Raw genomic sequence first — 55,390 nt, 5'->3', positions numbered from 1 at the left:
ATAGCTCAGTTGGTAGAGCAGCGGATTGAAAATCCGCGTGTCCGTGGTTCGAATCCGCGTCTGGGCACCATCACTTCTGCTTTTGTTTATTTTTTCCATCGCAATCAGACAAGTCCATCCCGATATCTGTGTATGCCCGTATGCTCTTAGGTCTCGCGGTTTTCAGAGGCCTGTGGATTGTTACTGGTTTAAAATTGATTCACCGCTTATATCGATTTTGCTGTCGTTTTCGATCAGAAGGTGACTTATATCTTCCGGGCGCCTATCTTCTCTGATGAAAATGGCGCTGGCATTGGCCAGGGAAACGAATTTGCTGGTGGGGCAATCCTGGATGATTGCAAATCGGGGCAACCGCTTGAGATGATCTATCGCTGTATAAGGCAATTTGCCGCCGTGCTGGCGTACGCTGGTCTTGTGACCGCGTCTGCCAGCTATGCATTTGCAGCAGATTCCGACCCGATTGCCAGTGACGGCAAACCCGTCAATCCGGCGCGCTGGATCGTGACGGTGGGCGCCAGCGTCGAATATGGCAGTAAGTTTGAAGGTGCGCGCTCCAAAGGCTTCGGTTTCATGCCGTCCTTCGATATTCGGCGCGGCGATGAACCCGAGGGCATGAGTGCGCCCGATGACAATATCGATTACACGCTTCTGACCCTCGGCGGGCTGGAAATCGGCCCTGTCATCGGCTTCCGCTCCGGCCGCTCCCGTTCCGATGACAGTGGCTTTGTCGGCCTGCGCCATATTTCATGGACGGTGGATGGCGGTGTGTTTGCACAGTTTTGGCCGATCCAGGACCGCTTGCGCGTGCGCGCCGAGGTGAGGCAGGCCTTCAATAGCTCCGAGGGGCTCGTGGCCGATCTCTCGGCTGACGTGTTCCAGCGCTATGATAAATTCCTGTTCTCCATCGGACCGCGCCTGTCGCTTGCCGACAGCACCTATATGCGCAACACCTTCGGCGTGACGGAAGAGGAATCCCACAACAATCACCGGGTCGAGGCTTACACCCCCGGTGGCGGCGTCAAGTCCTACGGGATCGTTGCTGCCACCACCTATTCATTTTCCGACGCGTGGAGCGTCCAGGTCTTCGGCCGGTATGACCGGCTGGCGGGTGACGCGGAGGATAGCCCGATCGTGCCGAAACTCGGGTCCAAGGATCAGAAGGCTATTGGCGTGACCTGGAATTACTCATTCGGCGTCGGTCACTGAAGCAGGCCGTCGCCGGCCTGCTCGATTAAGTCCACATACATGCGGGCGTTGAAAGGCTCAGTTGCAGGCCTGCCACGCGACGCGGCGGATATCCGAGCGGGCGATGCCCAGATCGGCGAGATTGCGATCGGTGCACAATCTCAGTTCATGCAGGTTCTGACGATACTGGCGCCATTTTTGGATGTGGTTGCGAAGGCTCATTTGGTATTCCCCTTGTTTTGATCAACCTCCCGGGGAAATAGTGCGGCGCGTTGGGCCGCATGAAAATTGCTAATGTTGCATGGCAGCAATGAGCATGCTGCATGGCAGCATAACCGGCAATGCGAACCCTTTTGAATTTTCAGCGGGCGGCGTTATAGACAATGCAGTTCATGTGTGAGGGGAGGATGCCTTTGTCTCAGCCGGTCGGATCTGTGCGTGATAAACTGGAGCAAAGTCTTGCAGCCATCGCTGCCGGAGGCGGGCATGCTTTCGTCGCGCTCTATGCGGCGACGGCTCGTGCGGAAGCGGATGCTTCGGACCAGCGCCTGCGCGAGGGGGCCAGTCTTGGCGGCCTGGATGGCAGGATCGTTTCGATCAAGGATCTGTTCGATGTGGCGGGCGAACCGACGCTCGCCGGCTCCCGCATGCGCCAAAATGCGCCGTCCGCTGCCAGGGATGCGGTGATCGTCGAACGTTTGCGCCGTGCCGGCGCCGTTATTGCCGGCAAAACAATCATGACCGAATTCGCCTTTACCGCCGTTGGTCTCAATCCGCACTATCCGGTCGCCGGAAATGCCCGCGACAGCAGCCGCATTGCCGGAGGATCGTCAACCGGCGCCGGCATTTCTATCGCCGATGGCACGAGCGAGATTTCCATAGGATCGGACACGGGCGGGTCCATCCGCATTCCCGCGGCGCTGAATGGTGTCGCCGGTTTCAAGCCCACCGCAAAGCGCATTCCCCTGCAGGGTGCTTTTCCACTGTCGCCAAGTCTTGACTCCATTGGCCCGCTGGCGGGCTCCATCGCCGACTGTGCCTTGGCGGATGCTGTCATGGCCGGCGAGGCAGCGGATCGTACTGAACCCATCTCCTTGCGCGGTCTGCGCATCGGCCTGCCGCAGGGGGCGGTTCTCTCTGCACTGGAACCCTCTATCGCCGGGGCATTCGAGCAAAGCCTGCTCCTATGCAAAAAAGCCGGAGCGATCCTGGTGGAATGCACACTCGATGATCTGATCGGTGACATGGCTGAAGCGACCTCTGTCGGCTCCATTGCCGGGATTGAAGGCAGCCGGGTTCATGCGGACTGGCTGGACAAGAGTGGGCTGGATGTGGACCAGCGCGTGCAAAAGCCATTGTTGCGCCGTCTGGGCGTTTCGGAAGCCGCCTATATCGACGTGATGCAAAAGCGGCAGGCGCTGGTGCGGAAAATGGACCAGTATATCGCGGCCTATGATGTCCTGGCTCTGCCGACGGTGCCGATGACAGCGCCGCCGATTGCCGATGTGAGCGGGAACGAGGAATTCTACAAACGGACCGAAGGCCTGCTTTTGCGCAATCCGCAGATTGCCAATCAGTTTGATTTGACCGCGATCAGTATTCCAATGCCCGGTCTTGCATTGCCGGGAGGGCTGATGTTGTTTGCCCGGCATGGCGCCGACCGCCGCTTGTTGTCGATAGCCATGTCCGTTGAACGATTGTTGACGTGAGCCCAACCCGAGGATTTTGCGCAGAAGGCGGAAATAGCGCTCGCAATTTTCAGTAATCCCGTCAGGATACGCATCGATTGATCCGAGATAATGACAGGCCTTGATGCTTTACCGCGCAATCGGGCTGCTAACCATCAGTGAAAGTCTCTCCCGTGATACGCCATTGTGTTTTTATTCGTTTTCGCGACGATGTCGCCGCCGCCGCCCGCCAGGATATATACAGCGATCTTGCTGCGCTTTGCGGAAAACTGCCTGGCGTCCTGTCCTTTCATGCGGGTGCCAATGTCAGCCCGGAAACCGGTATGGACAAAGGGTTTGGCGAAGGGTTCATCATCGATTTCGCCGATGCGCAAGCGCGTGACACCTACCTTGACGACGCCGGGCACAGGGCTATCGGCGGGCGCATTGTTGCGGCCGCTGCCGCCGGTGTTCAGGGTGTTTTTGTCTTTGATCTGGATATGTGATGCACATGCAGGATAAGGAATTTTTCAAGACGTTGTTTGAAGCGGCTGTCGCAGCCGCCGATCCGCAGCGCACCATTGCCGCGCATCTGCCGGAAAGGCCGAAGGGCCGGACCATTGTGATCGGTGCGGGCAAGGGGTCGGCACAGATGGCGAGCGCCTTTGAAAAGGCCTGGGATGGCCCGCTGGAAGGCTTGGTGGTCACCCGGTACGGCTTCGGCGTTCCCTGCGAGCGCATCGAGATTATCGAAGCGTCGCATCCGGTGCCGGATGCGGCAGGTCTTGTTGCCTCAAAGCGCCTGCTCGAAACCGTTTCGGGCCTGACCGGTGATGATCTGGTGGTCGCGCTGATCTCCGGTGGCGGGTCGGCCTTGCTGCCGTCGCCGCCGGAAGGCATGACGCTCGATGACGAGATCGCGGTCAACAGGGCGCTGCTCGCGTCCGGAGCGCCGATTTCCGCAATGAATGCCGTGCGCAAACATCTCTCCACGATCAAGGGCGGAAGGCTGGCCGCTGCCGCCTATCCCGCCCGCGTCTTTTCATTGATCGTGTCCGATATACCCGGCGACAATCCTGCCTTTGTCGCGTCCGGCCCCACAGTTGCCGACGCCATAACCCGCGAGGATGCCCTGCGGATCGTCGAACGCTACAATCTTGCCCTGCCGGCGGCAGCCCTGAAACATCTGCAGTCGGCTGCGGCCGACGCGCCCAAGCCGTCGGATGCGGTGTTTGCGGCGCATGAGCACCGGGTCATTGCCTCCGCGGCCGTATCGCTGGACGCATCGGCCGCTGCCGCCCGCTCGCTTGGCGTGGAGGCTGTCGTCCTGTCCGATGCCATTGAAGGCGAGGCGCGGGAGGTGGCGCATGTGCATGCGGCTCTGGCCAAGCAGGTCCTGGCCAAAAACCAGCCATTTGCCAAACCGGTCGTCCTGCTTTCCGGCGGTGAAACCACGGTGACCGTGCGGGGAAAAGGCAAGGGCGGACGCAACAGCGAGTTCCTGTTGTCCCTGGCGCTCGATATCGACGGATATGACGGCATCAGCGCCTTTGCGGCGGACACGGACGGAATCGACGGCTCGGAGGACAATGCCGGCGCCTTTGCCGACAGCGGCAGCATCGCCCGGCTTTTGGCGAAGGGGCTCGATGCATCGGCCTATCTCAACGGCAATGATGCCTGGTCGGCGTTCCATGCCATCGGCGATCTCTTCGTGCCGGGACCGACCGGCACCAATGTCAATGACCTCAGGGCAATCCTTATTCGCTAGAAATCTCTTCGCGGTTTTCAAGGATGGGGGCCGAGCTTTATTTGATGCGCAATCGGCATGATTGGGTGGTCAAGCGGGCGCGATTGTCTTAAGTGTCGCTTGGGCGGCTCTTTCATGCAAACAAAGGAATATCGAATGCGCATTGCATTACCCTTGGCTGTCTTGTCCCTCATGGCTCTGGCGGCCTGCAGCACAAGCACGAGTACCGGAACGACCACCGGCACGAGCACCAGTCCAAAAGCGGCCGCTGCTGCCCTGTCGCCGGCAAAGGACACGCATTTTGTTCCACCACCCAAGTCTCTGACCCAGAAGGCCGTTCCCTCAAAAGTTCCCGAGACACCGGGTGCCCAGAACGCGGTGCAGTAGAGCCTGGATACAGCGTCAAAGACTTGAATATCTTTCATAGCACCGGCCGAAGAGATCAAACTCTGGCCGGTGTTTTCGTTTGACGCGTCGCACAAGGGGGAGTTGGGAGAGCCCTGAAACAACAAAACCCACCGCGGGAGGAGGTGCGGTGGGTTTCGTTGGTTTTGGAAGGCCTTCTGGGAGGAGAAGAGGCCAACCGTTTCGACAGGGCCGGGAGGAGGTGACGCTGTCGAAAATTCCTGATCCAACAATAACTCCATTGGTGTGATTTAATACAGATAATATTGCATAGCAGCAATGCGCCTGGTGCAATGCAGCAAAGAAGCGTTCAATTATCAACTGGCCATCACGTCGAGTTGAGCGCCAGAACGGAACTTTCGGGCATCCTGATTCGTTAATGCTTCGTAAAGGGGCCGATGATGAAAGCATCGGATCTCCGTAATCGAGGCCGAGAAGATGCGTAAAATATCTGCGTCAGTCCTTATGGCAGCCGTGATAGCGTCGGCATTATCGATCCAGCCGGCGGGAGCCTTCAGCTTGAAGGCGCAAGCCGCTGCGCCATCCGAGACCAATGAGATCTACAACAAGAAGTTTGAGCGGGCCGCATTGCTGGAAGCCAAGGCCTATATCTGCGGAACCGACAGTGCAGCGAGTTTTGCCGCGATGAAAGCCGGAATGGCCGAAACCGGATTGCCGGAAGATATTGCCGTCGAAGTGGTTTCAGACCTTGCTTCCGGCCTGATCGACAAGGCGGTGAAATCGGGATCAAAAGAAATATGCGGAAAACCGCAGCTGCAAATTTCCCGCCTCTGACTGGCAAACCTGAGGTTTTGAAAAAATACATGAGTGCATTCATGGTGTTGAATGTAAGTAATTCAAATTTAATATAAATTTAAATCAAGATAAGAAAATGATGGCAAAAGTTGTGATCAATAGTGGGCTTTTCAAGTTGCGCGTTTTGCGAATAATGTCATGTGAAAACTTTCGATATAATCTGCAAGAACAATTAACTACTGAGAAAAATATCCATCAATTGCACTGCGGAGTTTGTTGATCGTGCGGTCTGCGACATGGATTTTTATCTACAATAGTGTGAATGTTTCAGTGAAAAGAAAAAATGGCATTGCCGCTGGTGGGACTTGGAGAGAGATGCATGGACAAAAGAGTTCAGACGCTGAAAGTATTGAAAACAGAACTCTCGAAACTGTGTGCCATTGCCGACAGTGAAGGCTTTGAGATGATCGCCTATTTCATTGAAACCGCCATCCGCGAGTCCGATGAACAATTGTCCCAGGAAACACGTGCTCTCGTTGGTATGGAATTGCGTGCCGAGGCTGCCGGCCTGCGCGTTCTGAAGAACTGAAGGCGGGTCCAATCCAAGGCTTGGGGATTCATTTCTTCCATTGAACATGGCTTCAAATTTTGTGAATCATGAATCGATTGCCGCGCATTGTGCGCGGTGATTGCTCGCCTATATGAAGGCAATGACCCCACTTTCCGTCCTTGACCTTTCGCCGGTTCCCGTTGGCAGCACGCCAGGGCAATCCCTCCGCAATTCGCTGGATCTGGCCCAGCATGCCGAACGCCTCGGCTACAACCGGTTGTGGCTGGCTGAACATCACAACATGCGCGGCATTGCGAGCGCCGCGACAGCCGTCGTCATCGCCCATGTGGCGGCGGGCACGTCGACCATCCGCCTCGGCGCTGGCGGCATCATGCTGCCAAACCATGCGCCGCTGATGGTGGCCGAGGCGTTCGGCACGCTCGCGGCGCTGCATCCCGGCCGTATTGATCTGGGCGTTGGCCGCGCGCCGGGTACGGACCAGATAACGGCCCATGCCCTGCGCCGTAATCTTGAGCAGGATATCAACGGTTTCCCGCAGGATGTGGTGGAACTGATGGGCTATTTCCGCGAACCGGAACCGGGCCAGAAGGTCCAGGCCGTGCCGGGCGCGGGCCTCGATGTTCCGGTCTGGATCTTGGGTTCGAGCCTGTTTGGCGCGCAGCTGGCGGCCGCCCTCGGGCTGCCCTACGCCTTCGCCTCGCATTTTGCCCCGGCCGAAATGGAGCGGGCGGTGGAGATTTATCGCGCGCGGTTCCAAGCGTCCGAACATCTGGAAAAGCCCTATGTCATGCTGGGGCTGAACGTCTTTGCCGCGGCAACGGATGATGAAGCCAATCTGTTGAAAAGCTCGCAGCAGCAGGCATTCGTCAATCTGCGCACCGGTATGCCGGGGCCGTTGCCTGCGCCTGTCGAAGGCTACGAGGAAACGCTCGACCTTCACGCGCGCGCCATTTTGCGCCAGTCGCTGTCCTGCACGGTCGCCGGCTCCCCGTCGACCGTCAAGGCCGGTGTCGAAGAGTTCATCCAGCGCACCGGCGCCGATGAAATCATGGCGACAGGTCATATATTCGATCACAAGGCGCGGATCCGGTCCTATGAAATTCTGGCCGAGGTCATGATCGCAGGACAGCAGGCCGAGCCTGCACGGGCCAGCGGCTAAGGCCGCAGACCCCCTGCGGTCTCGATGAACGCGATGACCTCGTCAAGCCCGTTGCGCCGCAGCATATCGGTGAAAACATAGGGCTTGGCCCCGCGCTGCAGCTTCGTGTCGGCGTCCATGATATCGAGATCGGCGCCGACATAGGGCGCCAGATCCTTTTTGTTGATGATCAGGAGGTCGGAGCGGGTGATGCCGGGGCCGCCCTTGCGCGGTATTTTCTCACCCTGGCAGACTGAAATGACGTAGATCGTCAGATCGGCGAGATCGGGCGAGAATGTTGCGGCGAGATTGTCGCCGCCGGATTCGATGAAGACGATATCGAGGTCCGGATGGCGCCTGTTCATCTCGGCAATCGCCTGCAGATTGATGGTGGCATCCTCGCGAATGGCCGTGTGCGGACAACCGCCGGTTTCCACGCCCATGATCCGGTCCTCGGGCAGGGCCTGCAGACGGCTGAGGATCAGCGCATCTTCCTTGGTATAGATGTCATTGGTCACGACGGCGACGGAGTAGCGGTCGCGCATCGCCTTGCACAGCATTTCGGTGACCGTGGTCTTGCCGGAGCCGACGGGGCCGCCAATCCCGACGCGAAGCGGTCCATTCTGTGAGATCATGACCGGAAAACCCTCGAATATTGTGTTTCATGCTGCATCGCCATGATGTCCGACAGGATCGCTGCCGATCCCAAATCATCCAGGCTTGAGGCGGCGGCGCGTTGCGCAACCGCCAGGATCGGCTGTTCCAGTGCCGCCATCAGCGCGACCCCATGGCTTTGGCCAAGGGGAACGAGACGTACGGCACCCTGAATGAGGTTGGAAATGACCGCATGCACAAAGGCCGCCAGCCCCGGCTGCAGCTCCACGCCATTACAGGCAGCGGCAATGGCAACCGCAACGGGGTAGGGCATCTCTTCGGTTGCGCCCGGTTGATCTCCGCTCCAGTGCGCGATGGCCTGCAGGAAAGCGCTGCCTTGCAGCATGGTTTCCATGTGCCGTTCCCTCGATCCGGCCATGGCTTCGCCAAGGGCAGCAATGGGCTGGCAATCCCCGCCCGCCTGCGCCTCATGCCAGCTGGCGGCAAACAGGACGGCGTCATTCCAGATCGAGCCATGCTGCAAAAGATCGGTCAGCCAGAAATGCAGCGTATCCTTGTCGCGGATCAGTCCGTCGTGGATCGCCCGTTCAATGCCATGGCTGTAGGAAAAGGCCCCGACGGGAAAGGCCGGGGACAGCCAGGTCATGAGCCGCAGCAGCGCGGTGTTCGCGGTGAACTCAGTCATGGGAATGATGGTGATGCCCGTGATCATGATGCTGATGTCCATGATCGTGGTGATCGTGGCCATGACCGCTGTGATAGGCACCGCGCAGCGGATGGAATGGTGCAACGATCTCGGTGACCCGCGCTCCCAGACCTTCGAGCATGGCCTTGATGACGTGGTCGCGCAAGATAACGATACGGTCTTCTTCCAGTTGGGCCGGCAGATGGCGGTTGCCCAGATGCCAGGCCAGTTCGGTAAGATGTTGCCGGTCGCGCGGCATTACCGCGTAGAGGGTTTCCTCGGCGGCGATAATCTCCGCCATCCTTCCATCTTCGAGGACAAGCACGTCGCCGTGGGTGAAGGCGATGGGATCGGGCAGGTCGATCAGGATCTGCTCACCCCGTTGCAGTGTCAGGACCTTGCGGCGCAGATGCCTCTCGTCATGCGCCAGGACGATATGGTCGAAGGGCGTGCCTGTGTAGTGACCGGCATGCGCATGGCCTGTGACGCGTTTCATGATGCATTCTCCTCAGAACAGGAAGTAGCGCTGCGCCATGGGCAGCACCGTCGCCGGTTCGCATGTCAGAAGTTCGCCGTCGGCGCGCACTTCATAGGTTTCAGGGTCAACTTCCACGTGCGGCGTGGCGTCATTGTGGATCATCGATGCCTTTGAAATACCGCCGCGGGTGTTCTCGACACCGATCAGGTGCTTGTCCGTGCCAAGCGACTGGCGCAGGCCAGCCTCAATCGATGCCTTGCTGACAAAGACAACAGAGGAATTGGAGACATTCTTGCCGAAGGTGCCGAACATGGGGCGGTAATGTACGGGCTGCGGTGTTGGAATGGATGCGTTGGGGTCGCCCATCGGTGCGGCGGCGATGGAGCCGCCCAGCAGCACCATGTCGGGTTTGACACCGAAGAAGGCCGGGTTCCACAGGACGAGGTCGGCGCGTTTGCCCGTTTCGATCGAGCCGATATGCCGGGACACGCCCTGCGCAATCGCCGGATTGATCGTATATTTGGCAATATAACGTTTCACGCGGAAATTATCGTTGTCACCGGTTTCCTGCGGCAGGCTGCCGCGCTGGCGCTTCATCTTGTCGGCGGTCTGCCAGGTACGGATCAGAACTTCGCCGACGCGGCCCATGGCCTGGCTGTCCGACGAGATGATCGAGAAGGCACCGATATCGTGCAGGATATCTTCCGCAGCAATGGTTTCCTTGCGGATACGGCTTTCGGCGAATGCCACGTCTTCGGGAATCGACGATGACAGGTGATGGCAGACCATCAGCATGTCGAGATGTTCGGCAATGGTGTTCTTCGTGTAGGGCCGGGTCGGATTCGTCGACGAGGGAATGACATTGGGCAGGCCGCATATCTTGATGATATCGGGCGCATGCCCGCCGCCCGCACCTTCCGTATGAAAGGCATGGATCGTGCGCCCCTTGAAGGCTGCAACCGTATCCTCGACAAACCCGCTCTCGTTGAGCGTGTCCGTATGGATCATCACCTGAATGTCGAACCGGTCGGCAACGGTGAGGCAATTGTCGATGGCGGCTGGCGTGGTGCCCCAATCCTCATGCAGTTTCAGCGAGCAGGCACCGCCGAGGATCATCTCCTCCAGCGCTTTCGGCTGCGAAGCATTGCCCTTGCCCGATAGTCCGAGGTTCATCGGAATGGAGTCAAAGGCCTGGATCATCCGCGCCAGATGCCATGGGCCGGGCGTGCAGGTGGTCGCCAGCGTGCCATGCGCCGGGCCGGTGCCGCCGCCGAACATGGTGGTGACGCCGGACATCAGCGCCTCATCGATCTGCTGCGGGCAGATGAAGTGGATATGCGCATCCATGCCGCCGGCCGTCAGTATCTTGCCTTCCCCGGCGATGATTTCCGTGCCCGGCCCGATAATGATGGTCACGCCCGGCTGTGTGTCGGGATTGCCGGCCTTGCCGATGGCGGCAATCAACCCGTCCTTGAGCCCGACATCCGCCTTGTAGATGCCCGTATGGTCGACGATCAGCGCATTGGTGATGACCGTATCGACGGCGCCGTCAGCCCGGGCAACCTGGCTCTGTCCCATGCCGTCGCGGATGACCTTGCCGCCGCCGAACTTCACCTCTTCGCCATAGATGGTGAAATCCTTTTCCACTTCGATGAACAGTTCCGTGTCGGCAAGCCGCACCCTGTCGCCGGTTGTCGGACCGAACATGCGGGCATAGGCGGAGCGGGAGATTCTAGCGGGCATGATGGTTCTCTCCTGGGCTGTAGGTCTGGCACGGTACGCGCGCGGCTGCGGGAGATGCGGGCCACATTTTGGCCACGATATCGCCCCGGAATGACCCGATAACTGACCGCTTGAGATCGAATTCCGCATGTGAACTGCGCCCGTCATCAAACGATGATCGTTCGCCAATCACGTGAAAGGAAAGACGATGCGAAAAATGATGATCCTGGCCATGTGTGCCGCCTTCCCGCTCGCCACATCCGCCGCCTACGCGCAGACTGCGGCACCAGCCGCGCAGCAACCGGCCAGCAAGGCCCCGGCGCAGTCCGGAACGGTGCCGATCACGACGATCAATATTGTCGATATCAATGAACTGCCGGAGGGGACGAAAACCCAGGTCAACGATGCCGTGGCCAAGCGCTCGGACAAGGACATGCAGCAGCTGCGCACCTCGATTGATGCCTCGCCGCAGGTCTCCGCCGCCTTGAAGGAAAAGGGCCTGACCTCGGCGGCGGTGGTTGTCGCAAGCCTCGATTCCAAGGGCCTTTTGACCCTTGTCACCAAAAAGCCGGGCTGACCGCGCGGCAGAACATTGGGGAAGCTGGTTGGTCAAAGCTTTCCCATGATCTTTTGCTGAAACCCGTAGACCGTCCGGCTTCCGCCCAGCGGCACAAGTGTCACGTCGCGCTCTTGGCCCGGCTCAAACCGCACCGCGGTTCCCGCGGCGATGTCCAGCCGCATGCCGCGCGCCTGAGCACGGTCGAATATCAGCGCATTGTTGGTTTCGAAGAAATGATAATGCGAACCGACCTGTACCGGCCGGTCGCCCGTGTTCGCCACTTTCAGCGTCACGGTGGCCGCGCCTGCGTTCAGTTCGATCTCGCCTGCGCAAGGAATGATTTCACCCGGGATCATGGCATCTCCTAACGGATCGGTTCGTGAACGGTGACGAGCTTGGTGCCGTCGGGGAACGTGGCTTCCACCTGGATGTCATGGATCATCTCCGGGATGCCTTCCATCACCTGAGCGCGGGTGATGACATGGGCTCCGGCTTCCATGAGTTCGGCGACCGAGCGGCCGTCACGCGCGCCTTCCACGACAAAATCCGTAATGAGTGCAATGGCTTCCGGATGATTGAGCTTGACGCCGCGTTCGAGGCGGCGGCGGGCGACCATTGCCGCCATGGCGATCAGGAGCTTGTCTTTTTCACGGAGTGTCAGGTTCATTTTGTCCTCTTGGCCAGCCCTGTTTGTTCCGCGTGCCGCGATCCCGGTCTAGATTGACCAGACTTTAGGCACGCCTGCCTTTTGATTCAGCAGGTCGATCAGCGGTATCAGCCGTTTCCGCAGGGAATAGGCATCCTCATCCACCAGCCTCGCAAGAAGCTTGCCAGACCAGGCAGACGCCCCGCCTTTTTCACCGATTATTTTTCGCGCCGGCTCCAGATGCCGCTCCGCATCATGGTCGAGCAGCAGGATGGTGGCCATTGTCCGCATGCCGCCGAGCAGGGCAGGCCGGGCAAGCATGGCAGCCGTGTCGGGACCAATCGCAAAGTCTTCGGCGTGAACCAGCCTGTCCTGCCGGTAGATGCGCCAGCGGTCACGGAACGTGCAGGTCTGGACGTCCTCGCCCATGGCCTTGCGGCCGAACACCACCGGCTCGACGATCAGGGCGCGGCCCGTTCCGGCCAGCCGTGCCGTCAGCGTTCGTTTCAGGGCGGAGCGCTCAAACAGGATCGTCTCCTGCGGCAGCCAGGCGAGACTGGCATTCTCGCCAACCGAAAGCACGGTCTCCACCTCGGCGACAGAAGAGGAGGCTTTGTAGATGCGCTCGCAGGCCTGCGTGGTAATCTGCGCGTGGCAGTCATTGCCCGCATCGAACTGCCAGCGCATGACGTCGCCGCCGGTGAGGCCGCCGGATGTATTGATCATCACGGCTTCCAGCACCGCATCGTCCCGGTCTGGCAGCCGGATTTTCGCACAGCCTTCCTGATAGAGCGTCGCAATGCGCGTGCGCCCGTTGACGGGTTTCACCGCCAGCCGGGCATGCCCATAGGCACGCTGCGGCCTCGCTGCCGGTATCAGGTCAAGGGACGGGTGAACGTTCATTCCGCAAGGCTAGCGCAGCCTGCCGGGGCGGGAAAGCTCAAACTTTCCCAAGTTCGATGGCGCGCTGGTGCGCCGCATGCACGGCCTCGGTCAGGAGGTTCTTCAGCCGGTCCCCGCCCATCAGCACCTTCAGAGCCGCAGCGGTGGTACCGTTGGGGCTGGTCACCTGTTCGCGCAGCGTCGTCGGGGTATCGGCACTGGCTGCGGCCAGCGCACCGGCGCCATAGACGGTCTGCATGGCGAGAAGGCCTGCGATATCCCGCGTCAGCCCGGCGGCGATCCCGGCCTCGGTCAGGCCTTCGATGAAATGGAAGACATAGGCAGGCCCGGAACCCGATACGGCCGTCACGGCGTCGATCAGGCTTTCATCGTCGACGGAGGCCACGGCGCCGCTGGTTTTCAGCAGCCTATCGACAAAGGCGGCATCACCATCACCCACATGGGGGTTGCGAAACGTGACGATCATGCCCTTGCCGATGGCCGCTGGAGTATTGGGGATGGTGCGTATGATCGCGGTCTTATCGCCGAGATGCTTCTCGAAAAAGTTCACGGTAATACCAGCGGCCACGCTGACAAATGTCGCGTGTTCGGCAAAGCGCCTGTAGGCGGGCAGGACGTCGCCCATCACCTGCGGCTTGACCGCAACAAGGATCACACGCGGCTGAAGACCGGCGGCAAGCTGCGCGGCGCCCGCGACGGCATTGACCCCGAGTGTTGCAGCCCGCTCCCGCAGGGCATCGGTCGGTTCGACAACATGGACCTGTCCCGGCTGCAATATGCCGGCATCCAGCCAGCCCTTGAGCATGGCGAAACCCATATTGCCGCAACCAACCAGAACCACGCTGTCAACCATCTGTCTTCTCCCAAATCATATGGCCGCATTTTGATCCGGTCCAAAGCGCCGGGTCAACTGGTCAACCACACGGCCGGGCGCCGATCGTCGAAATAATGGGAAAGACCGCTGTACCGCCGGGCACTCCGGATAAATTCCCATGTGTTTCACCAATGATTAACGATTTATTTCCCATAGAACTTTAGGTTGGGTTAACCGTAAGCCATGCTTCGGGGGTAAGGTATTGAACGGTTCTTATGGAGTGCGGACAGGAATGGGTGATCGGGACAACGGGATAGACAAGCGGCCACGACGCTCGCTGCTCTCGTTTGCCAGCCAGCCGGAAGCGGCGGGTGATGCGCCCGCACGCGCTGCGCCTGCAGCACCTCCGCAAGCACCGCGCCGCGAAGACGATCTGGAGCACTATCAGCGGATGCGGGCGCTGCGCCTGGCGGCCAGCAGCGAAATCACGCCGCTGCCTCAGGCGGAACACGGCGATGCCCTGACGGATGAAGAGGCCGAGCAGATCGCCATCGATCGCATGCGCGCCGACATGGCGGCCATCAAGGCAGAACTCAACCGCCGGATCGACGACAACCCGTCCGCTGCGCCGCTTTCACCGCCGGTTGCGGCCGAGACACCCGTTGCCCCGGCGGCAAGCCCTGTCGAGCCTGTTGCTGACAATCATGGCGCGATGAAACGTTTCATCGAGCCGGTTGGCATCCGCGATCATGTCGTCAGTTCCAAAAAGCTGATCATCGCGACGACCCTGATCGGCACGTTGCTCGGTGCCGGCTATGCGATGACACTGCCGAAGCTCTACCAGTCAACGGCCGAACTGCTGGTCGATCCGAGCAACATCACGTTGAGCGGGACAGCGCCTACGGCCGGTCAGCTGCCAGCCGAGGCATCCCTGGCCATTGCCGAGAGCCAGTTGCGTGCCATCCGTTCCAACCGCCTGCTTTCCCAGGTGATCGACCGGACGGGTCTTGCCAAAGATCCCGAGTTCAATGGCAATCTGAAGGACAAGGGCTGGCTCGCAGCCATGGGTGAGCTTTTCTCGACCGATAGCACGCCGGACACGGCATCGCGCGAAGCGCTGCTGGTGCGCAATCTCTCGGACAATCTCACCGTGGAGCGGAGCGCGCAGAATTTTGTCTTCGATATCACCGTCAAATCCAGCGATCCGCAGAAATCCGCGCGCCTGGCCAACACTCTGTCCGACGTCTTCATCGAGGAGCAGCGCAATCCGTCACCTGACGCTGGAACAACGGGTCCGCTTGCCGGCCGGCTGAACGAGCTGCGCAGTGCTGCGGAGGAGGCCGAGAACGCAGCGCAGAAATTCCGGATCGACAACAATCTCGCCGGTGCGCCGGGCGCACCGGCTGATGATGTTGGAAGGGCGGGCGACGCGCTCGCTGCGGCGCGGGATCAGACGATAAAGCTCAACGCGCAGGCCACCGCCATCCAAGGCGCATCGGTGGACAGTGTTCTCGGCAATGCGGTGCCGGACGCATTGCAGTCCGACGCGATTGCCGCGCTGCGTGCACAATATGTTGCTCTCAAGCAACAGGCGGATACGCTGGCGATCAAGCTTGGGCCGCGGCATCCGCAGCTGATTCAGGCGCGGTCGGAAGTCGACGGCATCCGCAAGGAAGTGCGCAGCGAATTGAGCCGCATGGCCGCCTCGGTGCAGACGGAGCTGAAGCGTTCGGTGCAGCGCGAACAGGACCTGGCAAATCAGCTTGCACAGATCAAATCGCGCACGGCCGGAACAGGCGGGGATATGACCCGGCTGCGGACGTTGGAGCAGGATGCCGCAACAAAGCGCGCGGCCTATGACGCCTATGCGCAGCGCGGCCAGGCAAGCGCGCAAAGCGCCGATATGAGCGCCACCAGCATCCGGGTCATTTCGCCGGCGCAACCATCCTCGGAGCCTACAGGGCCGTCACGCAGTGTTCCGGTAATGGGTGGCCTGCTGGCTGGCCTGCTTGCCGGACTGGCTGTCGCAATGCTGCGCGGTATGACCAGCGCTGCCCGCAACAGGCATGAGCGCGCACCAGCCGGTGCCGGAAACGACGGCCCGTTTGATCCGCCGTCGGGCGGAAAACGGACCGAACAGGTTGCTGCCAGCCCGCTCACGGCAACCGCAGAATCACGCCTGGGCGCGGCGATAAAACAGGCCCAGACGCGCAGTTCCACTTCCGATGCGGCTGTAATGGCCGATGACGATGCGGCGTGGGCCGAGGATCAGGTCGCGGTTGCGCAGTTTCTCTATGACTATGCCGACATGCATCACGCCCCGCGCCATCATGACAATTCCAATATCGAGGACATGCTCGCGGATATTGCCGAGATCCGCGATGTGCTCCGGCAGCGTGCCGGCGAAGACTGAAGCCGGGCTTCAGTGCAGGCGCGGTGTCGGTCCCATGCCTTTATCGTCGATGACATAGCCGCGATAGAACCGGTCGAGCGTAAACGGCGCCGACAGCGGATGCGGCTCGTCCTTGGCGATGGTCCAGGCGAAGCATTTGCCGGAGATCGGCGTTGCCTTGAAGCCGCCGTAACACCAGCCGGTGTTCAGATACATGCCCGGCAGCGGTCCGGTGGTGATGATGGGGGAGCCATCCATCGACATGTCCATGATCCCGCCCCAGGAGCGCAGCAGCTTGACGCGGGCCAGCGCTGGCATGAGGGCGACGAACTCGCTCATCACATCTTCCACCACCGGCAGGTTGCCGCGCTGCGCATAGGAATTGTAGCCGTCGATATCGCCGCCGAAAACCAGCCCGCCCTTGTCCGACTGACTGAAATAGAGATGGCCGCCGCCAAAGGTCGCGACCGTATCAACCACGGGCTTGAGCGCTTCCGAAACGAAGGCCTGCAGGACATGCGATTCCAGCGGCAGCCGGTCGACACCGGCCCGGCGCATCAACTCGCTGGTATGTCCGGCCACGGCGCAAGCGGTCTTTTTCGCGTTGATCGGACCGCGGGTGGTCATGACGCCCGTCACCTTGTCGCCGTCCTTGATGAAGCCCGTGACTTCGCAATTCTCGATGATATCGACGCCGAGCTGGTCGGCCGCGCGGGCATAGGCCCAGACCACGGCATCGTGGCGTGCCGTGCCAGCGCTGCGCTGCATCAGGCCGCCAATGATCGGAAACCGTGCCGATGCGCTGGTGTCGAGGCCGGGAATGAGTTTCTCCAGCTGTTTCGGATTGAGCAGTTCGCAATCGATGCCGTTGAGCCGCATCTGGTTGCCGCGCCTGACATAGACATCGAGTTGCGGGAGATTGTGCGCGAGATTGACCACGCCGCGCTGCGAGAACATCACATTGTAATTGAGGTCGTGCGACATGGTCTCCCAGAGCTTCATCGATGCCTCGTAGAAGTGCTGGTTTTCCGTCAGGAGATAGTTGGAGCGCACCGCCGTCGTGTTGCGGCCGATATTGCCGGAACCGAGCCACCCTTTTTCCACCACGGCGATGTTGCGGATGCCGTGTTCCTTGGCGAGATAATAGGCGGTCGCCAGCCCGTGTCCGCCACCGATGATCACGACATCATAGGCCGGTTTCGGATCGGGCTTGCGCCACGCGGGCTTCCAGTCCTTGTTGCCGTTGAGGGCGTTCTTGAGAAGGGAGAAAGCGGAATAGCGCATCGACGAATCCAGTTTGCGGGCGGAACAGTGTGATCATGCGTGGTTTTGGCGTATTCGCAAGCCCCAGAACCATCCTTGGGTCACATCATCGCATTGCCCTTATGGACCGCTTTCGTTATTGCGTCAGTGAACGCCGTTCTGGCGGTATTGTATTGCCTCAGAATCCTCAGAATGACGTCCATTCCCGAAGCGCGATGCCCAGGAGCAGCACATGGCAGTGACGATTGATGGCAAGCAGATTGCCGAAGACGTGGTTTCAAAGGTCAAGGCGTCCGCCGCCGAGCTGATTGAGGTCACTGGCATCACGCCGGGCATTGCCGTGGTGATCGTTGGCGAGGACCCGGCCAGCCAGGTCTATGTCGCCTCGAAGGGACGCAAGGCTAGGGAATGCGGCTTCCATTCCGTGCAGCACACCCTGCCGGAACAGACGAGCGAAGATGAACTGGTCAAGCTGGTTGAAACGCTCAATGCCGATCCGGCCATCCACGGTATTCTCGTGCAGCTGCCCTTGCCCAAGCACATCGATTCCGGCCGCATCATCCAGACCATTTCACCCGACAAGGATGTCGATGGCTTCCACTTCATCAATGTCGGCAAGCTGGGGACCGGCGAGCTTGAAACCGCATTCGTTCCCTGCACGCCCGAGGGCTCGATGCTGCTGATCGACCGCATTCTCGGCCGCGATCTCTCGGGCCTCAATGCGGTGGTTGTCGGCCGCTCGAACATCGTCGGCAAACCGATGTTCAATCTGCTGCTCGCACACAATGCCACGGTCACGATTGCCCACAGCAAGACGAAGGACCTTCCGGGCCTTTGCCGCAATGCCGATATTCTCGTTGCTGCCGTCGGCCGCCCGCAGATGATCAAGGCCGATTGGGTGAAGCCCGGCGCGACCGTCATCGATGTCGGCATCAACCGCATCCCGGCTCCCGAGCGGGGTGAAGGCAAGACGCGTCTTGTCGGCGATGTCGATTTTGCCGACGTGGCAGGTGTCGCCGGTGCGCTGACGCCGGTTCCCGGTGGTGTAGGGCCGATGACGATTGCCATGCTGATGGCCAACACGCTGGTTGCCGCCCACCGCAGCGCCGGAAAAACACCGCCCCGCTTCTAATTCATTGGTTTGCAACCGGATTGTCGTTAGAACAGCATATGCCCGAAGCCCTCAAGGTCAGTAGAACCTTCGCTTTTCTGCTTGTCGACAAATTCCCGATGTTCAGCCTTGCCGCTGCCATCGATACGATGCGCACGGCCAACCGGATGGCGGAAGAGCCCTTCTACGGCTGGACCACCGTGTCCGCCACCGGTGCCCCGGTGACCGCATCCAACGGTCTGCAGATCAATGTGCAATATTCGCTGGCGGAGCTTCCCGCCGCCGATATTTTCTTCATCTGCGCCGGGCTGACCACCGAATTTGAAGAAAAGCCCAAGGTCATTGCGGCGCTGCGCAATCTTGGACGGCGCGGCGCGGCGCTGGGCGGACTCAACATCGGCAGTTACATCCTTGCCGAAGCGGGGCAACTGGAAGGGCATCGCTGCACGATTCATTGGGAAAACCGCGCCGGTTTTCAGGAGCGTTTTCCGCAGATCGAATGCACCGGCAATGTTTTCGAGATCGACCGCAAGCGCTATACCTGCGCGGGCGGGACCACGTCGATCGATCTGATGCTGGAGATCATCCGGCAGGATTTCGATCCCGGCCTTGCCAATGAAGTGGCCAACCAGTTCCACCATGAGCGCATCCGTTCGCAGACCGATCGCCAGCGCATCGGGCCGGAGCGGGACCTGACGGGAAAATCCGAGAAGCTGCGCAGGATCGTCGAGCTGATGGCCGACAATCTTGAACAGCCGAAATCGGCGGTGCGGCTGGCCAAGGCTGTTGGCCTGTCCGTCCGCCAGGTGGAGCGCTTGTTTCTGCGCCATCTCAACATGACGCCGGGGCGCTATTACATGAGCCTGCGGCTGGAGCGGGCGCGCGAGCTATTGCGGCAGACGCATTCGCCCATCCTCGATGTGGCGCTGGCAACGGGCTTCACGTCCCATTCCTATTTTGCCCAGAGCTACCGGGCGCAGTTCGGGCGCTCACCCTCCGATGAGCGCCGCACCACCTATTGATCAGCCGAAAACCGAAGCGCCTTCGTCGGCGCGGCCCACCACGTTGCGGAAGGCGGCGAACAGTTCGCGGCCCATGCCATAGCTGTTGTGGCTGAGGTCGACGACCGGTTCGGGACGGGCGGCGAGAACCTCGGGGTCTTCCAGCACGTCGAGCGTTCCGATCTCTGCGTCGAGACGTATCATGTCGCCGTCGCGGATCTTGCCGATGATGCCGCCGCTCAAGGCTTCCGGCGTCACGTGGATCGCCGCGGGCACTTTGCCCGAAGCACCCGACATGCGCCCGTCGGTCACCAGCGCCACCATGTGGCCGCGATCCTGCAGGACGCCGAGCGGCGGCGTGAGCTTGTGCAGTTCCGGCATGCCATTGGCCTTTGGACCCTGGAAACGGACCACGGCGACAAAGTCGCGGTCGAGCTTTCCGGCCTTGAAAGCGTCCTGCAGCGCCGCCTGGCTGTCGAACACGATGGCAGGCGCCTCGATGATGCGCCGCTCCGGCTTGACCGCCGATGTCTTGATGACGGCAGTGCCGAGATTGCCCTTCAGCATCTTCAGGCCGCCGGTTGCCTGGAACGGCTCCTTGACCGTGGACAGGACTTTCTTGTCGGCGCTTTCGCTTGGAATGGGATTGCGCTGCACGGTGCCGTTTTCACCGAGTTTGACCTCGATCGTATAGGCGCGCAGGCCTTCGCCCCAGACAGTTTTCACGTCCTCGTGCAGAAGGCCGGCATCCAGCAGTTCGCGGATGATGTAGCCCATGCCGCCCGCCGCGTGGAAATGGTTCACATCGGCAAGGCCATTCGGATAGACGCGGGCGAGCAGCGGCACCACGTCGGAAAGGTCGGAAATATCCTGCCAGGTCAGCTTGATGCCCGCCGCCGCCGCCATGGCGACGAGGTGCATGGTGTGGTTGGTCGAACCGCCTGTCGCGTGCAGCCCGATGACGCCGTTAACGATGGTTTTTTCGTCGATCATTTCCCCGACCGGTGTGTATTCGTTGCCAAGCGCCGTGATGGCAAGCGCGCGCTTGGCGGCCTCGCGTGTCAGGGCTTCGCGCAAGGGCGTGCCCGGATTGATGAAGGACGAGCCGGGCGTATGCAGCCCCATGATTTCCATGAGCATCTGGTTGGAATTGGCCGTGCCGTAGAAGGTGCAGGTTCCCGGTCCGTGGTAGGATTTGGACTCCGACTCCAACAGCTTGTCACGGCCGACCTTGCCTTCCGCATAGAGCTGGCGGGTTTTTGCCTTCTCGTCATTGGGAAGGCCGGTGGTCATCGGACCGGCCGGGATGAACACCGCGGGCAGGTGGCCGAATGTCAGCGCGCCGATGACGAGGCCCGGCACGATCTTGTCGCAGACGCCGAGATAGACAGCCGCATCGAACATGTCGTGCGACAGGCCAACAGCTGTCGCCATGGCAATGACATCGCGGGAAAACAGCGAAAGGTCCATGCCCGGCTGTCCCTGGGTCACGCCATCGCACATGGCGGGTACGCCGCCTGCAACCTGCGCCACGCCGCCCGCTTCGTGCACCGCCGCCTTGATCAGCTGCGGATAGGTTTCGAATGGCTGGTGCGCCGACAGCATGTCGTTGTAGGAGGTGATGATACCGATATTCGGCAGGACATCGCCAGCCAGCGCCGCCTTGTCGGACGGTCCGCAGGCGGCAAATCCATGGGCAAGATTGGCGCAGGCGAGAGCCGAGCGTTTCGGCTTGTGGGAGGCAGCCTCGCGCAAACGGTCGAGATAGACATCGCGGGTCGGGATCGACCTCTCACGGATGCGGTTGGTAATGCTTTTGACCCTTTGCAGGACGGTCATTGGTTTTCTCCTTATGGAGCCCAGAAAATCTCAAGATTGATGGGTGTGTGACGCAGGACAGCGCGAATGGGCATGTCAGCGGTTGCCCCGTCACCAAGCGCCGTGTCGAGAACGGCCTTTTTGCCGTCGCCTTCGATGTGCAGCACCACCAGGCGGGAATGGACGATCACCGGCAGGGTGAGTGTCAGGCGCGGCTCACCGGCACCTTCCGCCTGCATCGGCAGGACGAGCGCCGGCTGCGTCATCGAAATCGCGTCGGCAAGACGGTCGCCGCCGGGGAAGAACGAGGCCGTGTGACCGTCACCGCCCATGCCGAGGATGGTCACGTCGAACGGCTGGCCCAAGGCAGCAATGGCGGTCGTCGCCAATTGAACGGCTTCTTCCGTGTCCGCAGAGGCATGATAAAGGCCGACGAAATTGGCCTTCGCCGCCGCATTCTGCAGAAGCAGCTCCGTTACCAGTTTCTGGTTGGAGCGGTCATTGGATGGCGGCACGAAACGTTCATCCACCAGGGTGATGGTGATCTTGCTCCAGGGAAGGTCCTTGACGGACAGCGCCTTGAAAAAGCGGGCAGGGGTGGTTCCGCCCGATACGGCCAGAACCGCCTTGCCGCGTGCATCGCATGCGGCCTGCAGCTCTGCTGCAACACGGGTCGCCAGTGCTTCCGCAAGAGCGTTCCCGTCGGCAAAACTGTTCAGTGTCTGCTGCATGATCATGTCTCGTGCCAGGTGCGTCCGTCGCGTTCAATCAACGCGATGGCCGCGGATGGTCCCCATGTACCGGCGGTATAACCTGCTGCGGACTGGTCATTGTCGGTCCAGGCTTTGAGGATCGGGTCGATCCAGCGCCATGCGGCCACAACTTCGTCACGGCGCATAAACAGGGTCTGGTTGCCGCGCACCACATCCATCAGCAGGCGTTCATAGGCGTCGGGGCTGCGCACCTGGAACGATTCCGCAAAGCTCATGTCGAGCGGAACGTGGCGCAGGCGCATGCCGCCCGGACCCGGGTCCTTGATCATCATCCACTGCTTCACGCCTTCGTCGGGCTGCAACCGGATGACCAGCTGATTGGCAACCACGCGGCCTGCACTTTCGCCAAAGATCGAATGCGGAATGGGCTTGAACGAAACGACGATCTCCGACGCCCGCGTCGCCAGCCGTTTGCCGGTGCGTAGATAGAACGGAACCCCGGCCCAGCGCCAGTTGGCGATCTCAGCCTTGATGGCGACGAAGGTTTCCGTATTGCTCGTCGAACCCAGTTCTTCCTGATAGCCCTTGACGGGGCCGCCGGCGGACGCACCGGCACGGTACTGGCCGCGCACGGTCAGCTCTTCGGCATTCTTGCCATCGATGCGGGCCAGCGAGCGCAGGACTTTCAGCTTTTCGTCGCGCACCGCGTCGGCATCCATGGATGCGGGCGGCTCCATCGCAACAAGGCAGAGAAGCTGCAGCATGTGGTTCTGCACCATGTCGCGCAGCGCCCCGGCCGTGTCATAGTAACCGGCGCGGCCTTCGAGGCCGACCGCTTCCGCGACCGTGATCTGCACGTGGTCGATATGCGCCGAGTTCCACAGCGGCTCATAGAGCGCATTGGCAAAGCGCAGCGCCATCAGGTTCTGCACCGTTTCCTTGCCGAGATAGTGATCGATGCGGAAAATCTGCTGTTCGTTGAAAACGCTGCCGATCGTATCGTTGAGCGCAATGGCGGACTGAAGGTCGCGGCCGATCGGCTTCTCGACAATGATACGGGTCTGATCGGTGATCAGCTCATATTTCTTCAAGCGGCTGGCGATGTCGCCGAACAGGCTTGGGCTCACCGCAAGGTAAAACGCCCTGATCTTTTTGGTGGCATCGCCAATCGCGCTTTTGAGATCGTCCCAGCCATTGTCCGACGTCGCATCGACGGCAACATAGGACAGGCGCTGCAGGAACTGTTCTACCTGCTTCTTGTCGATCTCTTCCGGTTTGACATGTTCCTTGATCGCGGCTTCCGCAAACTTGCGGTAGTCGGCGTCGGACATCGCCGAACGCGATGCGCCAATGATGCGGGTGGGCTCCGTCAACTGGCCGTCCCGCTGGCGTTGATAGAGCGCTGGGATCAGTTTGCGCTCGGCAAGATCGCCGCTGCCGCCGAAGACGATGCAGTCAAAAGGTTCAACCGGGATAATCTGGCTTGTCATAAGATGAAGTCTCGCTATGCCAAAAATAGGTGTTCCGCTGATGCAGGCCTATATAATCTAATCGATTTAAAAAGGCCAGCGCCGATCCGTCTTCTGCGTCAAAATGCATTCCCAAGACGGTTCAATTCCAATACCATCGGCGCAAAGCAGGAACCCGTCATGGATCAGAATCTCTCTCGAATTGTCGCACAGGATAAGAATTTCCTGAATATCATTAATGGCCGGCGGGTCGCCGCACTCTCGCAGGAAACGATCACTGTTTTGTGTCCGTCCGATGGTTTGCCCTTTGCCACCATTCCGGCGGGCAATGCCGATGATGTGGATCGTGCGGTGCGGGCGGCGCGGGAAGCCTTCGAACGCGGCCCCTGGAGCCGGATGCCGGCCTTCGAGCGCGGCCGCCTGCTGACGCGGCTCGGCCAGCTTGTCGAGGAGCATGGCGACGAACTTGCGGCGCTCGAATCGCGCGATACCGGCAAGCCGGTCCGTCAGGGCAAGGCGGATGTCGCTGCGACCATGCGCTACTATGAATTCTATGGCGGCGCCGCCGACAAGATCCATGGCGATACCATTCCCTTTCTCGACGGGTTCACGGCGCTGACACTGCGCGAACCGCATGGCGTGGTTGCCGGTATCATCCCATGGAACTATCCGATGCAGATCATGGCGCGCGTGGTCGGCGCAGCGCTGGCGATGGGCAATACGCTGGTCATCAAACCGGCCGAGGATGCCTCGCTGTCCACCATCCGCATCGGTGAACTGGCCATTGAGGCAGGATTTCCCGATGGCGTTCTCAATGTCATCACCGGCTATGGCCGTGATGCAGGTGCGGCACTGTCATCGCATCCGGGCATCGATTACGTCACCTTCACCGGCTCGCCTGTCACCGGGACCGCGATCCAGCAGGCGGCGGCCGCGAACAATCGCGGCGTCACCATGGAGCTCGGCGGCAAGTCGCCGCAAATCCTGTTTGCCGATGCGGATGTGGAAAAGGCCCTGCCGGTTCTGGTCAACGCCATCATCCAGAACGGCGGCCAGACCTGCTCGGCGGGCAGCCGCATCCTGATCGAGCGGCCGATCTACAACGATGTCGCGGCAGCGTTGGGTGAACGGTTCAGCAAGCTTGTCGCCGCACCGCACGACATGGACCTTGATCTCGGTCCGATGGTGAACCCGGCGCAGAAGCGCAAGGTCGAGAATTTCATCACCTCCGCCGCCGAGTCCGGAATAGAGGTTGTTGCCCGCGGTTCCATTCATGTGGATGCGCCGCTGGAGGGCTATTACGTCGCCCCCGTGCTTTTCGGCGCTGTCGATCCCGCTTCGGTGCTGGCGCAGGAAGAAGTGTTCGGGCCGGTATTGTCGCTCTTTGCATTCGATGACGAGGCGGATGCCATCAGGCTTGCTAACGGCACGGAATACGGGCTTGTCGCGGGTATCTGGACCCGGGATGGTGCGCGCCAGCACCGTGTCGCCAAGAAAGTGCGTGCCGGACAGGTTTTCGTCAACGCCTATGGTGCTGGCGGCGGTGTCGAATTGCCGTTTGGCGGTTTCAAGAAATCCGGCCATGGACGCGAAAAGGGCTTTGAAGCGCTTTTCGACATGTCCGCAACCAAAACGGTCGTGTTCCGCCACGACTGACCGGGCGAACACCCGGAACAATCCCATTCAAGATCAATAGCATGAGGAAATGACATGACCCGTTTGGCAGGCAAGACAGCGATCATCACCGGCGCGGCAGCCGGATTCGGCGAGGGGATGGCGAAGCGCTTTGCCGAAGCGGGGGCCAACGTCGTCGTCGCTGATCTCAATCACAAGGGCGCGGAAGCCGTTGCCGATGCCATCGGCAAGAATGCCATTGCTGTCCAGGCCGATGTGTCGCGCAAGGAAGATGTGGATGCCATGGTTGCGTCCGCCATGGACACGTTCGGCCGCGTGGATATCATGATCAACAATGCCGGGTTCACACATCGCAACGGCTCCATGCTCGAGGTGGATGAAAGCACGTTCGACCTGATCTCGGCTGTCAACATGAAGGCGATCTACTACGCAACGCTTGCCGTGGTGCCGATCATGGAAATGCAGGGCGGCGGCTCCATCATCACCACGGCATCGACGGCTGGCCTGCGCCCGCGTCCCGGCCTGACTTGGTACAATGCGTCCAAGGGCTGGGCGATCACCGCGACGAAATCCATGGCGGTTGAACTGGCACCGAAAAACATCCGGGTCAATTGCCTCTGTCCCGTGGCGGGCGATACCGGCATGCTCAGCCTGTTCATGGGCGAGGACACCCCGGAAAAGCGCGCGCAGTTCAAGGCTTCGATCCCGCTCGGCCGCCTGTCGACACCGCTCGATATTGCCAACGCGGCGCTTTGGCTCGCTTCCAGCGAGGCCGAGTTCATCACGGGCGTGGCGCTGGAAGTGGATGGCGGGCGCTGCATTTGACGGGATCAACTGATTTTGTCTTGAATCACGGCCGCATTGGCCTACATCCGGTGTGTCGTCCAATTTCCCCAATGGCTGCATCCGGCTGATCGTGGTCCGATCAGCGGCGCGGCTCATCCCTCAAGGACATGATCATGACATCAAAACCCGTCTGGTTCATCACTGGCTGTTCAACCGGTTTTGGCCGCGAACTGGCGCGCCACACGCTTGAACTGGGTTATCCCACCGTCATCACCGCGCGCAATCCTGCACAGATCGAAGATCTGGCGCGGGGCAATGAGGACAAGGCCCTTGTGCTCAAACTCGACGTGACCAATGCGGACGATATCGCCGCCGCCGTCAAGGCGGCGGAAGCGCGTTTCGGCCGTATCGATGTGCTCGTCAACAATGCCGGCATCGGCTATTTCGGTTCGCTTGAAGAGAGCGACATCGATGAAGTGCGCCAGATGTTCGAAATCAACGTCTGGGGTCTCGTCAATATGACCCGGGCCGTCCTGCCCGTCATGCGCAAGCAGCGGTCGGGGACTGTCGTCAATATTTCATCGATTGGCGGCCTTGTGGCCAATTCGGCCGTGAGCTTCTACAACGCCACCAAATTCGGCGTCGAAGCGATTTCGGAAGCCCTGTCCAAGGAAGTGGCGCATCTTGGGATCAAGGTTCTGATCGTGGAGCCCAGTGGCTTCCGCACGGACTGGGCCGGACGCTCGGCCAACGAAGCGCCGACGACCATCGAGGATTATCGCGAGACCTCCGATCAGCGCATGCAGCAGATCAGGACATCCAGCGGCAATCAGCCGGGCGATCCGGTGCGGGCGGTCAAGGCGATCGTCCAGGCCGTGGAAGCGGAAAAGCCGCCGCTGCGCCTGTTGCTTGGCAAGTTTGCGCTCGCCGGAGCCCGCAACAAGATTGCAGAGCTGCAGCGGGATTTCGATGCCTGGGCCGAGGTAACCGAAGGCGCCGATGCGCCGAAGGGATCCTGATCAAACAAAATGGCCGGCATTGCCGGCCATTTTCGCATCGATAAGTCCCGTTCCTAGATCAGCTGGCGCAGGATCACGAACAGGGTAAAGGACAGGGCAATCGACACCGGCAGTGTCAGCACCCAGGCCATCAGCAGATTGCGCACCGTCGACATCTGCAGGCCCGAGCCGTTTGCCACCATCGATCCCGCCACACCCGACGAAAGAATGTGGGTCGTGCTGACCGGCAGGCCCAGCGTGTCGGCGGTGAAGATCGTGCCCATGGCAACCAGTTCGGCCGAAGCGCCCTGTCCATAGGTGAGGTGAGTCTTGCCGATCTTTTCACCGACGGTCACGACGATCCGCCGCCAGCCCACCATCGTGCCGAGACCAAGGGCCAGCGCCACGGCAACCTTCACCCAGGTCGGGATGAACTTTGTCGCATTGTCGATGGCCTGGTGATAGGTCTTGATGGTGGCAAGGTCCGCCGGTTGCATCGGCAGCAGCTTGGCCTTGTCGATCAGCTTCAACGCTTCGCCGGTCAGATACATGTTGTTGCGGGTGTTGCTGACCATGCCGACCGGAACCGTCGATGCGGAACCGTAGGGCGATATGCTGGCATTGGTCTGGTCGATGAACTGGCGCAATGCGACGGTGGTTTCATCGCTCCATGTCTTGTTGCGCACCGCATTGCTGACCACCGCATTGGCATCGGTGACGGTGATGCCGGGCTTTTCATAGGAGCGCAAGGTGGTTGCGGCTGCGGTCGCGGCGGACTTGTAGGCTTCCAGATAATTGATATCCGGGGTGCGGTTGAGCGCGAAGGATGTCGGTACGACACCGATCAGGATCAGCATGATCAGCCCCATACCCTTCTGGCCGTCATTGGAGCCATGGGCGAAGCTGACACCCGTGCAGGTGAAAATCAGCAGGCCGCGGATCCACAAAGGCGGCGGGGTCTGGCCTTTCGGCGCTTCATAGAGAGCCTTGTTTTTGATCAGCAGCCGCATCGCCAGCAGCAGCAGGGCGGCCATGCCGAAGCCGACGAGCGGCGAAATGAGCAGCGACATGCCAACTTCCGTCGCCTTCGACCAGTCGACGCCGCTGGTCGCCGTGCCGGTCGGCGCCAGGAATTGATTGGCGAGACCCACGCCGACGATCGAACCGATCAGCGTATGCGAACTGGAGGCAGGCAGCCCCAGATACCAGGTGCCGAGGTTCCACAGAATGGCGGCGGTCAGCAGCGAGAATACCATGGCAAGACCGGCGCTCGAGCCGACCTGCATGATCAGTTCGACCGGCAGAAGCGAGATGATGCCGAAGGCAACGGCACCGCTTGCGGTCATGACCCCGAGAAAATTGAAAATTCCGGACCAGATCACGGCGATCTCGGCGGGCAGGGAATTCGTGTAGATCACCGTTGCAACCGCGTTGGCGGTATCGTGAAAACCATTGACGAATTCAAAGCCCAGCGCCGTGACAAGTGCAAGCCCTAGGAGAATCCACGGCACGGCGACCGAGCTGGTCAGATCCTGGGTGAGTGAATATCCGACATAAAAAAGGCCGCCAATCAGGATGGCGACCACCGCATAATTAGGCCAGTTGCCTAAATTGCTTGGTTTGTCGAGCGGGTGTTCGTCTTTTAGCAGACGTGCGTCAGTCGCATTGCTTAGCGTCATCAGAAAATCCCCAGTATTTCATTCAAACACCGGGGAACGCTAAGACCGGCGCATGAACTCTTGATGACAATACATCATAGCTTGCGCGACGAGACTTGAGCGTCTAACGCTTCAGGCAGATAAAATTATGGAAACGCCATGCACAAGGTCGTCATAAGCGGTACCGGTGTCTTTACGCCGGAACTCTCCATCAGCAATGCCGAACTCGTTGAAGCATTCAACAGCTATGCCACGCGGCAGAACGAAATCCATGCCGATGAGATCGCGGCGGGCACGCGCGCACCGATGACGATGTCGGCGGAAGATTTCATCGTCCGCGCATCGGGGATCGAGCGGCGCTACGTGCTCGACAAGTCGGGGATTCTCGATCCGGCGGTCATGCATCCCGTCCTGCCGGAGCGCAGTGACGATGAATTGTCCGTCATGGCCGAAATGGCGGTCAAGGCGGCAACTGCTGCGCTGGCCAAGGCCGGCCGTACCGCTGGCGACGTGGACGCCGTGATCTGCGCCGCGTCCAATCACGAGCGCCCCTATCCGGCGATTGCCATCGAGGTGCAGGAAGCGCTGGGGATACAGGGCTTCGGCTTCGACATGAACGTTGCCTGTTCGTCGGCGACATTCGGCATCCAGGCGGCGGCCGACATGATCCGTTCCGGGTCGGCCCGTGCCATTCTCATGGTCAATCCGGAGATTTGCTCCGCCCATCTCGAATGGCGCGACCGCGACTGCCATTTCATTTTCGGCGATGTCTGCACCGCGGTGCTTCTGGAGCGCGACGACCTTGCAACGGCACCGGACAGGTTCGAAATCATCTCGACCCGCTGCCTGACCCAGTTCTCCAACAATATCCGCAACAATAATGGTTTCCTGCGCCGCACGCGCGAGGGCCACATGACCGATCGCCGCGACATGCTGTTCCGCCAGGAAGGCCGCAAGGTGTTCAAGCAGGTCGTGCCGATTGTTTCCGACCTGATCCTTACCCACCTTGCCGACGAGAATGTCGCACCGGCGCATCTGTCGAGGCTCTGGCTGCATCAGGCCAACAAGGGCATGAACGATCTGATCGGGTCGAAGGTGCTGGGGCGTGAACCGGAAGCGGGAGAACAGCCGAACATCCTGCAGGACTACGCCAATACGTCCTCTGCAGGGTCGATCATTGCATTCTCCAAATATTCCGATGATCTGGCGCCGGGCAGCCTGGGCGTCATCTGTTCCTTTGGCGCGGGCTATTCCGTCGGCAGCGTGATCGTGAAGAAGGTGTAGCTTGGCGCTCCCGGAGCCTGTCACCACGGCGAAGACGTCCCGGCCCGATCCATCGGGATTTCAGTCAGGTGATTTTGTGTGGCCGAAGAAGCCGGGCGTTATCGTTCCCTATTCCGCGTCCTACGCGCCTGAGATGCGGCAGATTCCAACTGATTTTTACGACAGGCAAAAGTTCGAAGCCGAGAAGAGCGCTTATCTGGAGCGTGCAGCAAAATCCGATCCGGATTTCGCCGCATCGCAAGAAGACCGGATCAATCGGCTGAGCTTTGAAGCATTTGCCCGACAATATCACGGGTCGCACACCCTGAACGCGGCGTCATTGGGGACGGGATCGATCGTCTACGTTGGACATGTGGCTATCCTTGAAATTTGCGATGGCGCGCCGTTTGTGATTGAGGCAGTCTCGGGCCAAGGCGTGATCAGGCATTCCTATGAAGACTGGCTTGCTTCCCGCCCCGGAGAAGATGTCTGGCTTGGCCGGGTTGAGGATTTGCCGCAGGAACAGCGCTCGGAAATACCAGCCGAAGCAAAAAAATATCTTGGCCGTCCCTATGAATTCTTCAATCTGGATTTGAACGACGATTCCGGTTTCTATTGTTCGAAACTCGTTTGGCTGGCCATTTTCCGCAGTCTGCAATTTGCCATCGATGACGATCCGCAGAGCGAGAGATTTTTCTGGTTCTCTCCAAAGCAGTTGATGAATGCCGGGCGAGTCCAGCTTCTCTACAATCCTGGAAGCTATCTGGACAATTGAGACTTGTTTGAAAGCGAAGGTCGCTCGGCGGTCCTGATTTCAGACAGGTGAACAAGGGCCGCTGCCGCTTTGCCCGCAGCCTCGACATAGCTGGCGTCGCGATGGACGAGCATGATGGAAAAAGCTCCGTCCATCAGCAGAACGATCTGCCGGGTGAGGGCTTGCGGCTCTTCCACGCCGGCTGTTGCCAGAACATCCGCCAGCCACGCCTCGAATTTCTTCTTGTGCGCGGAACCGATCTTGATGGCGGGATGGCCGGGCATGTTGGCCAGTTCGGCGGCTGTCCGCAGGAAACCGCAGCCTTTCCATTTTTTGTGCCGCGCGGCCTTGGCCAGATGGGTGAAGATCGCTTCGACCTTGTCCGCAATCGCGCCGTCCGCCGCGTTGAACCATTTCGCAAACAGCGCAAGATTGGGCTGGTCACGCGACTGGAGATAGGCGGCAACCAGATCGTCCTTGCTCTTGAAATGATAGTACAGCGTCCGCTTTGTCAGCTCCGCCGCTTCCGCAACGGCATCCACGCTGACCGCACGGATACCCTGCGCATAGAACAGGCGGCTGGCGGCATCGAGAATGCGGTCGCGGGTCGGATCAGATGTCCTTGGCATAGTGATAAAGTATACTAACCAGTGAATATACACAATGCGCATGGGGCATTACATCTTCGGCCTTGATCCCTTCCGTGAAAGGCAAAGCCGATGTCCGATCCCGTGCTCTTCGAAATCAAAGACAATATCGCGTTCCTGACCCTGAACCGGCCGGAAAAGCTCAATGCCCTGAACTATGCAACCAATGATCTGCTGCTGCAGCTTCTCGACCGCATCGAGGATGATCCTGATATTCGCGCCGTCATTCTGACGGGCGCAGGCGACCGGGCGTTTTCAGCAGGCGGAGACATTCATGAATTCTCGCAGAGCATAAGCGAGGGCGTTGATATCGCCGTCAGGGCGTTCGTGCGGCGGGGGCAGGCGATGACCGCACGGATGGAGGCGTTTCGCAAGCCGGTCATTGCTGCCGTCAATGGCATTGCCTTCGGCGGCGGTTGCGAAATCACCGAGGCGGTGCATCTGGCCGTTGCAAGCGAGCGGGCCGTGTTTGCCAAGCCCGAAATCAATATCGGCATCCCGCCGACCTTTGGCGGCACCCAGCGCCTGCCGCGCCTTGCCGGACGCAAGCGCGCGCTGGAACTGCTGTTGACCGGCGATACTTTTTCAGCGGCGCGAGCCCTCGAACTCGGCCTCGTCAACAGGGTGGTTCCCCACGAAGACCTGCTTCCCGCAGCGATCGAGCTTGCCGGCCGTATTCTGCGCCATTCCCCGGTGGTGGCTGCGGGCATCATCACTGCGGTCACACGCGGGTTGAACATGCCTATCAGCGAGGGGCTGCAGATGGAAAGTGAACAGTTTGCCCGTGTCGCGCCGTCGCACGATACACGGGAAGGGTTGAATGCCTGGATCGGGCGGCGGGTGCCCGCATACCGGGGAAACTAGCCGGGGTTCAGATCCGGTCCATCAGGGCATACCAGCTGAGTGCCAGAAACAGCAAGGGCGCGCGGAAGGTGCGCCCGCCCGGAAATGCCGGTACTTTCAGCTCTTCCAGTAGTTTCAGGCGGTCGCGATTGCCGGCGACGGTTTCGGCATACAGCTTGCCGACATAGTTCGACAGCATCACGCCATGACCGGAATAGCCGCCCGCCGAAATGACATTGGGCATGACTTCGCGCACGAAGGGCTGCCGGGGCAGGGTGATGCCGACGGAGCCGCCCCAGGCCTGCGTGATTTCCACCTCGGCGAGTGCCGGATAAATCTCGGCGATCTGCCGGCGGATATGGGTGCTGATATCAAGCGGATTGTCTGCGGTGTAGGCTTCCCGTCCGCCGAACAGCAGCCGCCCATCCTTGGAACGGCGGAAATAGCGCACGACAAAGCGGGAGTCATCGACGCTTTCGCCGCCGGGCAGGACCGGACTGTCCTGGCCAAGCGGCACCGTAGCGCCGATGAACGAGCGGATCGGCATGACATGCGAAGCACTGACCGGTTCAAGGTTGCCGCCATAGGCATTGACCGCGATCAGGCATTTGGCGGCCGTCACATCGCCTTTGGCCGTTGCCACGGTCACGCGCCCGTTCTGCGAGGTGATGCCGGTAACTTTGGTATTCTCGTAAAGATGGGCCCCGGCCCGCGCTGCTGCCCGTGCTGTGCCGACCACAAGTTTCATCGGCTGGATATGACCGGTGCCCGCATCGTAGACACCGCCGAGATAGCGCGTGGAACCGAGGCGTTCCGCTGTCTCCGCCGCATCCATGTAGTGAATATGCGGATAGCCGAAGCGCGTTGCCATCAGTTCGGCATGGGCGCGGTAATCTTTCAGATAGCGCTTCTTGTGCACAACGGACATTTGCCCCGGCACGAATTCGATGTCGATCTTGTGCGTGTCGGCGAACTGCAGAAGGTGCGCCTTCGCCTCTTCGGCAAGGTCGAACAGCGCCTTGGCGCGGGTAAAGCCGTATTGTCCTTCCAGCTCCTCCGCCCAGGCGCGCTGTCCGGTGCCGAGCTGACCGCCATTGCGGCCCGAGGCGCCGTCACCGAAACGGCAGGCTTCCAAGAGGACGACGTCGACGCCCGCCGAGGCGAGGTGAACGGCGGCGGAAAGGCCGGTAAAACCGCCGCCCACGATGACGACGTCGGCGGTGCGCGAACCGTCCAGCGCCGGATATTCGGTGCGATCCGCAATGGTCGACTCATACCAGGAGACGCCGGGGGAAATCGGTGACTGATAGGGCATGTTCTACTGATCAGACGTTGAGGAGCAGATATTCGCGCTCCCACGGACTGATAACCTCCATGAAAGTCTCGAACTCCGCGCGCTTGATGGCGGCGTAGGTGATGGCAAAGGACTGTCCCAGCATGGCGGTCAGGTCCTTGTCCTGCTCGAACAATATGGTCGCCTCGATCAGCCCGCGCGGCAGCTCGATCAGGTTGTCATTGACCGTGGTCGACGCAGGCGCATCCGGCTCGATCCTGTTGTTCATGCCGAGCAGGCCGCAGGCGAGTGACGCCGCCAGGGCGAGATAGGGATTGGCGTCCGACGACGGAATGCGGTTTTCCACACGCCGGGCATTGGGGTCCGAACGCGGCACGCGGAAGGCCGTCGTGCGGTTGTCATAGCCCCATTTGACATTGACCGGCGCAGACGCGGCCGGTGTCAGCCGCCGGTATGAATTCACGTAAGGTGCGAACATGACCAGAGAGGCTGGGACGTGCTTCTGCATGCCGCCGATAAAGTGGCGGAAGGCCTCGCTTTCACTGCCATCGGGATTGGAAAACACGTTGCGACCGGTCTTCTTGTCGACAATCGACTGGTGGATATGCATGGCCGATCCGGGCTGGCCCTGGATGGGCTTGGCCATGAAGGTCGCATACATGTCGTGCTTCAGTGCCGCCTCGCGGATGGTGCGCTTGAACAGGAATACCTGGTCCGCAAGCTCGACGGGGTCGCCGTGGCGCAGGTTGATTTCCAGCTGTGCCGCGCCTTCTTCGTGGATCAGCGTGTCGATCTCCAGACCCTGACCCTCGGAGAAATGATAGATATCGTCGATCAGTTCGTCGAATTCGTTGACGCCGGCGATGGAATAGCCCTGGCCGCCGCCAATCGCCCGGCCGGACCGGCCGACGGGCGGGGTCAGCGGATAATCGGGATCGGGGTTCTTCTTGACGAGATAGAACTCGATTTCGGGCGCGACGACGGGCTTCAGGCCCTTCTTGTTATAGGCGGCAACAACGCGCTTGAGCACGTTGCGCGGGGTGAATTCCACCGCAGCGCCGTCCTTGTTCACGAGGTCGCAAATGACCTGCGCGGTGGGATCGCTCTCCCAGGGCACGACGGAAAGGGTCGACAAATCCGGCATCAGTTTGAGGTCGCCGTCGTCTTCCGGATAGGAGAAGCCATAGCCGTCTTCGGGATAGTCGCCGGAGATCGTTGCCATGAACACCGCGGAAGGCAGCGCCAAGGATGTATTGGAGGTGAATTTCTTCGACGGCATCATCTTGCCGCGGGCAACGCCCGCCTGATCCGGGGTGATGCATTCGATGTCTTCGATATCCCGCCAGGCCAGCCACTCGGAAGCTTCACGCCAGTTTTTTACGCCGCGCGTGGCTTTGACATAGGCGGGCGTGCGCCGCCGCGTTGAGGTCCGTGCGGGTTTCTTCTCAGGGGTTTCAGAAGGCATCAATCACCAGAATTTATTGCGGTTTTTGGATGATAGATCAAAACTCATCCCGATGGGAAGGCGGGCGGGAGAAAATTGTGGTCGTGTTTTTTGCCGTCAAAAACCAAAACCGCCCGCAATTGCCTGGGGAGGTTGCAAAGGCATGAAGGTGAAGTCTATGCGGCGTGTTTCGGTGCAATGGTAAGTTGCACGCCCAATGCCTTCAGGACACCAAGCAAGGTGGTCAGTTTGGGATCGCCCTTGGTGCTCAGCGTTTTATACAGGGCCTCCCTTGTGACGCCTGCCTCCCTGGCAATGTGCGCCATACCTTTTGCACGGGCAACGATTCCCAGCGCATCGGCGATATAACCGGCATCGCCTGTTTCAAATGCATCGGTCAAGAGTTCGGCCTGTGACTCCGGCGTATCAAGATAGCGCGCCGGATCGAAGGGGGTTGTCCTGATCGTCATTTTTCTTTCTCCAAATCCGCGGCGAGATTTTTAGCCTTGCGGATATCTTTCTGCTGACTGTCTTTGTCTCCACCACACAACAGAATGATCAAGACACTGCCGTGTTGGGCAAAATAAATGCGATAGCCGGGGCCGTGGTGAATACGAAGCTCGCTGACACCCTCGCCAACAGGCTGCACATCACCGGAGTGGCCATGCCGAAGACGCACAATCCTTTGCGCTATCATGTGTCTGGCGCGCCTGTCTTTCAGGCGAACCAGCCAATCCGCAAAGACCTGTGTTTGACGTATTTCAAGCATGTAATAATTAGATTACAAATGCGATGACGTCAATCAATCCAGACTTTCGGCTAAGCTGTGTACAAAAACCAAAACCGCCCGCAATTGCTTGCGGACGGTCCGGCGCGCCGTGCTGGTTCCAGACCGAAACCAGAGAAGGCCACGGTGAGCTATTGCCGGGTGACGACCACCGGGATCAGCAGGTCGCCCCAGTTGCCATCGCCGCCATGGTGACGGGCGGAGCGGACCAGCTCCACGGACACGCCGGCATCCACTGCCTTCATGACGGATTGGTTGAGGCGATGCAGATCATTCGCGACCATGCGAATGACAGCCTGCTGGTCTGCATTCATGGCCGATGATTGCTCCTCGGCCCGTTCCTTCACGCGTGTCTGCGGTGCCATGATGATGCTCCTTGTTTCTGGCGTTGCAGTGGGACAATCACCGTGATTGTCCCGTATGGACCGGCGGCATGTAAGGGCCTCGCCGGCGGTCCGGATTGGGATGCCTGTTATTCGGCGGCCGGACGGAACTGTGCCGTCTCGGTCGATTCCTTCATGGCCGTCGTCGACGACTGACCGCCCGTGATGGCCAGTGAGACCGCATCGAAATAGCCCGTGCCAACCTCGCGCTGGTGCTTGGTGGCGGTGTAGCCGTTTACCTCGGCGGCGAACTCCGCTTCCTGCAGCTCCGAATAGGCGGACATCTGGCGGTCCTTGTAGCCGCGGGCCAGTTCGAACATGCCGAAGTTGAGCTGATGGAAACCAGCCAGCGTGATGAACTGGAACTTGTAGCCCATCGCACCCAGCTCGCGCTGGAACTTGGCAATCGTTGCTTCGTCCAGATGCTTCTTCCAGTTGAACGAGGGCGAGCAGTTATAGGCCAGCAGCTTGTCCGGATGTTCCTTGCGCACGCCTTCGGCAAAACGCTTGGCCTGTTCGAGGTCCGGCTTCGATGTCTCGCACCAGATCAGATCCGCGTGCGGTGCATAGGCAATCGCCCGGGCGATGCAGGAGTCGAGACCGTTCTTGACCTGATAGAAGCCTTCCGTGGTGCGTCCGGCGTCGTAATCGACGAATGGGCGGTCGCGCTCGTCAATATCCGAGGTCAGAAGCTTTGCGGCTTCCGCATCCGTGCGGGCAATGACCAGGGTCGGCGTTCCCATCACGTCGGCGGCAAGGCGCGCGGCGTTGAGGTTGCGGATATGGGCAGCGGTCGGGATCAGAACCTTGCCGCCGAGATGGCCGCACTTCTTTTCCGAGGCCAGCTGGTCCTCATAATGCACGCCCGCAGCACCGGCCTCGATGAAGGCCTTCATGATCTCGAAGGCATTGAGCGGGCCGCCGAAGCCGGCTTCCGCATCGGCAACGATCGGTGCGAACCATGTGTCGACCGACAGACCCTTGCCTTCCGCCGTTTCGATCTGGTCGGCACGCTGCAATGTCTTGTTTATGCGTTTTGCAAGCTCTGGAGCAGCATTTGCAGGGTACAGTGACTGGTCAGGATACATGGCGGAAGCAGTATTGGCATCGGCTGCAACCTGCCAGCCGGAGAGATAAATCGCCTTAAGGCCCGCACGCACCATCTGCATCGCCTGGTTGCCCGAGAGAGCGCCAAGGGCATTGACAAATCCGTCTTCATGGATGAGCTGCCACAGGCGGTTGGCACCGTTTTCAGCAAGAGTATATTTGATCTGAACCGAACCGCGCAGTCTTTTGACATCGTCAGGCGTATAGGGACGTTCAATACCATCGAACCGGCCTCCCGGGGCATTGGGTACGAGATTGTAAAAATCAGTCATTGTCTTTCTCCAGCTTCTGTTGACGCGATCGCAGACAGGTCATTTGGGAGTTTCGATGGCTGCGTTCATGTGACTGAATTTACATTGCAGTGCAGTAATTCCAATAAATATCGCCATAATAGGCGGATTTATCGAGTTAGCATGTCGCTGCTTTGACAAATATGATTTGTAAATTTGTAAAATTTGTAATACTGCTTCGATGTCAAAGCTTGTGTAAATTTTGTCAATATTGCTGACATAAGAGGTGGAAATGGCCGAGGGCAAGATATTCGCCGGTCCCCGCATCCGGCGCATCCGCAATGAGCAGGGGCTGACGCAGACGGCCATGGCCGAAGCGCTGGGCATTTCGCCGTCCTATCTCAATCTCATCGAGCGCAATCAGCGCCCGCTGACAGTGCAGCTGCTGTTAAAACTGTCTTCCACCTACAAGATCGAACTTGATACGCTGCAGGTTGAAACCGGCTCGTCCATGGCGGCACTGAAAGAAGTCTTTTCCGATCCCCTGCTCAACGGCGAATTGCCCGGCGACCAGGAACTGATCGAGATCGGCGATGCCGCACCCAATGCAGCGGCCGGTATCATCAAGCTGTACCGCGCCTACCGGGAATCGCTGGAGCGCCTGTCCGACCTCTCGGGAATGCTGGCAAAGGAAGGACATGTGCCGTCGCTGTCATCCACGCGTTTGCCGCTCAGCGAAGTGCGGGACGTGCTGGAGCGCAGACCCAACCATTTTGCCCGCATAGAAGGGGAGGTTGACAGCTTCATTCACCTGATCAAGCCGGGCGATGATCTGTCCGGTGCCTTGAAGGCATGGCTGAAAAGCGAGCATGGGATCACGGTGCGTGTCCTGCCGGTTGCAACCATGCCGAACTGGCGGCGGCGCTATGACCGGCATTCGCAGCGCCTGTTTATCTCCGAACGGCTGTCGCCGTTCGATCAGCTGCGCGAACTGGCCATCGAGGCGGTTCTCATCCGCATGCAGGTGGTTGTCGCGGCTGAGATCCAGGAGCTGAAACTATCCTCCGATGAAGCGCGCCGCATCGCCCGGTTCGAACTTGCCCGTTATGCGGCGCAGGCCCTGATGATGCCGTACCAGGCATTCCAGACCGCTGCCCAGCGCGCCCGCTACGATGTCGACGTGCTGCGCTCGCGTTTCAATGTCTCCTTCGAGCAGGCGGCCAACCGGCTGACAACCCTGCAAAAGCAGGGGGCGGCGGGCATTCCGTTTTTCATGCTCGAGGTGGATCACGCGGGCAACCGCTTCCGCCGGGCTGGCGCACAGGGCTATCCGCAGTCACGCTTTGGCGGCGAGTGTCCAAAGCTGGCGGTGCACGCCGCCTTTGCCCAGCCGGGCCAGATTCTGGTCGAAGCCATCGAGATGCCGGGCGGCGCCGAATTCATGACCATTGCCCGCACGCTCGAGGGGCCGCAAGGCGGGTTCAATGAGCGCCCCCGGCGCACGGCGATCCTGCTCGGCTGCGATATCGGCTTTGCCGATGAAACGGTTTATGGTGCTGCGCTTGGCGGCAGGAATATCGGTGCGACGCCGGTAGGACCCGCCTGCCGCCTCTGCGAGCGCTCGGCCTGCCTTTCGCGTGCCGAGCCGCCGGTTACCCGGCCGCTGGGGCTGGACGAGATGGTGACGGGGCTGAGCGCCTTCGATTTTCAATGATGCCGCTGGATTTGCGGGCGAAAACGATGCAGAAAGCGACAATCTCCGGTCGTTTCCCACACTCACTGCAGAGTTGAAATTTGGCATTGTATCCCCATGAGTGTTTCGTCTGTCCCGCTACCGCCGGTTGCCGCGCCTGATCCCGCCAAGAGCGCATCGGAGACCGCGGTCGGCTGCCTGCTGGTTGCGGGTTCGGCCATCGCCTGGAGCACGGGCGGCGCTCTGACCCGGTTTCTCGACACGACGGATAACTGGACGGTGGTGTTCTGGCGCTCCGTATTCGCCGGGCTCTTCCTTTTGTGTTTCATGCTGGTCCGCGATGGTCCGCGCGGTACGCTGCGGCTGTTCCGCAACATGGGGCTGGCCGGGGTGGGCGTCGGCATCTGTTTTGCCATTGCATCATCCTGCTTCATCGTTGCCCTGTCCTACACGACGGTCGCCAATGTCCTGTTGCTTCAGGCGGCAGTGCCGCTGCTGGCGGCGCTGATTTCCTGGGTGCTCTTTCGCGAAAGGGTCAGTCTTGCAACCTGGGGCGCCATTGCCGTGGTGATCGCCGGCGTTGCCATCATGGTTTCCGATTCGCTGGACGGCGCTGTCTCTCCCATCGGCGACCTTCTCGCCTTGCTGATTGCCATCTCCTTTGCATCCGCCACGGTGATCACGCGGCGCAAGGCGCATCTGCGCATGACGCCCGCGGTTTTTCTCGGCGTGGTGATGGCTGCCTGTGCCGCCTCGATGATGAGCGGATCATTCTCGGCAAGCGTGCGGGACTTCGGTTTCCTATTTGCTCTGGGAGCGGTCAATCTTGGTCTCGGCCTTGCGCTTTTCGTCAGCGGCGCCCGTCTTATTCCCTCGGCGCTCGCCGCGTTGATCGGCACGCTCGAGCCTGTGCTCGGGCCGGTGTGGGTCTGGCTTCTGCACAATGAAATCCCGACGCAGCGCACCATCATCGGCGGCGGCATCATTCTTTGTGCCTTGCTCTTTCATCTGGGCTGGGAATACCGGCGCCAGCGCGTGGCTTCGACGCGAAAGCCGGTGGTCTGACACTCCCTGCGCGGGAATGCGGCGATCAAAATCGCGTTGATCTGCAACTTTAGATGAGGGAGTTGCTGCAACCCAGTTGACGAAGTGATCGCAATCTAAAAAGGTAGAGGAAACTTGGGAACCCCTGGCACGGCTGAAAGATCAGGTGCCAGCAGCATGGAGGCATTTTATGGGTATCAAATCCATCCTTTTAACGGCCACTTTCGCCCTTGGACTTGCCACGGCAGCCGGCGCGCAGGAACGCGTCGTCAACGTCTACAACTGGTCTGACTATATCGACGACAGCATTCTGGCTGACTTCACCAAGGAAACCGGCATCAAGGTTGTCTATGATACCTTCGACTCCAATGAAATTCTCGAAACCAAGCTGCTGGCAGGCGGAACCGGTTACGATGTTGTTGTTCCGACTGCGTCCTTCCTGCAACGCCAGATTGCCGCCGGTGTGTTCCAGAAGCTCGACAAGTCGAAGCTGCCGAACCTGAAGAACATGTGGGATGTGATCAACCAGCGCATCGAAAAATATGATCCCGGCAATCAGTACGCCGTCGACTACATGTGGGGAACCACGGGTCTTGGCTACAATGTCGACAAGATGAAGGAAATTCTCGGATCGGATGCGCGTCCGAACTGGGATATCCTGTTCAAACCCGAAATGGCGGCCAAGTTCAAGGATTGCGGCGTCCACGTGCTTGATTCTGCTTCGGATGTCCTGCCGTCGACGCTCGCCTATCTTGGCCTCGATCCGGACAGCAAGAATCCCGACGACCTCGCCAAGGGCGCGGACCTGTTGACAGCGGTTCGCCCGTCGATCCGCAAATTCCATTCGTCGGAATATATCAATGCACTCGCTGCCGGCGATATCTGTCTGGCGCTCGGCTATTCCGGCGACATCCTGCAGGCCAAGGCGCGTGCGGAAAAGGCCAATGCCGGCGTGAAGCTGGACTACGCCATTCCGTCGCAGGGTGCGCAGATGTGGTTTGACGTGATGGCCATCCCCGCCGATGCGCCGCACGTGGCGGAAGCCCACGAATTCATCAACTACATCATGCGTCCGGAAGTGGCTGCCAAGGCTTCGAACTTCGTGTCCTATGCCAACGGCAACAAGGCCTCGCAGGAATTCATCGACAAGGCCATTCTGGAAAATCCGTCGGTCTATCCGGATGAGGCCACATTGGCCAAGCTCTTCACCGTGACGCCTTACGATACGAAAACGCAGCGAACCGTCACGCGGCTCTGGACCAAAGTGGTAACAGGCCAGTAAATATCGAGAAAACCCCGGCAGAAAATGCCGGGGTTTTTAACGTCAAGACCAAATACCGGGGCAATCATGAAATCACTGGGAAGCTTTCGCCGTAAATTCGCACCTTGGAATGATCCTGAAGCAAAACCCTATATTTCCTTCGAGAATGTCACCAAAAAGTTTGGTGACTTTACCGCTGTCGATGATTTGTCCCTGACGATCTACAATCGTGAATTCTTTGCCCTTCTCGGCGCATCCGGCTGCGGCAAGTCCACGCTCCTGCGCATGCTGGCCGGGTTCGAGGAGCCAACCTCGGGCCGCATCCTGCTTGACGGCCAGGACATGCGCGGCATCCCGCCCTACAAGCGGCCTGTGAACATGATGTTCCAGTCCTACGCCCTGTTCCCGCACATGACCGTCGAGGGCAACATCGCCTTCGGCCTGAAGCAGGATGGCATGCCGGCGAATGAGATCGCCGCGCGCGTTGCGGAAATGCTCAAGCTGGTCAAGCTCGAGCAGTTCGCCAAGCGCAAGCCGCATCAGCTTTCCGGCGGTCAGCGCCAGCGCGTGGCGCTTGCCCGTTGCGTCGCCAAGCGGCCCAAGGTTCTGCTGCTGGACGAGCCGCTGGGTGCGCTCGACAAGAAACTGCGTGAAGAAACACAGTTCGAACTGATGGACCTGCAGATGAAGCTGGGCCTGACCTTCGTCGTCGTGACGCACGATCAGGAGGAGGCCATGACCATGGCCGATCGTATCGCCGTCATGGACAAGGGCAAGGTCAAGCAGGTGGCAACGCCCGCGGAAGTCTACGAAGCCCCGAATTCCAAGTTCGTCGCCGATTTCATCGGCAATGTGAACATGTTCGAAGGCACGGTTTCGACTGTTGTGCCCGGCAAGGTCGACATCGATGTCCCGGCCGACAAGATCACCATTCGCACGGATGCAACCCGCGACTGCGCCGCCGGCCAGTCCGTCGGGTTTGCCATCCGGCCGGAGAAAATCCGCCTCAGCCGCAAAGAACCGGCCAATACCGCCGTCAACGCCGCGCATGGCGAACTCTACGATATCGCCTATTTCGGCGACATGACGGTCTTCCACGTCCGGCTTGAAAGTGGCCGCATCATCAAGGCGGCCAGTTTGAACGCGGTGCGCACGGTCGAAGACCCGCTTGGCTATGACGACATGGTCTGGGTCAATTTCGATACCGATGCCGGCATCCTGTTGACGGCGTAGGGGGGGCTGCCATGCAAAAACTGATCGCGTCCGTCGTCAGCCGCCTCGTCATCAGCATTCCCTACCTGTGGATGCTGATCTTCTTCCTTATCCCGTTCATCATCGTCTTCAAGATTTCACTCTCGCAAGTGACGATGGCGATACCGCCCTATACGCCGACGATTGATATCTGGGCGGGCTGGCAGGGGCTGGTCAACAGCGTCTCGCAGTTCTCCTGGGACAATTACACGTTCCTGGGCAGCGATCCGCTCTATGTCAAAGCCTACCTGTCCAGCGTGATCATTGCTGCCATTTCGACATTCCTGACGCTGCTGGTGGGCTATCCCATCGCCTACGGCATGGCGCGGGCGCCCGCGACGGTCCGCTCTACCCTGCTGATGCTGGTGATCCTGCCTTTCTGGACAAGCTTCCTCATCCGCGTCTATGCGTGGATCGGTATTCTCAAGCCGGAGGGGCTGCTCAACCAGTTTCTTATGTGGGCCAATGTCATCCACACGCCCCTGAACATTCTCAACACCAACACCGCGGTGCTGATCGGCATTGTTTATTCCTATCTGCCGTTCCTGGTGCTGCCGATCTATTCGACACTGGAGAAGATGGACTATTCCCTGGTCGAGGCGGCAGAGGATCTCGGCTGCCCGCCTATCACCGCCTTCTGGAAAATCACCTTCCCGCTGTCGCTGCCCGGCGTTGTCGCCGGTTGTTTCCTTGTCTTCATTCCGGCCGTCGGCGAATTCGTCATTCCCGATCTTCTCGGCGGATCGGAGACATTGATGATCGGCAAAACCCTGTGGAACGAGTTCTCCGCCAACCGTGACTGGCCGCTGTCTTCCGCGGTCGCCGTGGTTCTGCTCGCGCTGCTCGTCGTGCCCATCGTGCTGTTCCAGCGGTCGGAAGCCAAAGCCCAGGAAAGCGAGAAGTGACATGAACACCACCTGGTCCCGCTTCAATATCGTTTCGCTGGTCATCGGTTTCGCGTTCCTCTACCTGCCGATCGTGCTTCTGGTTGTCTTCTCCTTCAATGAATCCCGTCTTGTCACCGTCTGGGCCGGCTTCTCGACCAAATGGTATGTGTCACTGTTCAACAACAAGAGTTTCATCGATGCGGCATGGGTGACCATCCGCGTCGGGTTGATCTCGGCGACCGTCGCGACAATCCTGGGAACGCTCGGCGCCCTCGCGCTTACCCGCTATACCCGCTTCCGGGGACGGATGCTGTTTTCAGCGATGATCTATGCGCCGCTGGTCATGCCCGAGGTCATCACCGGCCTGTCGCTGCTCCTGCTGTTCGTGGCCATCGGTTTTGACCGGGGCATCTGGACCGTCACGCTTGCCCATATCACATTCACCATGTGTTTCGTGGCTGTCGTGGTGCAGTCGCGCCTGGTAACGTTCGACCGTTCGCTCGAAGAGGCGGCCATGGATCTCGGGGCGACACCGGTGACCACCTTCTTCAAGGTTACCCTGCCGGTGATCATGCCGGCAGTGGTATCCGGCTGGATGCTTGCTTTCACGCTGTCGCTCGATGATCTGGTGATTTCAAGCTTCACTTCGGGACCGGGAGCGACCACCCTGCCGATGCGGATTTACTCGCAGGTGCGTCTCGGGGTGACGCCGGAGATCAATGCTGCCTGTACCATCCTGATTGCCATCGTGGCCGTGGGCGTGGTGATCGCGTCGATTGCCAACAAGCGCCGCGAAGTACAGAAGGCGCGGGACGAGCAGGCCGCCGCCCGTCGCTAACCTCTTTCTCGATGCACTAATTCCCCGGTGCGATGATCGGCGAGATGAAGGGATTGTCCCACGATCCGCCGATAAAGAAGCGCGTGTGGTTGAATACCGGCGCGGGCTTCTGTTCGGCAGGCGCGGCTTGCGCGGTGGCGTCAGCGGGCGCCGGGGCAGGGGCTGCCGTTGTTGCAGGAGCTGGAGCCGGTGCCGCAGCCGGAACTGGCACCGCGTAGTCGCCGGTCAAGGCCAGGCTCTTGCCGATGAGGGTGACAATGCCGGCAAAGCTCAGCACGCCGGATTTCATCTGCACTTGCGCCGTCTCAAGGGCGGCGACGCCGTCCATGATATTGGCCTTGATCTCCATGCGGTCGAATGCCAGCCAGGCGTCGGTTTTCTCATTCAGGCTGAAAAACCGGTCGGTTTTGGCCCGGTTAAGCAGGTTGTTGAAATCGATGCTTTTGATCTGCCCGGTGCCGAAGCGCATGCTGAGGGTTCCCTTGGCGTTCTCCATGGCCGATGACCACCGGGTGATCGGCCCCTTGAGAACGAGGGATATCGTGCCCTTGCCCAGTTCGAACCGGTTGCCAAGCCCCAGCAGCGGGGCAATGGCGGCGCTGTTCACATCCGTGCCGTTGAGACGTAGTTCACCGGTGGCGCCGCCATCACCTTCTTCGGCCAGCTGGAAACTTGCGGCAATGGAGCCGTTGAAGGCCGCCGCCTCGCCGATGTCAAAAATGGCCCGGCCGTTGCGAACCTGCGCGGTGGCGGCAACATTCGTCAGATTGACCGAACCGGCCGTGGCCTTCTGGGTCGAGACGCGCAGGTCCACATTGGCCTGTTTGAGGAACCGGGTATCGATAACCGCATTGGCGTTGGCCGACCCGTCGGGCAGGGGCACGAAGCCTGACAGCACGGAGTGGAGGTCAAGCGTCTCGAAGGCAAGCGTGCCGGTGATGCTTGGCGTTCCATCGTTCAGGACGATTTCAATGCCGCCCTTGGCCGGATTGTTGTTCAGGGTTGCCGTCAACCCGTCCAGCTTCATGCGGTTGGCCGAGCCGGAAACCGTGGCGTCGAGGGCGAAGCTGCCAATGGGTGCGCCGGGAATGGACGGGGTCTTCGACCATTCCAGCGTCCGGCGCAGGGACGGGGACGTCAGCGACAGGGTACCCTGAAAGAACTGGTTCTTGGCAATGTTGGCCGAGCCGTTGAAAGCAAGGGTGAGCGGCGTCGATGTCAGGTTCACCTGAAGCGGGCTGGTGCCGCCGGCCAGCAGCAGCAGCGCCTTGCTGGCCGAGCTGTCGATCTCGGTTTCCTCGCCATGCCAGATGGCATTGCCGCGGAAACTGGCGACGCCCGAGGTCTGCGGCCATTCAAAAACGCCGCTGATGCTGGAAATCTGCTCTTCCGCTCCGTTGAGCGGCCGCTTGAATGTGACCATGGCATCTTCAAGCCGGATGCGTCCGAATGGCTGCGACGACACATTGCTCATATCCGGCTTTGCCGGATTGGCCTCGATGGCCGCCCGTGCCTCGCGCATGACGTCGCCGATGCGCCCGTCGGTTTTTGCCAGGGATTCGCCGATCTGCGACAGGCTCTTGATCGGCTCATCGATGACAAAACGCGGCCGGATGATGGTGGTCTCGGTGAATTCCGTCCGGCCCATCAGGGCGGAAAGCAGCGACAGGTCAACCTCGATGCGTTCCGCCTTCATGAACGGCGTGCCTTCGCTCTGCCAGGGATTGCGGATGGTCACGTCGGCGAGCGAGGCGGAAAAGACCGGAAAGAACGAGATTTGCGGCGTCTGCCGTGATTCGACACTGTAGCCTGTCCAATTGCTGAGCTCCTGAATGAGCCGGGCACGGATGACATCCGTGCTGACGAGATAGGGAATAGCGGCGAGAAGTCCCGCGGCAACGAGAGCCAATGCGATGATTGTCGCGAATATGTTCCTCGGCCGGTACCAGGACATGAATATTCCGATGTCTGCTGTTCTTCCGGCGCCACGCCGGAAGGTTTCACGCTTCTCCATCTACGGTTTAGCGATGATGCGTTGCAATTCAAGGGCCAGAGATAGTCGGACGCCAATTTGTTGCAGAGCGTTTGCCATCGCATTGCGGAGTGAATGAGGCGATGGAAGCTGTCTTACAATTTTCAGTCAGCGAGAACGCGGGTCGATGGAAAACTGATTTCGACCATCGTGCCGCGCCCCGGCGCCGAATCGATGGCGAAGCTTGCGCGGTTTGCCTCGGCCATGGCCTTTGTCAGCGGCAGGCCGAGACCCGTGCCGTCGGTGCGCGCATGTTTGGGCGTGGTGATCTGCTTGTAGGGACGCAGGGCCTGTTCGACTTCCTGCCGCGTCATGCCGATGCCGGTATCGCGCACCCGCAGAAGCACGTCGCCGCTCGGTTCGTAACTGGTCGAAACGATCACCTGTCCGCCCGGTCCCGTGAAACGCACGGCGTTCGACAGAAGGTTGAGGGCAATCTGGGTGATTGACCGCTGGTCGGCGACAATGTCGGGCAGGCGCGAGGTAAGGCTGGAGCGGATGATCACCCGCTCGCGGTTCGCCTGCGGCTGCATGATCGCCACGGCCTCGGTGAGAGCGTCATTCAGCGAAACCGCCTGGAAGTCGAACTCCACCGCCCCCGCCTCGATCTTGGAAATGTCGAGGAGATCATTGACCAGCGACAGCACGTGATTGCCGGAACGGCTGATATCATGGAGATAATCGCGATACCGCTCATTGCCGACAGGGCCGAATTTTTCGTCGGCCATCAGCTCGGAAAAGCCGATGATGGCATTGAGCGGCGTGCGGATTTCATGGCTGATCCGGGCGAGGAATTCGCTCTTCTGGCTGGAGGTGCGCTCTGCCTCGCGCTTGGCGCTGAGCAGTTCTTCCTCGGCCTGTTTCCAATGGGTGATGTCCCGCAGCACAACGCAAAAGCCCTTTGACGCGTCGAGCTTGCCGATGGTCATGAACAGCGGAATGAACCGTCCCTTGCTTTCGCGGCCGATGACCTCGCGGCCATCATTGAGAACGCTGGCAACCCCATTGTCCGACAGGCCGCTGACATAATCCATGGCCGTCCGCTGGCTTTCGATGGCAAAGAGCAGGGAGAATGCCTTGCCTTCCACGTCTTCCGGATTGTAGCCAAACAGCGCCGCCGCCGAATGATTGACCGAGCGGATGGCACCGGCGGAATCAAGCAGGATCACACCATCCGTCGCGGTATCGAGAATCGCATTCAGCTCGTCGATGCGGGTTTGCAGAAGCTGCCGCTCGCTGTCGTCAAACCGCTGTTCCGGCGATTGCACGACGGGCGGCTGCGCCTCCGGCGACAAGGCCAGCAACAGGGCGCGTTCGCCGTCTTCGTCCCAGCGTACGGCTTGAAGATGTGCCTGGACACGTCTGGTCGTGCCGTCGCTCAGCTGCAGGTTTACACCTTCCGCAGTCTCGCTGCCGTCCTGTTCCGGATTTTCGGCAAACAATGCGTTCAATCCGCCCGCCGCATTGATGTCCGCATGCGTTTCATGAAGCGTGGCATCGAGCAGGGCCTTGTTGGCGTAGAGAAGAATGCCATGGCGATGGATGAGGACAGGAAGAGGCAGGGCGGCGAGAACGGTGGTATCGACGCCGTGCCGGGCCTTTGTCCGGATATTCTCGGCAAAATCCTGCTGCGGCGACGGACCGGCCGCAATTGCCGCCGTCTCCTTGTCTACCGGTACGGTGAAACCTGGGCCGACCACTTCCGCATCGGGAACGGGCGGCACGACGGGCGTGGGCATCGCCGGCTGGTCCGATGGCGCTTCGGCGCTGGTTGCAGAAGCCGCAGGGGCGGCTTCCTTTGGGTTGTCAGCCAGAACCTCACGGCGCAGCCGCTCCGCGATTTCCCTGAAGGCATTGCGTTCGGCATCGTTCAGGCGCCCGTCATCGCGCGGAAGACGGTTGGTCTTCAACGGGATGATATTGCCTTCAATTGCTTCTATCCCGGCTTCGTCGCGGGCGGGTTCGGCCGGTGCGGCCGGCGTAATGGCGATGACGGGTTTTTCGCCGTTGAACACATCGACGGGGAACACATCGACGGGCGGGATGGGCTTGGGCGCGAGCGCCTTGCCGATGGCTTCCGGATCGGTGGTAACATCACCCATGCGGGCAACACCGAACCCGCGAAAGCCCATGAACACCCGCTCGCGCGAATAGATCGGCAGGGCCGCCAATTCGACGGGCACCCGCAAACCGGTGCCTTCAATCGGCCACAGCACCGAGCGGCCGGACCACGTGTCGCGCCGTTCGAGAAGTTCGGCAATCTCGCCGCTGCTGTCGAGCCCGTAGACATTGGCGACGTCGCGGAAGGATTTTCCGATGACCGCCGCCGAGTTGGGGCCTACCGCGCCAACGAATTCGGGCGATATTTCATCGAAGGTTGCATCGGCATCGACTTTCCAGACAAACCGGATGGGATTGTCCGAGGGCTTGTAGTGGAAGGACCCGTCTCCGGAGATCGCATTCTCCGCCTGTCGCAGGGCTGGTTCGACGGCAACAGTGTCCTGCGGCGGTGCCGCCGCTTCGGCACGGCTTTCCCGGACATCCTGGACAACGCTGATTGGCGGTGCCGCGGGCGCTTCCGGCTGTCTGTCTTCCGTATCTGCCGGCTGCTCTGCGCTAGCATTGACGTCGCGGATGGCAAAGAGAAGATGCAGGGCAGGGCTGTCGGTCAGCCGCGCTATGCCGGCCGGTACGGAACCATTGGCTGTCTGCACCGGACGTTTCACCAGGCGGTTGCGTTCCAGGCGCACTTCGCGCACCAGGTCGCCCAGCATCTTGTCGCTGAAGCCGATGCTGCGGAACTGCTCAGAAGCAGCCAATATCGTGCCCGCGGCGTCGATCATGGCCGCATGGGTGGTGCTGTCGCCGAAACCCTTGATGGCCAGCGCGGCAATCCCGGTTTCGGAATTCAGCCGGGCGGTATTGGCGATGGACAAAAGGATGGCGGCTTCGCCGCGCGGCAAGGTCAGGTCGCTTGCCTGGAATGTCAGGATGCGGCTGGCCAAGTCGAAGGCCACGCGCAATGACACGGTGCGGCCATGGCCGATGGCGGGGAAACCGTCCAGCGCCTTGAGCTGCCGTCTCGCCTGCACATTCAGAACAGCGCCGGCATCGAGAATATCGTCGATGGTCGCATAGCCAAGCGCGTTTGCACCCTGGCCATTCGCCCAGATGACATTCTCCAGATCCGGAGAAATCACCACAAGCGCATCGCCATTGGCAAAATGCTCGCGAATTTCATCCAGAACGGCAATATCGATGAATGGGTAAGTTCCAGACGTCATCGTTTGACCGGTGCACTCCACAATAAAGCATCCGCTGTCTGCGGATTGTCTTAATACTCTGTTAATAATCGTCTGGCGACCAATCGTCCACTCACAGTCCCTTACGTCACACGTCTTTCTCTTGGTTTAGTTAACTTGGAAGACGCTCCACAAAAATATTTGAATGAAAAATCAGGCGCTTGATTGTGCACCGCAAAAGAAATGTTGCATTGCACAATAAATTGGGTTATATACTCGTCATGAATTCACAAGCAGCCGCATAGACCGGCTGCACACGGAAGGAACAGATTATGAGCAAGACCACCAAACAGACTGCTGATGCGTTCTCGATCCCTGCCTTTGATGCAACCGCTGTAACCGATCAGGTTCGCGAATTCACCGAGAAGGGCGTTGCCCAGTCCAAGGAAGCCTATGCCAAGATCAAGGATCAGGCCGAAGCTGCCCAGAAGACACTCGAAAGCACCTTTGAAACTGCACAGTCGAACACTGCTGCTCTCTCGCTCAAGGCTCTGGCTGCGCTGCGCGCCAACACCGAAGCCAGCTTCGCTCATATCGAAGCTCTGATCGGCGTTAAGTCTTTCGGCGAAGTCATCGAACTGCAGAGCGCGTTCGTTCGCAAGCAGGCTGAAGCCCTGACCGATCAGGCCAAGGAATTCCAGACAGTTGCAACCAAGGCTGTTGAAGAAATCTCCGCTCCGGTCAAGTCGGCTGTCGAGAAGGCAATCAAGGACGTCAAGGTCGCCTGATTTAAAGGCCTTTGATGAAAAAATACTCCGGCGGCACTCCTCCTCCCGGCCGCTGGACGAGCAAGACCCGATAGTTCCTCCCGTATGGGTCTTGCATTAATGGAAAAGGCCGGTTCCTCCCCCGGCCTTTTCTTTTTTGTTGGTTTTTGCCTTTCTGTTGCATCGGGTGCTTGCCAAAAGCATCAATCTTACGTATGTGACCCCTGTCGAAAAGAAGACGGTGCGCGGTCGTAGCTCAGTTGGTTAGAGCGCAGGATTGTGGCTCCTGAGGTCGGTGGTTCGAATCCACCCGTCCGTACCACTTCTTCCCAAAGCCCCCCAATATCCCCCGAAATACAAAGCCGGATCAAACCGGTTCTCACGCTGGCTGCTGCATGTGAATCAGCGGAAAGGGGCGGCCCGATCCATCGCGTTCGGATCGCCCGACGGCAACAAATCCATAATGTCGGTAAAAGCCGTGCGCACCGGGATTCTGCTCGTTCACGTCAACGCTAAGCCGGCCCTTGAGCGTTCGTGCGTGATCCAGAAGCTGCCGCCCGGTTCCCTGGCCATGCCATGCCGGATCAACGAACAGCATCTCCACTTTGGCACCGGACAGGCCCATGAAACCCAGGAGCGGGCCGGATGGCGACTGCGCCACCCACACCTCAAGTCCGGGAAGGGCTTCGTCCCGCACGAGCGGCAGGAAGAACTGGATGTCTTCCTCGGACAGGAAATGGTGCGTCGCCCGGACGGCGCTTTCCCAGATTGCCACCAGCGGCGGTATGTCGTCCGGTTGTATTGGTCGGATCATCATCATCTTCATTCTCTGCCCGATGTCATCAACGGGAGTTCGATATCGCTCCGGCGCCCATTTGCCAAGCCGGTCCGGTTCGTCCGGCCCATGCGCCCGCTGCATTCAATCCCTGCATGGTAAAAGCATTCATCGTCAATTGATCCCGGCGGGCGTTCATGCCAATGAAAAACATGCGCATATTGCTGGTTGAGGATACGCATGATGTGGGGGAGGCTATCGCCAAACGGTTCGAGGCGATCGGCCATGCTGTCGATTGGGAAACCGACGGGCGCGCGGCGGCGGAAATCATTGATTTCACCGAATATTCGCTGATCATCCTCGATGTCATGCTGCCGGGCATGGACGGTTTTGAGATTCTCAAGCGCCTGCGCAAATCCGGCAATGCCGTACCCGTCCTCGTGCTCACGGCGCGTTCCGAGATCGAGGACCGCGTCGGCGCCCTTGATCTGGGTGCGGATGATTACCTCGTCAAGCCCTTCGATTTTCGTGAGCTTGAGGCGCGCGCCCGTGTGCTGATCCGGCGCCGCACCGGCGGCGAGGCGACCAATCTGATCAAATGCGGCGATATCGCCATCGATCGCGGCGCACGGTCCGTGCATGTGGGCAAGCGCGAAGTCCAGTTGAAGCGGCGCGAGCTGACACTGCTTGAAGTCATGGCCGCGCGGCCCGGCCGTGTTTTCAGCAAGGATGAACTGCTCGACCAGATTTTCGGTTTCGACGAGGCTGCCAATGCCAATGCCATCGAACTCTATGTCGGCCGGTTGCGCAAGAAACTGGAAGGCGCGCAGGCGCGCATCGTGACGGTGCGCGGGCTGGGCTATCAACTGGTGCCCGGCGATGCAGCATGAGCCGTCCCTTTTTGCCCGCCTGGCCCGGCGAATTTCGCTGGTTCTGGGCATTGGTGCCGCCCTTCTTGTCAGCGCAGCCTGGTATTATGCGGAAACGGCGGCCGACAAGGCCTATGACCGGCTGCTTGTCGGCGCTGCCCTGCAAATGGCGGAAAGTCTTTCGGTCGAAAGAGGGGCGCTCAGCGCCCGTTTGCCCACATCGGCATTCGAACTGCTGGGACTGGCCGAACGGGACCGGATTTTCTACCGCGTCATCGACACCAACGGCAAAACCGTGACCGGTTATGATGATCTGCAAAGCCCGGCACCCTCGGACGGCGCGCGCGACGCCGTCAGCATCAGCGAAGGTATCTACAAGGGCGAGGCAGTGCGCATAGCCCGCGCCACCCGCGTGCTGGCGGACCCCTCGGTGACGGGGCATGCCTATGTCATCGTGGCACAGACCAACGAGGCGCGCTCCGCCCTGACGCGGGAGCTGACGCTGCGCGCCACCATCCTTGTCGTTGTCATGAGCTTTCTCGCCTTTGCCGGTGCCATGCTGGCCATCCGCTATGCCTTGCAGCCCGTGGAGCGCTTGGGGGCGGCCGTGCGCCGCCGTGACCCGCATGACCTGACGCCTGTCTCGGTTGGCGTTCCGCGCGAACTCGATCCGTTTGTCAGTTCCATCAACCATTTCATGGGCCGCCTGAATGAACGCGTCGACCTGCTGCAACGGTTCATCGCCGATGCCGCCCATCAGATTCGGACACCGCTGACGGCTCTGTCCGCGCAGATCGACCTTCTCGGGCATGACAAGCTGGACAAGACCGGACGGCAGCATTTCGAACGCGTGCAGCAGCGCACCGGCGAGCTGGCGCGCCTGACCAACCAGTTGCTCAGCCACGCCATGGTCATCCACCGCGCCGATTCCATCCAGCTCGAGCCGATCAGCCTTGTCGATGTGGCGCGCCGTGCCTATCGCGCCGCCATTCCCATCACCGTTGACCCCGATATCGTCATCTCGTTCGAAGCGCCCGATGACCGCCCCTTTGTCCTTGGCGATGCGGTCAGCCTGCGCGAGGCTATCGTCAATGTCATCGACAATGCCCTGCGGCACGGAACGGATCAGCGGCTTGAGGTGCGCGTGCGCTCCGATGCGCTTGATGCCTATGTCGAGGTCGAGGATGACGGGCCCGGCATTCCGCCGGAGGGCTGGGAAAAAGCCACCCAGCGTTTCGCCACGTCGAAATCGCACGAAGGCAGTTCCGGCCTCGGCTTCGCCATTGCCCAGGAAGTCGTCAATGCTCATGGCGGCACGCTGGGTTTTCGCGCGCGCGACGAGAAGAGCTTCACGGTTATCCTGACATTGCCGTTGTACAGGGGCCCCGCGAAATGATGAAACGTTTCATGGCTACCCTGACGGCCACAATCCTTGCCCTGACATCCCAGGTTCTGGCGGCCGCGGACAACCAGACGCGGTTTCCGTCGCTCCAGGCGGAAACCGGCAGGCTGACGATCTATTCGACCACGGACCTGGCCGCCATGAAGCCGCTGATTGACGATTTTCAGCGCTCCGCGCCGGGCATATCGATTGATTACATCGAGTATCTCACCAATGAGCTGCACGCGCTGGCCAGCGAAGCCTGCCGCAAGGATGAGCCGCTCGGCGACCTGCTCCTGTCCTCGTCAGTCGATCAGCTGCTGAAACTGGCCAATGATGGCTGCGCCGCATCGCATACATCGCCGGAAACGCTGCGTGTGGCCGATTGGGCCAACTGGCGCGACGAGGTTTTTGGTTTCACCTATGAACCGGCGGTCTTCGTCTACAACACGCGCAAGGTGCCGCCGGCCGAGGTGCCGCGCACCCATGTGGAACTGGCCGACCTCCTGCGCGAACGTCTCGATTACTATCGCGGCCGTGTCGGCACCTACGACATCCGCCTGTCAGGCATTGGCTATTTGCTGGCCTTCAACGACGCGCGCCAGACGAATACCGTTTTTGGCCGCTTGCTGGAAAGCATGGCGCGCGCTTCTGCGGTGGCGCGATGCTGCACCGGCGAAATTCTCGAGGAGGTGGCGAGCGGCCGGCTGTATATCGGTTACAACATGCTGGGTTCCTATGCCTATGACGCGGCGCGAAAGCATCCCGACCTCAGGGTTGTCGTGCCGCGGGACTATACGCTGGTGCTCAGCCGCGGCGCGCTCATTCCGAAATCCGCAGAGCGCGGCGACCTTGGCGCGCAGTTCCTCGATTATCTCCTGTCGGAGCGCGGCCAGGCGATTGCGCGCAGCAACGCCTTCTATTTTTCCGAAACAGGCGGCCTGCCGCCCGATGTCGACGGGCCGCAGAACCTGAAGGAATCGGGAATTGCCCAGCCCATCCGCATCGGGCCGGGGCTGCTGGCCGTGCAGGACTGGGCGCAGAGACAGCGCTTCATCGAGGATTGGTCGCGCTCATTGATCGAGCTCAACAGCCCGGAATGGACGCGCGAGTAAATTAAAACAGCGAGCCCTGGTCGGTGCCGGGTGTGGCTGGCTTTTTCGCTGGTGCCGGACGGTCCGGCTTTGGCCTGATCGGATTGGCATCGGCTTCCCCGGCGACAGCCTGAACCTCGCCATCCTGGAAGCGCAGCGTCAGATGATCACCGCTGCCGACGGCGGCGGCGCGTTTCACCGGTGCTCCCGCCGTGTCGAGCACGATGGCAAAGCCGCGCTCAAGCACACTTGCGTGCGAAAGCGTTTTCATCAGCCGTTCCAGTTCGCTGCCGCGCCGCCTGGCCCGGTCCAGGGTGATGCCGATGGCCTGATCCTGCCGCCGCTCCAGCTGGGTCAGCGATTGGCGTCCCCGCACGGCAAGGCGGGCAATCGGTTCGGGCGACAGGCGCTGGGTATGACGGGCGAAGACGGCGCGCCGGTCCCGCAGGAAAACACCAAGGCTGCGCGGCAGCCGGTCGGCGAAAACGGTGACTTCCCGCTGCTTTTCGCGAAACCGCTGCTGCAGGACCCGCGGCGACAATTGCCGGGCACGGCCATCGAAATGCGCACGCTTTTTCTGGGTGTTCGCCTGCAGGGCACGGCCGAGCCGGGCGGCGGTTTCGTCGAAATGCCGCCGGGGCAGGGCAAGCAGCTGGTCGGCCGAGGGCAGGGCGCGCGACAGGGCGCGCTGATGGGCAATGCGATGATAACAGTAATAGCGCAGGTCGTCGAAGACGAACGCCGCAATGAACACCCACCAGTGCAGGCC

Annotated in this window: 53 protein-coding genes and 2 tRNA genes (1 of these 55 cut by a window edge); 30 read left to right on the top strand and 25 right to left on the bottom strand. The window is 60.2% G+C overall.

Features of this window, described 5'->3' with window-relative positions:
- Both ACTJJ7_RS22195 and ACTJJ7_RS22190 read left to right on the top strand, forming a co-directional pair.
- Window positions 1-70: transfer RNA gene (locus ACTJJ7_RS22195), tRNA-Phe, on the top strand (it extends 6 nt beyond the left edge of the window).
- 323 nt (window positions 71-393) lie between these two features.
- Complete coding sequence (locus ACTJJ7_RS22190; RefSeq protein ID WP_440968844.1) at window positions 394-1,206, top strand: MipA/OmpV family protein; 813 nt, start codon at window positions 394-396, stop codon at window positions 1,204-1,206.
- 57 nt (window positions 1,207-1,263) lie between these two features.
- On the opposite strand, the gene ACTJJ7_RS22185 is transcribed toward ACTJJ7_RS22190, so the two are convergent.
- Window positions 1,264-1,407 carry a DUF1127 domain-containing protein gene (locus tag ACTJJ7_RS22185; protein ID WP_105736416.1) on the bottom strand — a complete coding sequence of 48 codons (144 nt, stop codon included), beginning with the start codon at window positions 1,405-1,407 and terminating at the stop codon, window positions 1,264-1,266.
- Between the two features lie 185 nt (window positions 1,408-1,592).
- Between ACTJJ7_RS22185 and ACTJJ7_RS22180 the strand changes: the two genes are divergently transcribed.
- From ACTJJ7_RS22180 to ACTJJ7_RS22150, 7 genes are all read left to right on the top strand, one after another.
- Window positions 1,593-2,894: an amidase gene (locus tag ACTJJ7_RS22180; RefSeq protein ID WP_440968843.1), complete on the top strand. Its 1,302-nt coding sequence runs from the start codon at window positions 1,593-1,595 to the stop codon at window positions 2,892-2,894.
- A 152-nt stretch (window positions 2,895-3,046) separates the two neighbouring features.
- The gene (locus tag ACTJJ7_RS22175; protein ID WP_440968842.1) at window positions 3,047-3,358 is read left to right on the top strand and encodes a Dabb family protein; all 312 of its coding nucleotides are present in this window, start codon (window positions 3,047-3,049) and stop codon (window positions 3,356-3,358) included.
- Window positions 3,358-4,620 carry a glycerate kinase type-2 family protein gene (locus ACTJJ7_RS22170; RefSeq protein ID WP_440968841.1) on the top strand — a complete coding sequence of 421 codons (1,263 nt, stop codon included), beginning with the start codon at window positions 3,358-3,360 and terminating at the stop codon, window positions 4,618-4,620. The genes ACTJJ7_RS22175 and ACTJJ7_RS22170 overlap by 1 nt, the downstream gene beginning before the upstream one ends.
- Window positions 4,621-4,755: 135 nt before the next feature.
- Window positions 4,756-4,986 carry a hypothetical protein gene (locus ACTJJ7_RS22165; RefSeq protein WP_130502067.1) on the top strand — a complete coding sequence of 77 codons (231 nt, stop codon included), beginning with the start codon at window positions 4,756-4,758 and terminating at the stop codon, window positions 4,984-4,986.
- A 537-nt stretch (window positions 4,987-5,523) separates the two neighbouring features.
- On the top strand, window positions 5,524-5,799 hold the full coding sequence (locus ACTJJ7_RS22160) for a hypothetical protein (protein ID WP_440968840.1): 276 nt from the start codon (window positions 5,524-5,526) through the stop codon (window positions 5,797-5,799).
- A gap of 304 nt (window positions 5,800-6,103) precedes the next feature.
- Window positions 6,104-6,349 carry a hypothetical protein gene (locus tag ACTJJ7_RS22155; RefSeq protein ID WP_440968839.1) on the top strand — a complete coding sequence of 82 codons (246 nt, stop codon included), beginning with the start codon at window positions 6,104-6,106 and terminating at the stop codon, window positions 6,347-6,349.
- Between the two features lie 121 nt (window positions 6,350-6,470).
- Window positions 6,471-7,490: an LLM class flavin-dependent oxidoreductase gene (locus ACTJJ7_RS22150; protein ID WP_440968838.1), complete on the top strand. Its 1,020-nt coding sequence runs from the start codon at window positions 6,471-6,473 to the stop codon at window positions 7,488-7,490.
- Here ACTJJ7_RS22150 and ureG read toward each other — a convergent pair.
- Genes ureG through ureC form a run of 4 tightly spaced genes read right to left on the bottom strand, consistent with a single transcriptional unit; the run spans window position 7,487 to window position 10,990 of the window.
- Complete coding sequence (ureG, locus tag ACTJJ7_RS22145) at window positions 7,487-8,104, bottom strand: urease accessory protein UreG (RefSeq protein ID WP_440968837.1); 618 nt, start codon at window positions 8,102-8,104, stop codon at window positions 7,487-7,489. The two genes, ACTJJ7_RS22150 and ureG, sit on opposite strands and share 4 nt — an antisense overlap.
- Complete coding sequence (locus ACTJJ7_RS22140) at window positions 8,101-8,769, bottom strand: urease accessory protein UreF (protein WP_440968869.1); 669 nt, start codon at window positions 8,767-8,769, stop codon at window positions 8,101-8,103. Before ACTJJ7_RS22140 ends, ureG begins: the two co-directional genes overlap by 4 nt.
- A complete protein-coding gene (gene ureE / locus ACTJJ7_RS22135; RefSeq protein ID WP_440968836.1) occupies window positions 8,762-9,265 on the bottom strand; it encodes an urease accessory protein UreE in 504 nt (167 codons plus the stop codon). The genes ACTJJ7_RS22140 and ureE overlap by 8 nt, the downstream gene beginning before the upstream one ends.
- 12 nt (window positions 9,266-9,277) lie before the next feature.
- On the bottom strand, window positions 9,278-10,990 hold the full coding sequence (gene ureC, locus ACTJJ7_RS22130; RefSeq protein WP_440968835.1) for an urease subunit alpha: 1,713 nt from the start codon (window positions 10,988-10,990) through the stop codon (window positions 9,278-9,280).
- A gap of 187 nt (window positions 10,991-11,177) precedes the next feature.
- Here ureC and ACTJJ7_RS22125 point away from each other — a divergent pair, with 187 nt between their 5' ends.
- Window positions 11,178-11,546 (top strand): hypothetical protein, encoded by a 369-nt coding sequence (locus tag ACTJJ7_RS22125; RefSeq protein WP_105736397.1) that lies wholly within the window; start codon window positions 11,178-11,180, stop codon window positions 11,544-11,546.
- 32 nt (window positions 11,547-11,578) lie between these two features.
- Here ACTJJ7_RS22125 and ACTJJ7_RS22120 read toward each other — a convergent pair whose 3' ends face one another.
- The 4 genes from ACTJJ7_RS22120 to proC are packed head-to-tail and all read right to left on the bottom strand — an operon-like array spanning window position 11,579 to window position 13,930.
- Window positions 11,579-11,884, bottom strand: a complete 306-nt coding sequence (locus ACTJJ7_RS22120) for an urease subunit beta (RefSeq protein WP_105736395.1) — start codon at window positions 11,882-11,884, stop codon at window positions 11,579-11,581.
- An 8-nt stretch (window positions 11,885-11,892) separates the two neighbouring features.
- Entirely contained in the window at window positions 11,893-12,195 is a 303-nt protein-coding gene (locus ACTJJ7_RS22115) for an urease subunit gamma (RefSeq protein WP_105736392.1), read from the bottom strand.
- 48 nt (window positions 12,196-12,243) lie between these two features.
- Window positions 12,244-13,077 carry an urease accessory protein UreD gene (locus ACTJJ7_RS22110; protein WP_440968834.1) on the bottom strand — a complete coding sequence of 278 codons (834 nt, stop codon included), beginning with the start codon at window positions 13,075-13,077 and terminating at the stop codon, window positions 12,244-12,246.
- 37 nt (window positions 13,078-13,114) lie between these two features.
- On the bottom strand, window positions 13,115-13,930 hold the full coding sequence (gene proC / locus ACTJJ7_RS22105) for a pyrroline-5-carboxylate reductase (RefSeq protein WP_440968833.1): 816 nt from the start codon (window positions 13,928-13,930) through the stop codon (window positions 13,115-13,117).
- Window positions 13,931-14,183: 253 nt separating this feature from the next.
- Here proC and ACTJJ7_RS22100 point away from each other — a divergent pair, with 253 nt between their 5' ends.
- Complete coding sequence (locus tag ACTJJ7_RS22100; protein ID WP_440968832.1) at window positions 14,184-16,304, top strand: GumC family protein; 2,121 nt, start codon at window positions 14,184-14,186, stop codon at window positions 16,302-16,304.
- Between the two features lie 9 nt (window positions 16,305-16,313).
- On the opposite strand, the gene ACTJJ7_RS22095 is transcribed toward ACTJJ7_RS22100, so the two are convergent.
- On the bottom strand, window positions 16,314-17,567 hold the full coding sequence (locus tag ACTJJ7_RS22095; protein ID WP_105736383.1) for a sarcosine oxidase subunit beta family protein: 1,254 nt from the start codon (window positions 17,565-17,567) through the stop codon (window positions 16,314-16,316).
- 211 nt (window positions 17,568-17,778) lie between these two features.
- Between ACTJJ7_RS22095 and folD the strand changes: the two genes are divergently transcribed.
- Entirely contained in the window at window positions 17,779-18,678 is a 900-nt protein-coding gene (gene folD / locus ACTJJ7_RS22090; protein WP_440968831.1) for a bifunctional methylenetetrahydrofolate dehydrogenase/methenyltetrahydrofolate cyclohydrolase FolD, read from the top strand.
- A gap of 38 nt (window positions 18,679-18,716) precedes the next feature.
- On the top strand, window positions 18,717-19,679 hold the full coding sequence (locus ACTJJ7_RS22085; RefSeq protein ID WP_440968830.1) for a GlxA family transcriptional regulator: 963 nt from the start codon (window positions 18,717-18,719) through the stop codon (window positions 19,677-19,679).
- On the opposite strand, the gene edd is transcribed toward ACTJJ7_RS22085, so the two are convergent.
- From edd to zwf, 3 genes are read right to left on the bottom strand one after another with little or no spacing between them, the layout of a single operon-like run.
- Window positions 19,680-21,497: a phosphogluconate dehydratase gene (edd, locus tag ACTJJ7_RS22080; RefSeq protein ID WP_130268704.1), complete on the bottom strand. Its 1,818-nt coding sequence runs from the start codon at window positions 21,495-21,497 to the stop codon at window positions 19,680-19,682.
- Between the two features lie 11 nt (window positions 21,498-21,508).
- Window positions 21,509-22,207: a 6-phosphogluconolactonase gene (gene pgl, locus ACTJJ7_RS22075; protein WP_440968829.1), complete on the bottom strand. Its 699-nt coding sequence runs from the start codon at window positions 22,205-22,207 to the stop codon at window positions 21,509-21,511.
- Between the two features lie 2 nt (window positions 22,208-22,209).
- On the bottom strand, window positions 22,210-23,679 hold the full coding sequence (gene zwf, locus ACTJJ7_RS22070) for a glucose-6-phosphate dehydrogenase (RefSeq protein ID WP_105736374.1): 1,470 nt from the start codon (window positions 23,677-23,679) through the stop codon (window positions 22,210-22,212).
- A 159-nt stretch (window positions 23,680-23,838) separates the two neighbouring features.
- Here zwf and ACTJJ7_RS22065 point away from each other — a divergent pair, with 159 nt between their 5' ends.
- The 3 genes from ACTJJ7_RS22065 to ACTJJ7_RS22055 all read left to right on the top strand — a co-directional run bounded on the left by ACTJJ7_RS22065 (window position 23,839) and on the right by ACTJJ7_RS22055 (window position 27,098).
- The gene (locus ACTJJ7_RS22065) at window positions 23,839-25,314 is read left to right on the top strand and encodes an aldehyde dehydrogenase family protein (RefSeq protein ID WP_440968828.1); all 1,476 of its coding nucleotides are present in this window, start codon (window positions 23,839-23,841) and stop codon (window positions 25,312-25,314) included.
- A 54-nt stretch (window positions 25,315-25,368) separates the two neighbouring features.
- The gene (locus tag ACTJJ7_RS22060; protein ID WP_105736370.1) at window positions 25,369-26,118 is read left to right on the top strand and encodes an SDR family oxidoreductase; all 750 of its coding nucleotides are present in this window, start codon (window positions 25,369-25,371) and stop codon (window positions 26,116-26,118) included.
- 134 nt (window positions 26,119-26,252) lie between these two features.
- On the top strand, window positions 26,253-27,098 hold the full coding sequence (locus tag ACTJJ7_RS22055; RefSeq protein ID WP_105736748.1) for an oxidoreductase: 846 nt from the start codon (window positions 26,253-26,255) through the stop codon (window positions 27,096-27,098).
- A gap of 53 nt (window positions 27,099-27,151) precedes the next feature.
- Here the strand turns inward: ACTJJ7_RS22055 and ACTJJ7_RS22050 are convergent, their stop codons facing one another.
- Window positions 27,152-28,756 (bottom strand): inorganic phosphate transporter, encoded by a 1,605-nt coding sequence (locus ACTJJ7_RS22050; protein ID WP_105736368.1) that lies wholly within the window; start codon window positions 28,754-28,756, stop codon window positions 27,152-27,154.
- Between the two features lie 138 nt (window positions 28,757-28,894).
- Between ACTJJ7_RS22050 and ACTJJ7_RS22045 the strand changes: the two genes are divergently transcribed.
- Window positions 28,895-30,019, top strand: coding sequence for a beta-ketoacyl-ACP synthase III (locus ACTJJ7_RS22045; protein WP_440968827.1), 1,125 nt, complete (start codon window positions 28,895-28,897; stop codon window positions 30,017-30,019).
- Between the two features lies 1 nt (window position 30,020).
- Window positions 30,021-30,773, top strand: a complete 753-nt coding sequence (locus tag ACTJJ7_RS22040; protein WP_440968826.1) for a YiiX/YebB-like N1pC/P60 family cysteine hydrolase — start codon at window positions 30,021-30,023, stop codon at window positions 30,771-30,773.
- Here the strand turns inward: ACTJJ7_RS22040 and ACTJJ7_RS22035 are convergent.
- On the bottom strand, window positions 30,758-31,381 hold the full coding sequence (locus ACTJJ7_RS22035; protein WP_440968825.1) for a TetR/AcrR family transcriptional regulator: 624 nt from the start codon (window positions 31,379-31,381) through the stop codon (window positions 30,758-30,760). The genes ACTJJ7_RS22040 and ACTJJ7_RS22035 overlap by 16 nt on opposite strands.
- Window positions 31,382-31,471: 90 nt before the next feature.
- Here ACTJJ7_RS22035 and ACTJJ7_RS22030 point away from each other — a divergent pair, with 90 nt between their 5' ends.
- Entirely contained in the window at window positions 31,472-32,263 is a 792-nt protein-coding gene (locus ACTJJ7_RS22030; RefSeq protein WP_440968824.1) for a crotonase/enoyl-CoA hydratase family protein, read from the top strand.
- A gap of 7 nt (window positions 32,264-32,270) precedes the next feature.
- Here ACTJJ7_RS22030 and ACTJJ7_RS22025 read toward each other — a convergent pair whose 3' ends face one another.
- The 6 genes from ACTJJ7_RS22025 to aceA form a co-directional block, all read right to left on the bottom strand.
- Window positions 32,271-33,557 carry an NAD(P)/FAD-dependent oxidoreductase gene (locus ACTJJ7_RS22025; protein ID WP_440968823.1) on the bottom strand — a complete coding sequence of 429 codons (1,287 nt, stop codon included), beginning with the start codon at window positions 33,555-33,557 and terminating at the stop codon, window positions 32,271-32,273.
- A gap of 10 nt (window positions 33,558-33,567) precedes the next feature.
- Window positions 33,568-35,001, bottom strand: a complete 1,434-nt coding sequence (locus tag ACTJJ7_RS22020) for a glutamine synthetase family protein (protein WP_105736357.1) — start codon at window positions 34,999-35,001, stop codon at window positions 33,568-33,570.
- Window positions 35,002-35,156: 155 nt separating this feature from the next.
- Window positions 35,157-35,450 carry an addiction module antidote protein gene (locus ACTJJ7_RS22015; RefSeq protein ID WP_440968822.1) on the bottom strand — a complete coding sequence of 98 codons (294 nt, stop codon included), beginning with the start codon at window positions 35,448-35,450 and terminating at the stop codon, window positions 35,157-35,159.
- Window positions 35,447-35,749, bottom strand: a complete 303-nt coding sequence (locus ACTJJ7_RS22010; RefSeq protein ID WP_440968821.1) for a type II toxin-antitoxin system RelE/ParE family toxin — start codon at window positions 35,747-35,749, stop codon at window positions 35,447-35,449. The genes ACTJJ7_RS22015 and ACTJJ7_RS22010 overlap by 4 nt, the downstream gene beginning before the upstream one ends.
- A gap of 149 nt (window positions 35,750-35,898) precedes the next feature.
- The gene (locus ACTJJ7_RS22005) at window positions 35,899-36,132 is read right to left on the bottom strand and encodes an SMc00767 family acetate metabolism repressor (protein ID WP_027230260.1); all 234 of its coding nucleotides are present in this window, start codon (window positions 36,130-36,132) and stop codon (window positions 35,899-35,901) included.
- 107 nt (window positions 36,133-36,239) lie between these two features.
- Entirely contained in the window at window positions 36,240-37,529 is a 1,290-nt protein-coding gene (gene aceA, locus ACTJJ7_RS22000) for an isocitrate lyase (RefSeq protein WP_105736355.1), read from the bottom strand.
- A gap of 250 nt (window positions 37,530-37,779) precedes the next feature.
- Here aceA and ACTJJ7_RS21995 point away from each other — a divergent pair, with 250 nt between their 5' ends.
- The 6 genes from ACTJJ7_RS21995 to ACTJJ7_RS21970 all read left to right on the top strand — a co-directional run bounded on the left by ACTJJ7_RS21995 (window position 37,780) and on the right by ACTJJ7_RS21970 (window position 44,461).
- A complete protein-coding gene (locus tag ACTJJ7_RS21995) occupies window positions 37,780-39,201 on the top strand; it encodes a helix-turn-helix domain-containing protein (protein ID WP_440968820.1) in 1,422 nt (473 codons plus the stop codon).
- A gap of 96 nt (window positions 39,202-39,297) precedes the next feature.
- The gene (locus ACTJJ7_RS21990; protein ID WP_440968819.1) at window positions 39,298-40,245 is read left to right on the top strand and encodes a DMT family transporter; all 948 of its coding nucleotides are present in this window, start codon (window positions 39,298-39,300) and stop codon (window positions 40,243-40,245) included.
- A 169-nt stretch (window positions 40,246-40,414) separates the two neighbouring features.
- Window positions 40,415-41,506, top strand: coding sequence for a polyamine ABC transporter substrate-binding protein (locus tag ACTJJ7_RS21985; RefSeq protein WP_105736349.1), 1,092 nt, complete (start codon window positions 40,415-40,417; stop codon window positions 41,504-41,506).
- 66 nt (window positions 41,507-41,572) lie between these two features.
- Entirely contained in the window at window positions 41,573-42,718 is a 1,146-nt protein-coding gene (locus ACTJJ7_RS21980; protein WP_105736347.1) for an ABC transporter ATP-binding protein, read from the top strand.
- 11 nt (window positions 42,719-42,729) lie between these two features.
- The gene (locus ACTJJ7_RS21975; RefSeq protein WP_105736345.1) at window positions 42,730-43,641 is read left to right on the top strand and encodes an ABC transporter permease subunit; all 912 of its coding nucleotides are present in this window, start codon (window positions 42,730-42,732) and stop codon (window positions 43,639-43,641) included.
- A gap of 1 nt (window position 43,642) precedes the next feature.
- The gene (locus ACTJJ7_RS21970; protein ID WP_440968818.1) at window positions 43,643-44,461 is read left to right on the top strand and encodes an ABC transporter permease; all 819 of its coding nucleotides are present in this window, start codon (window positions 43,643-43,645) and stop codon (window positions 44,459-44,461) included.
- Between the two features lie 16 nt (window positions 44,462-44,477).
- Here ACTJJ7_RS21970 and ACTJJ7_RS21965 read toward each other — a convergent pair whose 3' ends face one another.
- Together ACTJJ7_RS21965 and ACTJJ7_RS21960 are read right to left on the bottom strand one after the other, a co-directional pair.
- Window positions 44,478-46,415 (bottom strand): AsmA family protein, encoded by a 1,938-nt coding sequence (locus ACTJJ7_RS21965; protein WP_440968817.1) that lies wholly within the window; start codon window positions 46,413-46,415, stop codon window positions 44,478-44,480.
- Window positions 46,416-46,597: 182 nt separating this feature from the next.
- Complete coding sequence (locus tag ACTJJ7_RS21960) at window positions 46,598-49,777, bottom strand: PAS domain S-box protein (RefSeq protein ID WP_440968816.1); 3,180 nt, start codon at window positions 49,775-49,777, stop codon at window positions 46,598-46,600.
- Window positions 49,778-50,067: 290 nt separating this feature from the next.
- Between ACTJJ7_RS21960 and ACTJJ7_RS21955 the strand changes: the two genes are divergently transcribed.
- Window positions 50,068-50,523, top strand: a complete 456-nt coding sequence (locus tag ACTJJ7_RS21955) for a phasin (RefSeq protein WP_105736338.1) — start codon at window positions 50,068-50,070, stop codon at window positions 50,521-50,523.
- A 224-nt stretch (window positions 50,524-50,747) separates the two neighbouring features.
- Window positions 50,748-50,824: transfer RNA gene (locus tag ACTJJ7_RS21950), tRNA-His, on the top strand.
- Between the two features lie 57 nt (window positions 50,825-50,881).
- On the opposite strand, the gene ACTJJ7_RS21945 is transcribed toward ACTJJ7_RS21950, so the two are convergent.
- On the bottom strand, window positions 50,882-51,316 hold the full coding sequence (locus ACTJJ7_RS21945) for an acetyltransferase (protein WP_245457693.1): 435 nt from the start codon (window positions 51,314-51,316) through the stop codon (window positions 50,882-50,884).
- A 173-nt stretch (window positions 51,317-51,489) separates the two neighbouring features.
- Between ACTJJ7_RS21945 and ACTJJ7_RS21940 the strand changes: the two genes are divergently transcribed.
- The 3 genes from ACTJJ7_RS21940 to ACTJJ7_RS21930 are packed head-to-tail and all read left to right on the top strand — an operon-like array spanning window position 51,490 to window position 54,642.
- Complete coding sequence (locus ACTJJ7_RS21940; protein ID WP_105736336.1) at window positions 51,490-52,167, top strand: response regulator transcription factor; 678 nt, start codon at window positions 51,490-51,492, stop codon at window positions 52,165-52,167.
- A complete protein-coding gene (locus ACTJJ7_RS21935; protein WP_440968815.1) occupies window positions 52,157-53,542 on the top strand; it encodes a sensor histidine kinase in 1,386 nt (461 codons plus the stop codon). Before ACTJJ7_RS21940 ends, ACTJJ7_RS21935 begins: the two co-directional genes overlap by 11 nt.
- A gap of 11 nt (window positions 53,543-53,553) precedes the next feature.
- The gene (locus ACTJJ7_RS21930; protein ID WP_440968814.1) at window positions 53,554-54,642 is read left to right on the top strand and encodes an ABC transporter substrate-binding protein; all 1,089 of its coding nucleotides are present in this window, start codon (window positions 53,554-53,556) and stop codon (window positions 54,640-54,642) included.
- Window position 54,643: 1 nt separating this feature from the next.
- On the opposite strand, the gene ACTJJ7_RS21925 is transcribed toward ACTJJ7_RS21930, so the two are convergent.
- On the bottom strand, window positions 54,644-55,390 hold a 747-nt coding region (locus ACTJJ7_RS21925), incomplete at its 5' end, for an exodeoxyribonuclease VII large subunit (RefSeq protein WP_440968813.1).

Source organism: Phyllobacterium sp. 22229 (assembly GCF_052056495.1).
Classification (GTDB): Bacteria; Pseudomonadota; Alphaproteobacteria; order Rhizobiales; family Rhizobiaceae; genus Phyllobacterium; species Phyllobacterium myrsinacearum.
The sequence above is the reverse complement of the archived record's forward strand: the minus strand, read 5'-3'. Positions and strand labels throughout refer to the sequence as shown.

Excerpts from the sequence above, each read along its gene's own strand:
- ACTJJ7_RS22185 (WP_105736416.1), bottom strand. The coding sequence starts at position 1,407 with ATGAGCCTTCGCAACCACATCCAAAAATGGCGCCAGTATCGTCAGAAC.
- ACTJJ7_RS22180 (WP_440968843.1), top strand. The coding sequence starts at position 1,593 with ATGCCTTTGTCTCAGCCGGTCGGATCTGTGCGTGATAAACTGGAGCAA.
- ACTJJ7_RS22170 (WP_440968841.1), top strand. The coding sequence starts at position 3,358 with ATGCACATGCAGGATAAGGAATTTTTCAAGACGTTGTTTGAAGCGGCT.
- ACTJJ7_RS22165 (WP_130502067.1), top strand. The coding sequence starts at position 4,756 with ATGCGCATTGCATTACCCTTGGCTGTCTTGTCCCTCATGGCTCTGGCG.
- ACTJJ7_RS22155 (WP_440968839.1), top strand. The coding sequence starts at position 6,104 with ATGGCATTGCCGCTGGTGGGACTTGGAGAGAGATGCATGGACAAAAGA.
- ACTJJ7_RS22150 (WP_440968838.1), top strand. The coding sequence starts at position 6,471 with ATGACCCCACTTTCCGTCCTTGACCTTTCGCCGGTTCCCGTTGGCAGC.
- ureG (WP_440968837.1), bottom strand. The coding sequence starts at position 8,104 with ATGATCTCACAGAATGGACCGCTTCGCGTCGGGATTGGCGGCCCCGTC.
- ACTJJ7_RS22140 (WP_440968869.1), bottom strand. The coding sequence starts at position 8,769 with ATGACTGAGTTCACCGCGAACACCGCGCTGCTGCGGCTCATGACCTGG.
- ureE (WP_440968836.1), bottom strand. The coding sequence starts at position 9,265 with ATGAAACGCGTCACAGGCCATGCGCATGCCGGTCACTACACAGGCACG.
- ureC (WP_440968835.1), bottom strand. The coding sequence starts at position 10,990 with ATGCCCGCTAGAATCTCCCGCTCCGCCTATGCCCGCATGTTCGGTCCG.
- ACTJJ7_RS22125 (WP_105736397.1), top strand. The coding sequence starts at position 11,178 with ATGCGAAAAATGATGATCCTGGCCATGTGTGCCGCCTTCCCGCTCGCC.
- ACTJJ7_RS22120 (WP_105736395.1), bottom strand. The coding sequence starts at position 11,884 with ATGATCCCGGGTGAAATCATTCCTTGCGCAGGCGAGATCGAACTGAAC.
- ACTJJ7_RS22115 (WP_105736392.1), bottom strand. The coding sequence starts at position 12,195 with ATGAACCTGACACTCCGTGAAAAAGACAAGCTCCTGATCGCCATGGCG.
- ACTJJ7_RS22110 (WP_440968834.1), bottom strand. The coding sequence starts at position 13,077 with ATGAACGTTCACCCGTCCCTTGACCTGATACCGGCAGCGAGGCCGCAG.
- proC (WP_440968833.1), bottom strand. The coding sequence starts at position 13,930 with ATGGTTGACAGCGTGGTTCTGGTTGGTTGCGGCAATATGGGTTTCGCC.
- ACTJJ7_RS22100 (WP_440968832.1), top strand. The coding sequence starts at position 14,184 with ATGGGTGATCGGGACAACGGGATAGACAAGCGGCCACGACGCTCGCTG.
- ACTJJ7_RS22095 (WP_105736383.1), bottom strand. The coding sequence starts at position 17,567 with ATGCGCTATTCCGCTTTCTCCCTTCTCAAGAACGCCCTCAACGGCAAC.
- folD (WP_440968831.1), top strand. The coding sequence starts at position 17,779 with ATGGCAGTGACGATTGATGGCAAGCAGATTGCCGAAGACGTGGTTTCA.
- ACTJJ7_RS22085 (WP_440968830.1), top strand. The coding sequence starts at position 18,717 with ATGCCCGAAGCCCTCAAGGTCAGTAGAACCTTCGCTTTTCTGCTTGTC.
- edd (WP_130268704.1), bottom strand. The coding sequence starts at position 21,497 with ATGACCGTCCTGCAAAGGGTCAAAAGCATTACCAACCGCATCCGTGAG.
- pgl (WP_440968829.1), bottom strand. The coding sequence starts at position 22,207 with ATGCAGCAGACACTGAACAGTTTTGCCGACGGGAACGCTCTTGCGGAA.
- zwf (WP_105736374.1), bottom strand. The coding sequence starts at position 23,679 with ATGACAAGCCAGATTATCCCGGTTGAACCTTTTGACTGCATCGTCTTC.
- ACTJJ7_RS22065 (WP_440968828.1), top strand. The coding sequence starts at position 23,839 with ATGGATCAGAATCTCTCTCGAATTGTCGCACAGGATAAGAATTTCCTG.
- ACTJJ7_RS22060 (WP_105736370.1), top strand. The coding sequence starts at position 25,369 with ATGACCCGTTTGGCAGGCAAGACAGCGATCATCACCGGCGCGGCAGCC.
- ACTJJ7_RS22055 (WP_105736748.1), top strand. The coding sequence starts at position 26,253 with ATGACATCAAAACCCGTCTGGTTCATCACTGGCTGTTCAACCGGTTTT.
- ACTJJ7_RS22050 (WP_105736368.1), bottom strand. The coding sequence starts at position 28,756 with ATGACGCTAAGCAATGCGACTGACGCACGTCTGCTAAAAGACGAACAC.
- ACTJJ7_RS22045 (WP_440968827.1), top strand. The coding sequence starts at position 28,895 with ATGCACAAGGTCGTCATAAGCGGTACCGGTGTCTTTACGCCGGAACTC.
- ACTJJ7_RS22035 (WP_440968825.1), bottom strand. The coding sequence starts at position 31,381 with ATGCCAAGGACATCTGATCCGACCCGCGACCGCATTCTCGATGCCGCC.
- ACTJJ7_RS22030 (WP_440968824.1), top strand. The coding sequence starts at position 31,472 with ATGTCCGATCCCGTGCTCTTCGAAATCAAAGACAATATCGCGTTCCTG.
- ACTJJ7_RS22025 (WP_440968823.1), bottom strand. The coding sequence starts at position 33,557 with ATGCCCTATCAGTCACCGATTTCCCCCGGCGTCTCCTGGTATGAGTCG.
- ACTJJ7_RS22020 (WP_105736357.1), bottom strand. The coding sequence starts at position 35,001 with ATGCCTTCTGAAACCCCTGAGAAGAAACCCGCACGGACCTCAACGCGG.
- ACTJJ7_RS22015 (WP_440968822.1), bottom strand. The coding sequence starts at position 35,450 with ATGACGATCAGGACAACCCCCTTCGATCCGGCGCGCTATCTTGATACG.
- ACTJJ7_RS22010 (WP_440968821.1), bottom strand. The coding sequence starts at position 35,749 with ATGCTTGAAATACGTCAAACACAGGTCTTTGCGGATTGGCTGGTTCGC.
- ACTJJ7_RS22005 (WP_027230260.1), bottom strand. The coding sequence starts at position 36,132 with ATGGCACCGCAGACACGCGTGAAGGAACGGGCCGAGGAGCAATCATCG.
- aceA (WP_105736355.1), bottom strand. The coding sequence starts at position 37,529 with ATGACTGATTTTTACAATCTCGTACCCAATGCCCCGGGAGGCCGGTTC.
- ACTJJ7_RS21995 (WP_440968820.1), top strand. The coding sequence starts at position 37,780 with ATGGCCGAGGGCAAGATATTCGCCGGTCCCCGCATCCGGCGCATCCGC.
- ACTJJ7_RS21990 (WP_440968819.1), top strand. The coding sequence starts at position 39,298 with ATGAGTGTTTCGTCTGTCCCGCTACCGCCGGTTGCCGCGCCTGATCCC.
- ACTJJ7_RS21985 (WP_105736349.1), top strand. The coding sequence starts at position 40,415 with ATGGGTATCAAATCCATCCTTTTAACGGCCACTTTCGCCCTTGGACTT.
- ACTJJ7_RS21980 (WP_105736347.1), top strand. The coding sequence starts at position 41,573 with ATGAAATCACTGGGAAGCTTTCGCCGTAAATTCGCACCTTGGAATGAT.
- ACTJJ7_RS21975 (WP_105736345.1), top strand. The coding sequence starts at position 42,730 with ATGCAAAAACTGATCGCGTCCGTCGTCAGCCGCCTCGTCATCAGCATT.
- ACTJJ7_RS21970 (WP_440968818.1), top strand. The coding sequence starts at position 43,643 with ATGAACACCACCTGGTCCCGCTTCAATATCGTTTCGCTGGTCATCGGT.
- ACTJJ7_RS21965 (WP_440968817.1), bottom strand. The coding sequence starts at position 46,415 with ATGTCCTGGTACCGGCCGAGGAACATATTCGCGACAATCATCGCATTG.
- ACTJJ7_RS21960 (WP_440968816.1), bottom strand. The coding sequence starts at position 49,777 with ATGACGTCTGGAACTTACCCATTCATCGATATTGCCGTTCTGGATGAA.
- ACTJJ7_RS21955 (WP_105736338.1), top strand. The coding sequence starts at position 50,068 with ATGAGCAAGACCACCAAACAGACTGCTGATGCGTTCTCGATCCCTGCC.
- ACTJJ7_RS21945 (WP_245457693.1), bottom strand. The coding sequence starts at position 51,316 with ATGATCCGACCAATACAACCGGACGACATACCGCCGCTGGTGGCAATC.
- ACTJJ7_RS21940 (WP_105736336.1), top strand. The coding sequence starts at position 51,490 with ATGCGCATATTGCTGGTTGAGGATACGCATGATGTGGGGGAGGCTATC.
- ACTJJ7_RS21935 (WP_440968815.1), top strand. The coding sequence starts at position 52,157 with ATGCAGCATGAGCCGTCCCTTTTTGCCCGCCTGGCCCGGCGAATTTCG.
- ACTJJ7_RS21930 (WP_440968814.1), top strand. The coding sequence starts at position 53,554 with ATGGCTACCCTGACGGCCACAATCCTTGCCCTGACATCCCAGGTTCTG.